Genomic DNA, 56,588 nt, shown 5'->3' on the forward strand with positions numbered 1-56,588 from the left:
GTCGTTTCCCTCGCCACCCGGCGCACCGTCGCCGACATGGCGATGGACGACTTCAAGAAGGTCGACCAGGTCAACGTGCGTACCGGCTGGGCGAACCTCGCCGTCAGCCTCGACCTGGCCTTCGCAGTGATCAGCCCGTTCGTTATCGCCGGCGTCCTCCAGGCAGAGCACAACACGATGATCACCACCGCGGTCGGCCAAGGCCCCGCCGCCACCGTCATCGGCACGGTCGTCGGCTGCGCACCCGCCATTCTCTGCCTGGCCGCGCACTACCTCGCCACGAGGCCCCGCCGCCGCAAGCGCGCCCTTGCGCCCGCCACCAACTAGCCACCCACCGCCCGGCCGAGCCGCTCCGGCCAGTACCCCCGAAAGGCTGCCCGGCCGCCCTCGCCCTCCCCCTTTGGTGCGGGCGGCCGGGCTTTCCCCCACCGTCCCCACCTTTCATCCCCTCCCAAGCGGTGGGCTGAGACGCCGCCCGCCGCCCCACCCCGCCCCACCCCGGCCTGTTCCGGCTTCCTGTCGCCGGACTCCGGCCCGGCCACCACCGCTGTCCGCGATCCCTTCCCCTGGAGACGACGATGTCCCGCTACGCCCGTTCACTCGACTCCACCACCTCCACCCAACTGGAGTGGGGCTACGACCGGCCGCTGCACAACGTGTTCGCGTACCTGGTCATCGACGACGACTTCGTCGACGACCGCGGCCTGTACCCGCCCATCACGACCGTCGGCGAGCTGATGCCCGCCATCGCCGACATGCTCACCCGCAACAACGTCCGCCTGCTGACGGACGAGGAGGCCATCTCGATGATGGCGCAACTCATCGCCGACGGCGCCGACGGGGGAACCCTCACCTGACGTCCCCGCCGTCCCCTGCGGACGTGTCCGCTGCGCCCGCCCCCGCCCTGCGCGGGGGCGGGCGCAGGCGTGTCCCGGTCGGCCCAGGTCGGCCCCGGCCCCGGGCCGGGTGTGTGCCATGGCGCTACCGCCCGCCGCAGGCTGCGGCCGGCGTGTCGGGGCCGCCTGCCCCCCAGGCCGTCGCTGTTCCCCAGACCGGTGTCCGACCCGGTCGGATACCACGCAGGCCGGGGGAGCGGCCCGGTGCCGCAGTGGCCGGTATCCGGGCCGGCCGGGTGTCGCGGTGGCCCCAGGGGCGACCGCACAGACTGCGCCAACTCCGACCAATGGCTAGTGGGTTGACCGGACAGCTGTCGTGCCTATCCTCCGTTGCGCCTGCCGGGCCCTACCGCCTGCCCGGGGCCGTGGACGCGCCGCACGGCCGTCCCGTCCTTGCGCGCCGGTTGCCAGCACACTCTGCTGCTCCCCTCGAAGGCAACCATGCTCGACAAGCTCCTCAACGACTTCCTCACGGTGCGGACCCCGAGCAGCATGCTGATCAACAGCCTGTCCCTGTACGGGGCCTTCCACCTGGGACTGCGCTCCGGGCGCCGTGAGGCCGCCGCGCCCAGACCGACGTACACGCCGACGACCAGCCGGCCGTCAAAGCCCTCCACTGACAGATCAGCACCGGAGCCCGGCGGCCCGCCCACCCCTTGGCGGGCCGCCGGACCCTGTCGTTCCGTGGCCCGGCCGCCGCGCCCGTTCGGTCTGGTCGGGTCTGGTCCGTCCGGTTCGGTCCAAGGCCGGGGGTTGACCGGTCGTCTGCCGCCCCTACCGTGGGTCTTGTTCCCGCCCGGCCGCTGTCGAGTACCGACGTGCTCCGGCGGTGCGGGCTTCAACGGTGTCTCCCCGCCCCCCTCCCCCCGGGGCGGGTGGGTCGAGACACCCTCGGCACCCCGCCCACCCCTCACCCCCCCCCGGGGCAGGTTGCAGGTGCCGTTGCCGCCCCGCTCTGTCCGGCCCCACACGCCGAGCAGGGGACCGTGTGGCGGCACGCTGGCCGGGACCCCTGCCCCACCCCCGGGGCAGGCGCCCCGGCCAGCACCCCGAAGGCTGCCCGGCCACTCTCGCTCCCCCTTGACATGGGCGACTGAGCTTCCCCCGGCACCCCGCTCGCCCCACCCCTGCCGCCGGGAGCGGGAACGTGTCGCTGCCCGGGTGCCCGGCAACCAGCAGGGCCAGGCCCGGCACGGGGTGCCGCCACCGCTGCTGCGCCCCACACCCCCCGGCCCGGGTGCGGGGCGGCCCCGCCACCCGGCGTTCACCGCCGTGTCCCAGGGCATGCCGGACGGGCCGCCGCCCTGCCCAAAGCCCCCAGCTGAATCGGGCCCAAGCCACCAGACCACCCCACAACGGTGACGGCCCCCGCCGCACCACGCCAAGCTGCGCGCGACCGTCCACCCGGCCGACGACGGCGGCCTCCAGTTCCGCATCCCCGGACCCGATGACACGTTCGTCCTCATCGGCAGCCCGGTGGACCTTCCCGACCCCGACGAGGCCCCCACCGGCTTCCACACCCAGCTCTACACCCCAGACGGCGACTACACCGACATCCTGCACCGCGGCTGCACCGACCCCACGTGCTGCACCCCGGCCGCCGGCCGACCCGCTCAACCCCCGCACCGCGGCGACCGCCATCGCCACCGCGCTGCGCACCCACGCCGCAACGCTCCCCGCGGTCGTCCCCACCACCGGGCAGATCCTCCACCGGGTCGCCGAGCTCATCGACGCCGACACCGGCCGCACCACCGCCCTCTACAGTCACCCCGTCGTGGTCCCGGGCCGCATGCTCGACTACCTGACCCAGCAGGCCGTATACGGCACCGACCCGCTGTGGTTCGGCAAGCGCTACGCCCACCTCGGCCGCCTGTGCGGCGTCGACGCCGTCACCGCCTGGACCCGGCTCCTCGACGCCGCGCTGAACGCCGTCCGGGGCCTGCTCCGTCCGCTCATCACCAACGCCGCGACGACCCTCGACCCGGACACGGTCCGCGAACTCGCCGACGCCCAGGACCGTCCGGCAGGCCCGCCCAAGGCGCCGTGCGACTGCTACAGCCAGGACCGCGGCGGCCGCTCGCACGACCCCGACTGTGTCGGCTTGCGCACCCCCGCCCCGACTGCCTGACCCCCGCCCTGGTCCGGCCGCTGGTGCGGCTGGTCCCGCCCCCGGAGGAACCCTCGTGAGCAGCCCCGCTGCCCTCGTGCCCTCGCTCTCCCCCTTTGGCGCGGGCGGCCGGGCTTCCCCCGGTACCCCCGCCGAGGGCGGCCGGTAACCACCGGCCGCCACACCCACCCACCACGGAGGATCCCGCCATGACCCACCACCCCGACGACGTCCTCACCGAGTTGTCCAAGAACTGGGTGGCCGCGCAGCCCAGTCCCGCCATCGCGGTACAGCGAGCCCGGTACGAGTTCAACCTCAACTTCGGTCTCCTCGGCGGATTCGCCACCAAACTCCACCGGTTCGAGGCCGCCATCCGCGCCGATGCCCTGGAGCGGGCCGCCGACGAACTGGAGCGCATCGCCGATGAGGCCGAGGCTCGCGTCGCCGAGCACTACGGAGCCGCATCCGCGATCGGCCCCGGCTCGGCCGACATGGTTCGCGAGGCAGCGAAGACCGTTCGCTCGATGACGGCCCGGGCTGACCGGTGACCGACACCACGCCGCCGGCCGACCTCACCGTCCGCAGGGGGCCGGAGGGGTTGACCGGCGGCCTGCCGTCCCCCGCGGTCATATCCCGTTCCTGTTCCCGCCTGGCGGCCGTGAGCCATTCCGGCCGTGCGGGCTTCCCCGGCGCCTCCCCGCCATTCTTCCCCGCACACGGGAGAACATCCGTCTCGGCTGAGCACGACCACCCGGCCGGGCCCCGGGCCGGCGCCGACCCCCGCCCGCCCCGCCGCCTCCGCACCGTCTGCCGTACCGGCGGCCGGGTTCGGGTGCCTTCCCGTGTCCTGCCGGGCCCGGCATACGGGAATCCTGGCGGGGGTTGACCGGCCGGGCGCCAGGCATACCTTCCCTCTCGCAGTGCACCGTGCCGCCTGCTGTTCCGGCGGCCGGGGCGTGCGATCGGGTGCCCGCCCCCGGCCTTGTCCCGCTCACTCCTGGCCGAAGGCGTGCACCCCGGGTACCGACGCCCGCCCGGCACTCCCGGCACGGCGGCCGGTCCCACCGTCCCGCGCCTCGCCGCCGACGAGAACAGGCGAGGTGCGGGACCCCGAGCCTCCGGGCCCCTGAAACCGTCCGCACGGCCCGTCGACTCGATCCCCACCAGGCCCGGCACCGCTGACCACCCCGGCCACCACCCCGGCCACCAGCCGGGCCACCCGGAGCCCGGAGCGGGCCCGGTGACCACCCCGGCCACCCGGCCGGACACCCGACAACGAAGGACCTCATGACCACCCACACCAACCGCCTCCGCCAACTGCTGCGCACCATCCTCGACGCCGCCGAACCTGCGGCCACCATCGCCGCCGGCGCCATCGCAGGCCTCGCCACCTACCGCACCATCAGCACGAACCGACCCACCGAACTGCGCGCCACCCTGGCGCTGGCCGCCGCAGCCCTGGCCGCCACCACCACCGACAACCACATCGCCGACCTCACCGCACCGCTGCGCCGCCGGTTCGCCCTGCACCGCCACCCCCACCCGTCCATCGACACGCTCTCCCACGACGTCCTCGCCACGGCGGCCCGCGACGCTGCAATCCGCTCCTTGCGCATCGCGGCCTACAACAGCTCCCTCAGCCACCCCGACTCCTGGACCGGGCACGCGGACGGCACCGCCACCTCCAAGCTCGCCTCCGGAGCCGTCCTGCGCTTCCAGCCCGCCCACAAGGACCTGCACACCAGCGCCTCGCGTGGCTGGGACGAGCGTTACGACCTGATCGTCGACCACCAGCAGATCAAGATCGAGTCGGTCGCGCAGCTGCATGAGCTCCTGAAGAAGCTGGCCGCGGGCCAGTCGACGAACGAAACGGAGGCCGACGCCGTCGACCCCCTGGGTGACGGCGACGACCGAACCGAACCGCTCGTGTATGAGGACGACGACCAGTGGGCCGACGCCGAGACGGGCGAGGACCCGCAGTGGGACACCGTCGAGGCGATCTGACCACCTCTGCCGCTGAACCGCCGGGCGGGGCACCCGCCCGGCGGTGCCCCACACCTGGCCCAGCCTGGCTTGGCGGGGGAGGGGGCACCCACCCGCCGCCCGGCTGGTGTCTGTCCGGCCGGTGGGGATTCACCGGGGCGGGGGGTATGCCGCGACCGCACCCGGCCACCCGCCCGCCCGCTGCTCGGATTCGGCGGTTGACCCGCCCCGCACCGCGGCTACGTTGCACCCCGGCAAGAGCACCGCGAGCCATCCCACCGCCCGCACCTATCCCGCCCCGCCCCCGGACCACGGGCCCGCCCCCTGACGTCACGAGGAGACTCCGCATGACCGTACACACCCGCCAGTTCCGGCTCCGCGGTTGGACGATCGCGCTCACCACCGCCCGCAGCCGCTTGGACGTCACCCTCACCCGCCCCCACCCCCTGGACCCCTACCGCTGGGACGGCCCCCAACCCGCCCTCGCCCTCACCCTCCACGGTGGCCTGACCGACACCCACGCCACCGACCCGACCCCGGAACGGGTCGACCTGCTGCGCCGCTACCCCCGCCGCCTATGGCAGCGCTGGGCCCACCGCCACCCCGACGCCGCCGATCAGCCCGGCACCCTCACCGTCGGCCCGTGGACCGCCACCCTCGACCGCCGCGGCCTGGACGTGCGGCGCCTGCCCGAGTACGACTGCCCCTGGCACGCGCCCATTCCCGACGACGACTGCTACCCCGAGGGCTGGTGCGGGTGCGCGTCCGTGCCCGATACCCAGCCTGACGCCGACGCGTGCACCTGCCCCCGCATCCGGCCCTGGCTGAGCGCGCGCCTGCTGAGGCCCGAACTCCTCCCGGTGGATCCGCCGTTCTGACCCCCGCGCCCGCTGACGGGGCGACCGCCCCGCCAGCCCTCACCAGCCCCGTCACACCCCCGAATGCGATGCCGACTGCCAGGAGCACGAGCAGTAACCCCGCCTGCTGACGGCTGTGCCCATCCCCGGGCCGGCCTGAGCGCGGCACTGTCGCTGGGCCCGGCCCGCTCTGGTTCGGGGCCGTAGGGGTTGACCAGCGCCCGGCCGGCCCTACGGTGTGGCCTGTTCCCGCCCGGTGGCCGTGACCGCCCCGGCCGCGCGGGCTTCCCCGGGGTGCCTTCCCGCCCCCGCCCCCCGAGACGGGCAAGGCGCCCCTGTGCCGCCCCCGTATCCCCCGGGCGGGGCGGCACGCACGGCGGCCGGGCCCCTCCGACTCCCCCACAGGGGCCCGGCCGCCCACCAACCGGACGACCCGGCGGAAGAGCGGCGAGCGGCCACGGCCTCCCCGCCAGCGACACCCAGGCAAGCACGCAGACCGTCGCCCGCCTGCCCTCACGGCCACGTGACCCGCCCGCGAGCGGCCGCCGGAGCCCAGACCGGTGCCCCTCGGCCCAACACCCAGAACCGCACCGAACCGACAGGAAGGCCACACCATGAGCCGCACGATCACCCTCCACCCGGACGCCCTCGCCGCCCTCACCCCCCACGCGTTCGGAGCGTTCACCGTCGCCGTGTGGGAGGACGGCGGATACCTGGCCAGCTGGGATCACACAGTGACCGGCTGCGCCTGCCTGGTGAGCGTCTGGCCCGAGAACATGGTCAACGACCCCCACGCCCCAGCCGAGTTCATGCCGGCCGGTCCGTGGTCGTACACCGGCCGGTTCGACGTCGCCACCGCGGAAGCCTGCCTCAACCCCGACGACTGGACCAACCCCGACAACCAGGACGACCACCCGACCCCGCACCACGCCCTGGCCGCCGCCCTGGACGAGCACCGAGCCGTGTGCTTCGAATACCGGTTGGCGATCACCCTCTGCCTGAACTGCAACCAGACCAAGCAGTGGCACGGCCCGGAGGGCAGCGTGTTCGCCTGCCAGGACTTCCGGCCCGGCGAGCAGTCGGGCCGCCGCGCATGGGAACGCCAGCGCGAGGAACGCGGACTGCACGTCCCCCGCGACTGACGCCCCGCCAGAGGGGGGAGCACCCCACCCGGCACCCGGCGGCCCGCACACCGACTCAGGCACCACGTCGTTGCGTCCCCGCAGCCGCCCCGTCACCCGGCCTGTCCCGGCCACCACCGCACCGCCCTGCACCCGCCGACCCCGAAAGGCCCCGCCGTGCCCCGCAACCCGGATATTCGTTCCGTGTCCTCCACGATCCGCCCACCCGCGCCGCGTCCCTGCGACAGCTGTCCCTACCGGCGTGACGTCCCCTCGGGGATCTGGGCCGCCGAGGAGTACGACAAGCTCCGCGCCTACGACGCCCCGACAGCAGAACAGCCGACTGCGGTCTTCATGTGCCACCAGACGGACGCCGATAGCCAGGCGCGCCGCGTGTGCGCGGGCTGGGCCGGATGTCACGGCGAGACCCTGCTGACGCCACGGATCGCCCTGATGAAGGGCGTCATGGACGGCTCGACCCTCGAAACCGTGGTCACCTACGTATCCCCAGTGCCGCTGTTCTCCTCGGGAGACGAGGCGGCCGCCCACGGCCAGGCCGACATCGACCGCCCCGGCCCCGAGGCCGACCGCCTGGTCGACAAGATCATCCGCACGCGGCGGCACATCCGCCTCGGCTGAGCACCACCACCCGGCCGGCCGGGCCGCCATGCCACCATCCGATGTCGTGCACCACCCGGCAAGCACGCTTCCCAGCGGCACCTGACATCTCGCCGCCAGGACCGGGTGGCCGCCGCCCCCGAGGCCGGGCCGGACGCCCAGCGCGATGCGGTAGCCCGGCGCACCAACCCGAGGCCCGCGCCACCACCAGGGCCACCACCCGGCCTGTTCCGGCCCCGGCCGCTGCCACACCCGGCAGAGCCCACCGACACGGTGACGTGCCCGCCCCCGCGCTGCGCCCCGGCCCCGGTCCCGGTCGGGTGAGTCTGCCACTCGCCAGGACCACTGAGACCGGCCGCATCACCCGCTCTGCCCGAGCCTGCCCGGCGGTCCGCCCGCGCGGGCCGCTGCTCAGCCCCCAGGCCAGGAACGCCCCGCTGCTCCCCGCCCCTGCCGGTCCGGCAAGCCGGGAGGGGAAACGGCCCGGTGTGGGGCGTGTGTCCCGTGCCCGGCGTACCAACCCCAACCCGGCCGTCCGCCAGCCCGGTTGGCCCGGTTGACCGGCTCCCTCCCGTGCCTACCTTCGGGCACATCGAGACCGGCCAGGCCCCGCCGGGCGAGCGCGTCAACCGCCCCGGCCTCCGTCACCCGCTCCCGCCCCACGGGCCGGAGCCCGGCCGCCGGTCACCCACTCCAGGCCGGGAGCCACATGCCCACACCCACACCCGCATCTACCCCTGCCACCACACCCGCCACCCGCCCCACCGGGCACGAGGATCTCCCCCTCTTCGCCCACGAGGACCTCCCGCTCTTCACCCTCGACACCGACCAGCCCACCACGCCCACGCCGACCCACGAGGACCTGTTCGCCCTCGACGGCCCCGAACTCACCGCCCTCCTCGACTCCCTCACCACAGCGCAACGCGCCCAGCTCGCCGGCCCCTACCCGGCCCGCTGGCTCTACCCGCCCCAGCCCGGCGACGCCCCCCGCGGGGTGAATGTCTGCGCCGGATGCGGCGGCGGCTGCGCCGGACTGCGACTGGTCCTCGGCGTCGAAGCCGACATGGTGTGCATTGAGCTGAAGAAGGACCCGGCTGCCACCAGCACAGCCGCCGGATGCACCGTCATCCAACAGGACATCAAGACGCTCGACCCCCGCCACCCCACACTGCGCTGGACCCGCCGCGTCATGTGCACGATGCCGTGCATCGACTGGACCCGCGCCGGTCGCGGAGCCGGTCGCGACGCCTCCAACCTCGAAATCCTCCTCGACGCGATCGACCAGGTCGGCGCCCACATGGGAAACGTGTGGGTCGACGGGGCAGAAGTCTGCACCCACGACGACCCCGCCGACTGCGACGACAACTGCTACGACCACATGATCGAGCCCTCCGGCGCCCCCATCACCGAACTGTGGGAACTGGTCGACGACATGACCGCCGACACCGCCGGACTCATGCTCGCCCCGGTCATCTGGATCCTGGGCCTGCGCTCCATCGGCGCACCGGTCGAGTCCATCGTCATCGAGCAAAGCTCCGCCCTGCCGGAAGACGTCCAGGACTACATCCAGAGCGAACTATGGATCGCCGGATGCGAGTCGGTGCAGTGGGCAGACCTGGACGCCGCCGACTTCGGCTCACCCAGCAACCGCAAACGCGCCATCATGTCCGCGCACTGGTACCGCAGCCCCGGCCCGGTCACCATCCCCGGGATCCGCACCAACGCCGCCCTCGTACTCGGCTGGCCAACGGACACCCGCATCAACACCCGGGGCGAACGCAAGACCAGCGGCGGCAACGTGTTCACCCTGAACCGCACCATCCCGGCCGTGACCGGGAAAATCCGCGGCTGGTACTGCCAGGAGACCGGACGCCGGTTCACCATCCCCGAAGTGTGCGCACTGGTCGGCTTGCCCCGCCACCACCCGGTGACCGGCTCCCGCACGAGCCAGTGCCAGCAACTCGGCGACATCCTCTCACCGCTGGTCTCCGCCGCCGTCTGGGGCACCCTGCTGGGCCTGCCCTGGCTCGACATGCTCCGCACCTACCTCGCCCAGATCTACCCGACCGTCCACAGCCAACCCACCGCGGCCATCCTGTACAACCCCGCCCCCGCCCCCACCCGCCCCGCCCCGGCCGTCACCGACGCCGACATCCTGCGCCTGTTCGCCCAGGGCGACTACCCGCGCCTCCGCATCCAGACCCACCCGACCACCCCGCACTGACCAACCCCACACCGTCACCCTGCCCGGCCGCCAGTCCCACGGCGGCCGGGCACCGCCATGCGCACCCCCGGCCAGCAACCACCCCCTGTCTCACCCACCCCACCGGGCCCGCGCCACCGCGCCAGCAGACCGCCCGTCCCCGGCCGCGTCAGCTCGCCGGCGGCCGCCGCATCCACGGCGCGGCCGGACCCCCCGGCCCGGGCGGGGCAGCGACGGGCCCCGGCTGCGCAACCGCACCTGGCCCCGGTTGCCCGGGCGCCACCGGATACCCGCCCGCCACCGGATATCCCACCCCCGCCACCGGCTGCGCCACCACCACCTGCGGCGCGGCTCCGTCCACCAGCGCCCCCGTCCACCCGTCCGCCACCGCTACAGCGACGTGAAACGCCAGCCGCACCGACGACTCCACCACCACACTGGTGTTCTCACCCACCAGCACCACCCGTTCCCGCCCCATCACCTTCCGATAGGACACCAGACGCATCCCGTGAACCAGCGGACCGTCCTGCCCCTCCTCCACAACCTCGAGCGCACCCCCCAGCCACGTCGGGTCCAACTCACCCGCCGTCACCTCGGACACCCGCGCCATCACCGCACCTCCTTCACACCGTCCACCACCCCGGCCCCCCGCGCGGCCTCAGGCACCACAGGCCCGCCGCCACCCCCGCCCGGCCTCTCCACCCCGGCCCCCACCGGCCGCCCCGTCACCAGCCCGCCCCCGCCCAACAACGCCCCCACACCAGACCCAACCAACTCGCCACCACCCCCCGCCGCCCGCCGTGCACCGGACCCCGACCCGCCCGCCACCCCCGCCGCGAACCCGCCTCGCCCGCCGCCCGCCGCCTTCACCTGCGCGAGCATCCGCCGCAACTCACCCACCTCCACACCGAGCCGGTCCGCGACCTCCTCCTCACGAACCCCCACCCCCCGCACCTGAAGACCCCGCATCCGCGCAGCCACCCGCGCACCCTGCTCCCACCCCTCACGCCGCGCCTGATCCCGCGCCGCCTCCAGCCTCTCGATCTGCTGGTCGATGACCTCCACCGCCTTGCCGGTGCGTTCCTGAAGCGTCAGGAACTCCTCCGCACCCTGGACCAGTGCCACATCACGGGCCTCGTACATGGCCCGCAGCTCACGCGCCCGCCGACGAGCCGCCACCGACGCCACGGCGCCGCGCTCAACCGCCGCCCCCTTCGCCATCCCACATACCCTTTCCGCCAGGAGCCCCGGCACGAACCGGCACCCCGCCACAGGCACACACGCCCCACACCGGGGCGCCGCACCAGTCCAGGCAACCGGCCACCGCCGCCCGGCGAAAGGACACAGACCCCCGGATCCCGTCAGACGGGATCCGGCCCGCACGGCGACCGGCGAAGTTCCCGCCCGGCCGCACACCGCACCCACCCACCCCCACCCGGCCCGTGCCGGCGAGCACACGCCCCCGCCTGCGCGAACACCCGCCACCCGTACGCCGAAGCCACCACCGGACACGGCACCCCACAGTCGTGGCGGCCGCCAGTCAGGGGGCCGACTTCCCAACACCTCTTGCATCTTCGAGGTGTCCCTGCGGAGCCTGGCGGCGTGATGGAAGCCCATACGTTCACCCCGGGCGACGGCTGGCTGTACTTCAAGAACCAGATCGCCGCGGGTGACGAGCCCCGCAGACGGGGCCGCGACCTGGCTTCCCAGCAGCGTGAGCGGGGCGTTCCGCCGGGCCGTTGGGCGGGACGCGCGGCCGCCCTGCTCGGCGTGGAAGGGGAGGTGACGGAGGCGCAGATGCGCTCGCTGTTCGGCGAGGGCCTGCACCCACGCGCCGACGCGATCACGGCCGAGCGGCTACGCGACGGAGCGACGGTCCGCCAGGCCATGCGTGCGGCCAGGCTCGGCGCGGCGTACTACCAGTTCGGGAAGACGCCCACCGAACTGGCCAAAGCGGTGCAGGAACAGATCGACCGATTGGAGAAGCAGCACGGGCGGGCCCTGACCGATACGGAGCGCCGGCAGGTGCGCTGGAAGATCGGCGGCAAGGCGTTCCGCGCAGAGTACGGGCGCGACCCCGCCGACGGCCCGGAACTGGGCCGCTACATCGCCGCCCGGATGAAGCCGGCACGCCAGCCCGTCGCCGGCTACCACGCGGTCCTGCAGGCCCCGGCCAGCGTCCAGGTCCTCCTCGCGGCAGGCGACGACACCACCGCGGCCGCCGTCCTGGCCGCCCACGACCAAGCCGTGGCCGCCACCCTCGCGTGGATCGAGGACCACGCGCTGGCCACCCGTACCGGGCCGGGCGGCGTCGCTCAGCACGACGTCACCACCGGCCTGGTGGCCGCCCGCTTCCGGCACTTCGACTCCCGGGCCGGACAGGCCGGACTGCACGACCACGTGCTGATCGCTAACAAGGTGCAGGGCCCCGGCGGGCGGTGGCGAACCATCGACGGCCGGCTGTTCCTCTCCCAGGTCGTCGCCGCGTCCGAGCTCTACAACGAGGAGGTCCTGCGCCGGGTCTGCACTGCCCTGGACCTGGTGGTGGAGGAACGCCCCCGCCCCGACGGGCGGCGCCCCGTGATGGAGATCGCCGGGATCGGCCCCGACCTGGTCGACGCGAACTCGGCACGCGCCCGGCAGGTACGCCAGCGCCTGCCCCACCTGGTCGCCGCCTACCGGGCCCAGCACGGCAAGGAACCGACCCTTCCTGCGCGCCTGGCCCTGATGCGCCAGGCCACCCTCGAGAGCCGCCCGCCCAAGAAGCAGACCCGCCCGCTCGCGGCGCTGCGCGAACACTGGCACGCCTCGATGGCCGCCGCGTTCGGCCGCCCCCGCACCGACGGCCTGCTGGCGGACGCCCGTACGCTCGCTCGCCAGGTACTACGCCAGGAGGCAACGCCCAGCCTGGACGTGGACGCGGCCGCCCGCGAAGTGGTGGCCGCCGTCTCCCTGCACCGCGCCGTCTTCGGACGCCGCCATCTGCTGGCCCAGGCCCGCCGCCACGTCACCCGCACCACCCGTGGCCGCGCAGGCGAGGGCTGGGCCGAGACCATCACCGACCACGCACTGGCCCGGCTGTGTCTGGACCTCACCCCGCCCGACATCAACCCCGCCTTCGCGCCACTGCAGCGCCCCGACGGCTCCAGCGTCTACCGCCGACGCGGCGCCGAGCTCTACACCACCCCCCAGATCCTCGCCGCCGAGGACGCGATCGTCGCCGCCGCACACCGCCGCACCGGCCCGGCCTGCGGCGAGCGCACCTTCGAGCGCGCCGCCGCCCGCCACAAGGGCCCCCTGGACGCCGGACAACGCGCCATGGCCAAGACCTTCGCCACCTCCGACCGCGCCCTGGTCGCCGCGATCGGACCGGCCGGCGCGGGCAAGACCACCGCCCTGCGCCTGGCCCACGCCGCCGTCACCGCGGCCGGCCACCACACAATGGCACTCGCCCCCTCCGCCCGCGCCGCCCACGTCATGGCCGAGGAACTCAGCGCTCCCGCCCACACCCTCCACTCCTGGCTGCGCCGCCAACGCCTCGCCGACGCCGGCAAGCTCCTCCTGCCCCGCGCCGAGCGCCTGCGCCGAGGCGACGTGATCATCGTGGACGAAGCCGGCATGGCGGCCACCAGCCACCTCGCCGCCATCGTGCGCCACGCCGCCAAGGCCGGAGCCCACGTCCGCCTGATCGGCGACCCCGCCCAACTCGCCGCCGTCGAAGCAGGCGGCGCGCTGCGCCTGCTCCAGAGCGAGGTCGGCGCCGTCCACCTGACCGCCGTCCACCGCTTCCGCCACCCCGAAGAAGCCGACGCCTCCCTCAAACTGCGCGACGGCGACCCCACGGAGGCGTTCACCTGGTACCGCCGCCAAGGCCGCGTCCAGGGCGGCACCACCACCGCCATGGCCGACGCCGTCTTCACCGCCTGGCGCCGCGACCTCACCGCCAAACGCACCCCGCTGATGACCGCCCCCGACCGAGACCTGGTCGCCGCCCTCAACCGCCGCGCCCAGGCCTGGCGCATGGACAGCGGCCAACTCCTCAAACCCTCCCGCTGGCGCCCCCGCCCGGCCCGGCTGCGCGACGGCCACCACGCACACGTCGGCGACCTCATCGTCACCCGCCAAAACCAGCGTCGACTCACCTGCCGCGCCGGCCGAGACTTCGTCAAGAACGGCGACGTATGGGCCATCGAGCGCTACACCCCCACCGGCGACGCCATCGTGCGCCACACCCAGCACCGCGGCCGCCTCACCCTGCCCGCCGACTACCTCACCGAGCACTGCGAACTCGGCTACGCCTCCACCATCCACCGCGCCCAGGGCATGACCGTCACCCGCTCCCACGCCCTGCTGACCACCGGCACCTCCCGCGAGGCCGCCTACGTCGCCGCCACCCGCGGCCGCACCGGCAACCACCTCTACATCGCCCTCGAACACGACCAGACCCTCGACCAGGCCCTGACCCGGATCGCCACCTACAACTCCTTCTCCCCAAGCGCCCGCCAGACCATCCGCGACGAGCAGCAACGCGCCTGGGGCATCAAACAACTGACCGCCGAGTACGCCGACGCCACCGAACAGGCCGCCCGCCTGCGCTACGCCGCCGCCGCCCGCCACGCACTCGGCACCGCCGCCGACCCACTGTTCGCCGACGACGCGCTCACCGCCATCGCCAACGCCCTCGCACGCGCAGAACGGGCGGGCTTCACCCCCGAACGGATCCTGGCCGCCGCCTACCACGAAGGCCCGCTCACCGGCGTGGACGTGCCCGGCGCGGTCCTCGCCTGGCGCATCGACCGCCGCCTGCGCACCGCCCGCGCCGCCGAAGCCCAAGCCGACGCGGACCCCCACCCCAACACCCGCCTGCTGCGCACCCTCACCGACACCCAACTCGAACGCATCGTCCTGCTCGCCGAACAGCACCGCGCCCGGGCCCTGACCGAACTGCACGCCGCCGACGCCCAGAGCGCCGCCACCCCGAAACCCGTCACCGCCCACGGCCGCCGCCACCCGCCCTGGCCCCACCGCCCCTACGGCACCTTCACCCCCGGCCAGCTCGCCGACCGGCTGCGCGCCACACGCCGCGCCGTCCTGCGGGCCGGCGACGAAGGCGACCACCAGGCGGAGCTCACCGCTGTGGAGGACCTGGTGCGCCTGCGTGAGGAACAGACACTGCGCCGCCAGATGCCCTGGCGCGACCGCTCCCGGGAGGACTACCAGCGCGCCCGCCCCGGCTCGCCGGCCACCGCGCCCGACCCCGCCGCGGCGGCCGCCGCCGACGCCGCGCGGGCGCGCGAGCGCACCGCGTCGGCCCGCGACGCCTGGCAGCGGGCCGAGGCCGTCACCGCCCGCGCCAGCGCGGAGCGGCACCTGCGCCGACTACTGCCCGACCACCCGCCCGCCCACGACGACAGCACGGACCTGCCCGACTGGCTCACCCCCACCGCCGCCCTGAACGACCCGCACACCCCCGCCCACTGGCGCCGCCACCTCACCGAACGCCGCGACATCCTCGACCGTCACCTCGCCGCCCACGGCGCCCTGCTGGCCGACGACACCCCCGCCTGGGCCGCCCCGCTCGGCCCCCTCCCACCCCCGCAGGCCGGCCGCGCCCTGCGCACGCGATGGGAACGCACCGCCGCCCTCACCGACGCCTGGCGCACCCTCCACCAGGTCCCCGCCCACGAGGCGGGCCTGGGCCCCCGCCCCGAAGCCGCCGAACACGCCGCCGCCTGGAACGCCCTCGACGCCCGCATCCGCGCCCTGCACCACGCCACCCGCACCGCCCACCAGCCCCACCCCGCACCGCAACCCGACACCCTCACCCGCCAGACCCTCGAACAACTCGCCCAACTGCGGCTGCTGCGCACCGCCCGCACCCCCGATCCCGTGGCGCCGCCCCGGCCCGCGCCCCCCGCCGGACCCGCCACCCCCGTGCCGGCCGGCCGCACCACCCCGGCGCCGGCCCTGCTGCCACAGGCCGAACGCATGTCCCAGGAAGCCCTGGGCGCAGCCCTGGCCGGACAGAAGGCACCCGAGGAATGGGTCGAGCAGATCCCCGCCCCCGACGAGGACGACACCGCCCAGCAACACCTCTACCGGCGCCTGGTGGCGGCCGTCGCCGACTGGCGGCTGCGCCAGGGCGTCAGCGGCACCGACCCGCTTGGCCCGCCCCCCGAGACCGACCGCGCCACCGAGTGGCAGCACCTGTCCAAGGCCCTCGACCTCTACCGCACCTCCCGCATCAACGACCGCCTGCAACTGCTGCGGGTACGGCGCGAAGCCGACCGCGAACGCCTGGAGGCCGCCGCCCAGCAGGCCGCCCAGACCGGCGCCCGCACCACCAGCGGACCGCCCTCCCGCCGGACGAGCGGCAAACCCTCCCGCCCCCGCCGCACCGGCCGCCGCCGACGGTGAAACACCCGCCCGCCGGGTACCGCGCGATCCCGCCAGATGGGAGAGAGCGCCCACCGCTCCCGCCCACCGGGACCAGGACGCCGCCACGATTGCGGCCGCCCGCAGCGCCCGCGCACGCTCGCCTTCCCACCCCCGCAACCGATCCCGCCACCAGAAGAATTGGGGAAGGCCGTTGACCGCGCCGCAGCCCGAACCCGTGCACTACGCGCTCACCACCGTCTACACCGACCCCTTCCTCGGCGGCACGGACGGACCCTCGATGCTCACCACCGACCCGGCCGCCGCCGCGCACTTCTTCCTCGACACCGACCGCCCGGGCCACCTGGAGGTCATGGCCCACGCCACCGGGCCCGACACCACCCTGGTACCGGTCAGGCCGGGTGAGATCGTGGAACGGGCACTGGAAGAACTGCCCCCGGACGACCCACGCCGCCACACACTGCACTCGGCGCAGGCCGACTGGCTCGAGAACCGCCTCTGGGACGGTCAGGACGAACCGTTCGGCACGGCCCCCGGCGGCCCGGACTGGACGCGGGCCGGGGCAGCCTGGGGCGGCGCGTTCACCACCCTGCCCGGCGCCGACGTCCTCACCGAACTCGCCTCGCGCCACCCGGCAACGGAAGAAGCACACGGGCCGCTGGTGATCACGGCGCTACGCACCGCCCGCGCGATCCGCCAGGCCCACGGCCGCGCAGGCGGGGCCGACCGGCAACTGCTCGCCGCGAACTGGCGGATCCTGAACTCGGTGCGGCCGGCCAGCGAGGAACCCGCGCTCCGCGCCGCGGCCACCTGGTACCTGGAGCGCCTGGCCGACCTCGACCCCGTCACCGCACGGCACCCCGACGGCCTCACCGACGCCCAACGCGCCTGTTGGCGCGAGGCCGCCATCGACCTGCAACGCGACCTCCTCGTCCTAGACTCGGCCCGGCACCCCGCCCGGATCCAGGCGTTCACCGCCCGCGTGTCCACCCAACCCGCCGACCCGGCCCCGGACGGCGCGGCCCACCCCGAGGAGGAGAGGGCGGACCGCCAGCGCCTGGAGGCCGCTCTCACCGGAGCCTTCGAGCACCTGCCGCTGGACGGCGCGGTACGCGAGAGCGTCGAAGCCGTCGCCGCCCGCGTCCTGAAACCGCCGCCGCTCCTGCCACTGCCCGCACAGCCCGCCGGCGACGCCGACGCCGCCCTCCACTGGCGCCGGCGGGTGCCCTCCGCGCAACGGGCGGCCGCCGACGCCGACGACGCCCTCACCCAGGCCTACACCTACGTCGCCCAGGCCTACCACCAGACCCGCGGCGACGCCCTGCCCTCCGTCGCGCACGGAAGCACCACCCTCGCACGGACCCTGGCCGTGGAGACCACCGGGCGTCACGCCGTCCTGGGCCGCATGCTCGTCCTCGCGGACGCCGAACGCGCCGCCACCGCCCACGAGCCGCGCCTGCACGCCGACGCCCAGGCCACGGCCGACGCGGCCCGCGCCGAGGCCCAAGACCGGGGCCTTCACCCGATGGAGGTCCACTACGCCGCGCAGGTCGCCTACACGGCGACCTTCGACGCCGGGCGCTCCCTCCTCGACGAGGCCCTCACCGAGCAGCGCCTTACGGTGCGGGCCACCATCGCTGCGCACTTCCCCCGCCCCGACTACCGCCTGCGGGACATCCTGGTGGGCAGCATCGACCACCAGGCCGTCACCCGCGCGCACAACGCCGTCACCGTCCTGGTTGGCGCGCTGGACGACCTGCTCGCCCGGGACCGCGACCCCGGCGAACACCCGCGGCCCACCGCCGAGCAGATCACCCGGGCCCGTTCCCGCGTCGACGCGGCCTCCAGGCGCCTCGACGGTGTCATCCGCAAGGACAGACCCGCGATGGTGGCGGCACTGGGGGCCCTGGAAGCGGTCATGAAGATGCCCGCACCGCCCCCGCAGGACAGCGACGGCACCGCCCGGCTGACCCGCCACCGTGAGCAGCTCACCGAACGGCTCACCGGCACCGTCCCGGCCGCCGGTACCGGCCCGCAGGCCGCCACCACCCCAGCAGGGCCGCGCCCGGCCCGCGACCTGCCCCGGCAGGCCACCCGCCCCACCACCGCGAACCGAGGAATGCGATGACCCGCCGTGAAGACCGCCAGGCTACGCGGCGCGACTGGATGGAACGCGCCGTCTGCCGCGAAGAGGACCCGGAACTGTTCTTCCCCATCGGCAACCGGGGCCAGGCCCTGCTGCAGATCGAAGAGGCCAAGGCCGTGTGCCGACGCTGCCCCGCGCGCCCCCAATGCCTGCTGTGGGCCTTGGAGACCCACCAGGAGACCGGCGTGTGGGGAGGCGTCAGCGAGGACGAACTGCGCGCCATCCACCGCCGAGCCGCCCGGGAACGGCGCAAGGCCAAGGACGCCAAGGACACAGGCCAGGACGGGCAGCGCCCGCATTCCCCCGCACCTGCCCCCGCTCTTGCCCGCGCGTGAACTCCCACCGCCGGGCGGCAACCGCACCCGTCCGGATGGTGACGTCCCCGGCCCCGTCGGGGACGTCACCATCCGAAGACGTCGGTGAGGGCCGCACCGCAACGGCAACCCGACACCCCGCCGGGTGCCGGACACGGCCGGCGTCCCCACCGGGCCGCCGCCCGGGGCAGGTGTCCGCAGGCGCGCCCGGGCGGGAGAGCATGCGGCACCGTCCCGTACTTCATTTGCGCGACCGTCCAGACCCCGGCCCGGACCGTCCGCGGCAACACGCCTGCGGCTCTGCAGGCGAGCATCGGAGCGTCTACCGGCGACGTCCGGCAGCGATGACCGGCTGCCGGTGCCCGCGATGCCGCCGGGTTCCAGCAGCGCCTGCCGGCAGTCGCCGACGAGGTGTCGGCGACAGCGGATACGGTACGCCGTCGTGAACGCCGCTGGTCTTGACTACCGTGCCCGGACGCAGCAGTGCGGCTGCATCCCACCGCAGCCGCGTACCGGCTCCTGGAGCGGTGAACCTCCGTTCTGAAATCCGCACCTCCGGGGTCTTGTCGGCGCCGGACGGCCACCCTGATCGGCCGGCGCACCCACGGCGCCCACCGGCGCAAGCCCCGGCTGCCTCGGCGAGCCTTGCCAGGCAGAAGCGGAAAGTCGTGGACCGCCTGGGCGAGGGCGTGATCCACTTCGCGCATGAGCTTGTTGGTGGATGTGTTCACCGTCGACGGGAGCGGTGAGTTCCGCTTCCTCGACGTTCCCGAAGGGGCGTCAGACCTTGCCGGCTTCGAGAGCTGGCGTACGACGGTCTGGGGATCGGAGGCCGTCTGCTCGCTCGGCGCACGGTTCTTCCCTCAGCTGGCCGGGGACGCCCTCCGGGTTGCCCCAGAAGACGTCCCGGAGTTCATCAGGGAAGTTCTCCTGCTCCAGAACAACGTCGAATCCATCAGCGCCCGCATGGACTCACCCAAGCCCGCCGCCCGGCGCACCAGCGAGATCGCCGATCGTCTGAACAACATCCTCGACGCTGCTCAGCGAGCCTTGCAGGTCCACGGCGGAGTGCAGATTTGGTAGCAGACGCGCACCGGCGCTGTGACGGAGCCGCTCACTCACCGCGGCTGACCACCGAAGGCGGACCAGAACCTGAGAAGCGACAGTGCCCGGCTACGGACCATGACGACGATGCCCGATTGCGGTGATGCGCCGGGCCCAGCAAGCTACTGGATGCTCCACCGGTGCGGATGGACGGGTTCGTCGGGGCAGAAGAAGACGTTGAGCTCACCCCAGCGGCCCACCGTGACCGCGGTGGGAGTGGCGTGTGGGTTCGGAGGGAAACCCTGCTCCTCCAGCGGCCTCCAACTGCCGCTGCCGCCGTCCCATTCCGAGCTGTCTATGGTCAGCAGCAGCTGCATCGGCGTCCCGCAGGCCAGACAGTCCATGGCGTATGGGTCGGTCAAATGCCAGGAGGCGTAGCCGCCGACGCGCCAGCCTGGCGGGATGGACAGGTCGTACTGGTAGAGGACCGGCTCTGCCATGTTCTCGTCCGGCGACCGCCCGGCCTCCGCCTCAAGGGCTTCCTCCCGGGCGTTGATCCGGGCGCACAGGTCCTCGGGCAGGAGACCGGCGAACGGGTAGGTGACCACCTGCTCCGGATGCAACACGCAGGGCTCGGGAACGAACCCGTCGGACTCGACGACCTGAGGCTGCGGTGGCGCGCTCAGCACCTCACCGACCTCCCACGACCGCAGCCAGCGCAGGTCCAGCTTCAGGTCGTAGCGGCCCGGGCCGTGTGTGTGGAAGGGGCACCAGAACACCTGGAGCAGATCGCAGTCGTCCGGTCCCGCCGGCAGGTCGGGTACATCCCGCCGGTACAACTGCGCAAGGCCGATCAGAGGCAGCGGACCCGTCCCGGACGCCCCAGGAACCCGGAGATTTTGATGCAGCTCTTCGAAGAGCTCCCGATCCTCGTCCGTGAGGCCCGTACCCGGCTCGCGGGCCCCGGCGCAGGCCAGAGCCTGCCGGTACCTGTGAGTGGCGGCGAGCCGTCGGCCACGCCAGCGGGCATGGGCCTCGCCGCACACCGGCCACGGTTCATCCGCCGGCCACAACATCGGACCGCCCACGGAACTGGCCGTCACCCCCGGGCTTCCCGGCCGCGGATGGAGCCGGGTGGTCGTCCCCCGGTGCGCGGCCAGTTCCGGAAAGAGCGCCTCGACATCGAGAGGGCGCGGCGGAGTGGTCCTCGTCATGGTGCGACTTTAGACACCCGGCAGGCTCGGCCATCGAGCACCCCAGCAGCGGTTCCTTCGCCAGAGCCTGCTGCCTCCCGAAGCAGAGCACAGCTGCGGTCCGCTCGTTCTCGCGGCAGAGCCAACACGGCAGACCACCGGTCCGGGGCGGGCCCGTTCCGGCCGGGGATGATACTCCTTGGACAGGGCAACGCCGTTGCCCGACAGGCCGATTGCGCATCGCCGACCAAGGCTGTCCCGCCGTCACCACCGGAGAACGCCGTGTCCCGCGACCCCTACCAGCACCTGTACGAGGACAGTGAGATCTTCGCGCTGCACCTCGTCCGCCGGGCCGCAGACCCGACGATCACCGCCGACACCGAGCACGCCCTGCGCGACCTGGTACACCGCCACCAGCCCCTGACCGGGCAGGACGCCGCGATCGCCGTCACCGGTGCCCTCGCCCGCCTGGCCTACACGGCGCTGCGCGCGGCTTCCTCGCGTCACCACCCCCTGGCCGCCCGGCTCCTCGACGGCCCGCGGACACTGACTCCCGCCCAGACCCGTGAGATCGCCACCGTCCTCGACCGGCTGGACGCCGACCTGCTGAGCGGCGACGCCACCGCGCTCGGGCACTGCTTCGTCGAACTCACCCGCCTCGCCCTGGCCGAGCAACTGCCCGGCGGCCGCCCCCTGCACGAGAGCGCCGCCGACCCCCTCGGCTACGCCTTCGCCTCCACGCCCGTGCCCGCCGACGCTCTCCTGCCCCTCGTCGTCCGCGCCGCCCACCTCACCCTCACCTGCCTGTGCCACCTGCTCGGCGCCGACACCGCCACCGCCCACACCGCCACCGCGTACGGCGCGCTGGAGCAGGTCCTGGACGGCTTCGAGCTCTACAAGATCACGCAGCAGGCGGCCGGCGCCGACGCGTCGTAGCCGGGCGACCCAGGCCGTGTGACGGTTCGTCAATCACCGGCCTGTACAAGGTGTGGAACGACGTCCACATCCGATCGGCCGATGGCGGTCTGGCGCTGCCGGGTAGCGTGATCGCCATCAGCATCCGCCGGAGGGGGGAAGGATGTCATGGCGCACAACGCCGTACCGGCACCGCGGAGCAGCGCGCCCCGCGGTGCCCTGACATGCTGCTGCACGCACCCTCCCGGCCGAACGGCACGCACACCCGGCCGCGCCGCCTACCCCGGCGGTGAGCCGCTCTGCCAGCACCCTGGCGGGTCCGTGCGACCGGTCCAGCCCCGGCATCCGCGGCTTCGGACCGCATCACCCATTCTCCTGACCGCGTCGGGCAGTGCTCCCCAACTGCCGACCTCGGCGCCCCCAACGGTCAGCCGCCCCCGCCTGCCCCGCCAGGCCAAGTGCCCGCGCCCTGCGCGGGGACTGCGTCGAACCCATCAGGCCCGCCCCCGCGGGCCGAGCCCCGAAGGATCGTTCAGATGACCACCACGGCCTACGTCTCCCGACCCGCCCTGGTCCTCGGCGAGTACACCGTCGACGCCTACCGGATCCGGGACGACATCCTCGCCTTCAACCCTGACCACCCCAAGCGCGAAGCCATCCGCAAAGCCCTCACCAACCTCCCCGGCACCCGCCGCTACCTGCGCCCCTACGAGGAGATAGTCGCCGAGCGCACAACCGTCCAACGCAAAGACGACGTCTTCGAGGCCATCCTCGAAGCCGCGCGAAAGGCCGTGATCGCAGCCACGGAGGATGTCGGAGTCGCCCTCGCCGACATCGACTGCCTCGTCGTCTCCAGCTCCACCGGTGACCGCGTGCCCGGCCTCGGTGTCCATCTGTGCAACGCGCTGGGCCTGCGTCCCGACATCCGGATCCGCAGTATGACCCAGGCCGCGTGTGCGGGGGGTGCCCTGGCGCTCATCTGCGCGGAGGAGCACCTCGCCCGGTATCCCGACCACACGGTCGTGGTGGTCACCGGCGAATTCCTGTCCGCCCTCTACCAGCGCTCCGCGCTCTCACTTGAGGACCAGATCTACAAGGCGCTGTGGGGCGACCTGGCGGCGGCCGCCGTTGTCGCGGCCCGGCCGCTGGGACGGTCCCCTTCGCTGCGGATCGATCACACCAAGGAGTTCACGATCCCCGACACCGTGGAGCGCTACAGGAAGGTGACGGACGAGCGCGGTGACCACTTCGCCTCCACCCGGGCTTCGCTGCGCTCGGTCGCGGACCTGGCCCCCGAACTGCTGAAGTGGCTGGACAAGCACGCGCGGGGCCCCCTGGGCTTCGGCATCCTGCACCCCGGGGGCCCCGCCATCCTGGCCAAGCTGGCGAAAGTCCTCGACGTCGACGACCAGTTCGTCAAACACTCACGAGACGTGCTGGAGCAGGAGGGCAATCTCGGCGGACCGACCATCTTCTCGGTCCTGGACCGCACCCACCGCACCCCGCCCCGGTACGGCCAGCAGGGCCTGGTGTTCGGCCTGGGCCCCGGGGTCACGTTCGCCTCGCTCCTGGTGACCTGGACCGACCCGCACGCCTGACCCCACAGACCGGGCGCCCCGCCCGGCCGGCCTCCGGCCTCCTACCCTGCGGCAACCGCAGCACAGCCCGCACCGGGGGAGAAAACCGGCACGGGCACCGCCCCGCGGACGGTCCGCGCCGGCGGGCGCCAGGAGGATCCGGCCGGGCGGGGCCGGCGCACCAGCACCGGCGAAGCGGGGCACAGGGCCTCGAACCCGGCCCGCCCGTAGAGGCGGGCGAGACGCTCGTCGGCGGCCACCGCCACCAGAGCGACCCCATTGCCGTCAGCCCATTCGAGGACCGCGCGCACCAGATCGCGAGTCGCCTGACCGTCGCGCCCGCCCGCCAGCGACCCCACCTCCGCCCACGGCCCGTCCCCCCGCAACACCCGCACGGCACGGCGCAGCCGCACCCCCGCCCGGGCGGCCGGGACGAGGGAGACGAACTGCCACAACAGGAGCACCGCTACCAGGGCCACAGCCACCGCCATCCCGTACCAGCGGCCCACGGCCCCGGCGGCGGCGGTGCCGGCCACCGCCCCCACCACAGCGGCCGGGGCGAACACCGCGAAGAACGCGGCCACGGCGGCGGGCAGGAGCACCACCGTCTCCAGGACCCGGCGCCCCCAGGGCCGCGGCTGGCACAGCACGAGGGTGGCCGGGCCCTGGGACAGCACCCGGCCCGTGCAGCGCTGGATGCCAGCCTCGACCAGCCAGAACGGGGCGAACAGGGCGCGCAGCCACCCGGGGTGCGCCGCGGCGGGCGCGAAGGCCTGCGCGAGGACGCCGGCGAGCTCCGGCAGACGACGCCAGGGCGCGCGCAGGTCCGCCGGCGGGCGCGGTGCCCTCACGCCACCGCGCCGGGCCGGCGCCGCCGCGGCGGTAGAGCCCATCACCGCACACCCGGGCCGGTACGCGCGGCGGACCAGGTGGCCTGGGTAAGGCGGGCGGCCTGGGAGGAGGCGTGCTGCAGGTGCCCGCGGGCGGTGCCGATGACCATGCCGGGAGCGGCCGTGGGATCCCCGACGGCGGCGTTGATCGCCGACGTCGCCGAGCGCACGTGGTGCACGATGTTGGCCTCCACCAGCTGACGGCCCCCGCCCTGCGCCACACCGGGCCGACCAGCCTGGTACATCGCCCAGACCTGCTCAGGGGGGAGCGCGCCCGGCGATGCGGTGCCTCTGCGGTGGGCGTCCCACACCACCAGTGCCGGGTCGATGGTGCCCCGGGTGCTGACCGCGTCCCGGATGGTGGTGAACAGTTCGGCCCGGCCCGGCTGGGTGAAGTCACCGGCGCGCAGCCACCGGCCGACCTGCTCCATCTGGCCGGGGTCGCGCATCAGGGAGCCGAGCACGGCGTCCTCGGTGGAGGCCATCTCCGCGCGAGGGGAGGTCTGCGGAGGCAGGGCCGCGCCGACCGCTTCGCCGCGCCCCACCGCCTGCTCCCAGCGATCCTCCAGCCGCTGGAGCGTGCCGAGCATGCTGTTGATCTCCATCTCGGCGGCTGGGGCGCCCGGCGCCTGCAGGGTGCTCTCGATGCGCCAGGACCCTTCGGCGACCTGCTGCTGGATGCTCGTCTGCAGGACCCGCTGGCCGAGCTGGGCGGCGTGCTCGGGGTGCGGGACCTGGTGGGTGGTGGTGAGGGCCAGGATCTGCTGGGCGACGGCCGGCCAGACCGTGTGAGGGACCGTCCAGCGCTCCTCGGCCGCCTTGTACTGGAGCTGCTCGTACAGCATCCGGCCGAGCACCTGCTGACGCTCGGCGGGGGAGCTGCGGACGGTGGCGGCAGGATGGGCGTACAGGCGGTCCTGGACCAGGGCCCTGTACATCTGGCCCATCCACGGGTCGGTGAAGTCCTCCGCCCTGAGCCAGCCGCGCAGCCGTTCGCCCTCCTCGGGCCGGGCCAGGACGGCGGCCAGCACCGCCCGTTCGGCGAACTCCCCCCGCTGCCCGACCGTGCGCTCCAGGCTCGCCTGGGCGACCACCCGGCCGTAGTGGGCGGCATGGGCGGCGTTGGGCACGTTGTCGGGCAGCGGCAGAGCGGCGACGTAGTCGGCGACCTGGCGCCAGGTCGCGTCGGACACCTGCCAGCCGTCGGCCGAGGCCCTCACGTACAAGTCCTCCACCACCAGGCGCCCGAGCACCTGGGCGCGCTGCCCCGGCGCAGCGGCCAGGACCGCCGGATGGGCGTAGAGATGGCCGTCCACCAGCACGCGGTAGATCTCCCGGCGCCAAGGGTCCGCGAAGTCCTCGGCCCGCAGCCAGGCGCGCACCTCCAGCGCCCGGCGAGGATCCTGCAGGACGGATCCGAGAACGGCCGCCTCGGCGTACGCCTCCGCCGGGGTGCTCACTCCTGCTCCGCCGTGCCGGGGCCTGGCTGGGTGAAGACGGCCTGCTGGGACAGAGCCCAGCGGCGGGCCTCTTCGTCCAGGGCCGCGACCGCCGCCTCCTCCAGCGGCTCCCACCACGCCTCACCCGCGCGCCACCACCGCTCGACGAAGCGCACGGGAGCCCCGGGGAAGTCGCCCAGCAGCACCGCTTCGCCCGCCTGCAGGTGCTGGCGCATCGCCTCGATACTGACCGGCCCGCAGCGCAGCCGTTCCGCGCGGGCGGTGGCGAAGTCCGCCAAGGAGGACAACTGCCCGTCGCTCAAAGCCATGACGCCCCTCCCTCCCCATCGTCAAATCCCCGCAGCCCGCCCGCTGCACGGCTCGCCGAAACGGGCACACGGGCAGGGCCCTGCCTCGCCATGAAAGGCCCGCACGGGGCGTACCGGGCAGCCCGCCCGGCGCCCGATCCCGCCAGGAGGAATCCGTGGCCGCACACATCCCGCCCGGCGGGACACACCGCCCGGCAGGCTGTGCCACGGCCCTGCGGCCGGGCACTGTGGCCAGGGCCCGGCCCACCCGGACCGGCCATCCGGGACGGCGAGCTCCCCCCATGCCTGCTCGCCGTCCCGCCCATCCGCCGGCCGAACCAGGAGATCCGTTGGAGCGCGACGAGGTAAGCGACGAAGAGTGGGATCAGGCGATGGGCCGCGAGTGCGAGGACGTCCTCGGCCCTGACGACGACGGCTACGAGCGCCGGGCGACCTGACCCGATTCCCACCTCACGGTGGACGGCGGCCGCAGCCCCCGTCCGGACCAGGACACAAACGCCAGCCCACCGATGACGACGCCAGAGGTCCACGGCGCAACCGCCGGCCGGAACCAGCACGGCCGCTCGCCCACCGGGCAAGGCGCCGCCCTGGACGAGACGGACCGGTGGACTGCGACCTGCAGCATCCAGCGGGAACCGGACCTGTCCACGCTGCCCGAGACCGACCCGCGGGCCCCACGCGAGGCTGCCGTCACCGCGCACGGCTACGCGGAGACCGGCCAGGACCCCAACCGGACCTGCTCCGGCGCACCGACCGCCACCGGCGGGCGCTGGACCGGCCCGGAACCCACAACCCGACGAGACCCACACCCCGCCGGAGTCGACCTCGTCGCCCACGACGCCTTCGTCCACGCGGACGCAACACCAGCCGACGTGTCCGTCAGCGCGCCCGGCCACCGCAGTTCGAGAGCTTCACCACCGAGGGCACACCACCCGCCCGCCACCACCGGCATCCCCAGCGCGGTCGTGCGCGAGCAGCCCGCCGCACCGCCCGCCACCCCGTAGCCGGACAAGGAGAACGCCCGCAGTGCACCCCCACTGGTGGACGCAACGGGACCGGTGGGGCCACTCGCCATGGCTGCGCATCCCCCACACCGAGCGCACCGTCGACGAGGACGACCCCATCGCCCGCCTGATCGACGACGAGTTCACCGCTGTCGGCCCGTCCTGGCAGGTCGGGCACACCCTCTACACCCTCGTCGACCACGACGCCCTCGGCACCCGCGCACTGTACGCCCTGCGCTCCTCCGGCACCCTGCACCGCCTGCTCGAGGAACTCCACCCGGACCACCTCTACGGCGCCTGGCTGCTCCTCACCTCCCCGACGGCACCGGCCGAACCGCTCGGCCAGCTCGCCTTCGAGTACCTCCTGGAACAGAACTACACCACGGCGGCGCCCCTGGAGACCCTGGAGGGGATCGAACGGCGCCGCTACCTCCAGGCCCGCGAGCTCAACACCTGGGCCCGCGAGCAGGGCATCGCCCCCGCCCCGGCCGCCGCCCCGGACCAGGGCGTGCCCGACAGCCTGCGCCTGGAGCCCTACACCGCCCAGGAACAGGCCGCCGTCCGACGGTGGCTGCACGCCCTGGAACGCGAACTCGATCTGCCCGCCGCCCCCGAACCACCCGCGCCCCGGCCCGCCGACCCGGCCCTGGAAGACGCCTTCCACCCCCAGCCCCCCGCCGGATGGACCCCCGAACCGCCCGGCACCGCAGACGAGTTCGACGCCTGGCCGGACACCGCGCCGCGCCCCCACCACCACCGCAGCGACGGCGACCTCGCCCGGGCGCTGCTGCGCGCCCAATGGCAGATGTGGCAGGCACACCAGCGTGCCTGCGCCGCGCCCTCCACCGCCGGCATCCTGCGCGTGGACGCCCTGTTCGGCCAAGGGCCGCAGTCCAAGGCCCTGCGCAGGCGCCGCAACCGGCTGACCGCCGCCGCCCAGTGGATGCGGTGGGCCCAGGACGCCGACGCCCACAGCACCCAGCTCGCCCAGGACGAGGCCCGCCACCAGGAGCAGGCGGCTGCCCTCGACGCCCAGGCGCTGCGTCCCTGGTGGAGCGCCGCCGTACGCGGGCAGTGGCCGCCGGCGCGCCGACGCCGGCTGCACCAGCGCGCCGAGGCAGAGCGGGCCCGCGCTCTGGCCCTGGGGACCCTGGCCAGGAGATACGGGGACGACGCGCGCCACTACCTGGACGACGCCCGCCGGGCCGCGCCCGACTCCCGCGACCCGCTCGGTGACGCGGACCTCCTCGAGGAGGCGCTGCCCCGGCTGCGGGAGGAAGCGGTGGCAGCCGACTGCCTGTCCGTGCCGCAGCGCTTCGACGCGCTCCAGCGGGAGGCGCAGTCGGCGCGGAGCCTGTGGCAATGGCACTGGTGCGGCGCCTTCCACATCCGGCAGGAGATACGCGAGCGCGCCCGTGCCGCCGAGCGCCGTCCGATGCCCGCGGGGGAGGAGTCCGCGGCGCTGGCCGTGGAAGACCTTCGGTACCGCGAGCGGCCACTGAGGCCCGGTCAGGGATCCGCCACGCCGCCCGAACGCGGCGACCCGCAGTGAGGGCCGCTCCCATCCTCGCGCGGCCAGGTGCAGACGGTGACCCGTCAGGCGGCAGAGAGCTCGAAGACCAGCTCGTACATGGACCGCTTCTCGGCGCTGCTCATCTCCAGTACTGCGGCGACCCGCTCCAGCAGCACCTGGGAGGGGCGGGGCACGTTGCCCCGCTCGAAGTCGCCGTAGTGACGCCCCGACACCCCCACCATCGCGGCGAGCTTCTCCTGCGAGACCTCGATGCGCCCCCGGCAGCTCGCGAGCAGCCCGCGCAGGTCATCGGGGACAGTGGCGGGCAGGTCGTTCACGGACATGGTCGGCAGCCTCCTCGTGATGGTCGCCCGCACCACCAGGCACCCGGCGCCGCTTGGACACATCCCGGGCTCCGGCGGCGGTCAGCGTCGTACTGCCGGGCGGATCACCTTGAACATAATCAAAGTTCGCGAGGGCACATACTGCACGAGCGCACCACGGCGGCGGCCGAGACCTCACCCAGCGCACACCGGAGCGCGACACGCCGTCACAAGTGCGCCGGTTGCGCGCCCCTACGAGGCGCCCAGGAGGCGATCGAGCGCGGCGACCTTCTCGTCGTCCATGACCGCCAGCCGCCGCAGCACCTTCCGGACCTCGCTGCGCGCCAGCGCGGCCGTCAGCTGGCGCTGCTCCGCCGGCTCCAGCGCCGGGCCGGGGAAGAAGTAGTCGGGGGAGACCTCGAAGTACTCCGCGAGTGCCACCAGGGTCATCATGCGCGGGTTGTCCGTACGCCCGGTGCGCAGCCGGTACAGCGTGTTCTCGTCGACCCGGCGCGCACTGGCGGCACTGGCGATCGCCGTAGCGACGTCGGCGTCGGACGGGGGCCGCTGCCCGGCGGAGGTCCTGTCCAGCCGCAGAAGCTGGATCTTGTCGGCCAGGGTGAACCCGGGCATGTCATCAGCGCTACTCACAGTCGCTCCCCCTCTAGGCAGTCGCCTCGACTTGTCACAGCAAATCCGGCAGCGTGTCCACGCGCGTCGGCGGCGCCGCATACCGTGTGGTCAACGTCCCGCCCGTTTCCTATGATCCACCTGCAGATCCTGAATCCGTTCAGACCTCCGGCCCCGTCAGGGCCCGGCGTCCGGCGTCCAGGACATCGCAGAACACCACGACGCGCCAGCGACGGGGTGCCATTCCTCGGGGGAGGTCAGCTTGCCCACGATCGGATTCGCCACCAGTGTGCCTCAAGCGGAGCTCAGCTTCGTAGATGAATCCGCCGGCGCCGACGCGGACCGGCCACTTCACGGCGTCCTCGTCCTGCCGCAGGACACAGAGACGCCAGCCGAACTGATCCGCCATCACCTGGTCGTCGTCCAGGCCGCAGACCCGCGACTGAGCGAACCCGCCCGGCTGGCCCCCTTCCTGACCCACCTCGCACGCTCCCAGGCAACGGGACTGGCCGTAGCCCACCCACCCGGCGCCCAGGTGGCCGCTCACCTGCGCGCCCCGGCGAACCGGCACGGCCTGCCGCTGCTCGGCATCAGCGACGACCCCGCGGCCTGGTTCCTGCTGCACCGCGCGGTCCTCGAGCAGCACCACAGCACCCTCACCCGCTCCGCTGCACTCCACCGGGAGCTCCTGGAACAGACGCACCACCTCGGCCGGCCGGACGGCACCCAGCGCCTGGTGGCCTGGCTCGCCTCCTTCACCTGCGCCCATGTCACCGTGACCTTCCCCCAGGGGTTGACCGTGACGTCCCCCGACAACGCCGTGGAGGTGGTGCGCCCGGCCGACCGGAAGATCGCCGAACTCGCGCGCGGGGGCATCAGGTCGGCCGCACTCGACATCGCCGGCCGGCAGATCCGGCTGTTCACGATCGGAGAGGCCAGCCCCGCCCCCGTGCTCGCCGTCGCCGCTCCGGCCTTCAGCCCCGAGACCAGCACCGCCATCGCACGGACCCTGGACCTCCTGGCCCTCCAGAGCGCCGTCGAGGACGCCGCCCGAGGGCGCGAACGCCTCAGACGCGGTGAGGAATCGGTGCGCGAGGCCGTGCTGCAACTGCTGATGACGGGCCATGTGACCGATGCGCAGCGCTGCGCCGTCGGCCTGTCCCCGGGAGTCCTCGATACCGAAGAATGCCGCGTCTTCGTCCTCAAGGCGCCACACGCCGACCGCAAGACGGTCATCCGGCAATGCCAGGAGGCCGTCGACGGCAGCGCGCTCGTCAGCGGCTGCCCCGCCTTCCCCGACGAGGTGATCGTCGTCGTCCCGCACTGCGGCGTCGAGAGCGAGGTCGTGCAGGGCCTCACCGCCGTCACCGAGGACGCCCCGCACCGCTACCTCGGGGGCAGCAGCACCCACCGGCTGGCCGAGACCGCGCAGGCCTATGTGGACGCCAGCCGTGCCCTGGCCGTCGCCCGCCGCATTCCCGGCCGGATCCACCTGTACGTCACTGAGGTCCAGCTCGCCCATGTCCTCGACAGCCGAGCCGACGCCTGGGCCCAGGCCCATCTGGCCCCGCTCCTGGGCCTGCCCGAAGACCGCCGGGAGCAGATCCTCGCCACCCTGCGCCTGGGGCTGGTCTTCACCCCGGCCGCCGCCGCCAGGATCATCGGGACCCACCGCAACACCGTCGCCCGCCGTCTCGGCGAGGCGGCCACGCTTCTGCAGAGCGACTTCCAGGACCTGGTGCAGCGGGCCGTCCTCGGACTCGCGCTCGAAGTGCGCGCCCGCGGCGGGCACCGGGCCCAGACGGACACCGAGTCCGTGGGGATCAGACAGCTCCTAGACAGCGACCAAGTCCGCCAGTGGGCCGAGAACTTCCTCGAGCCGCTCGAGGACGACCGGCGGCCGCTGAGCAAGACGCTGATCACCTGGATCGGCGCCAACACCCGTGTCGACGACACGGCCTCGGCGCTCAGCATGAACCCGGCCACCGTCCGTTCGCACCTGCGGCGCACCGAGCGCCTGCTGCAACGCCGGCTGGTCACCGGCACCTCGTACGACGTGGAAGACGAGGCGAACATCTCCGGCTCCCACGACGTCGTCCTGGCACTGGCGGTCCTGTGCGACGCGATACTCCAGATCTGACTGGAACATGACCTCTTATGGGGTGTCCGCGCCGGTCGGGAACCTAGAGTCCCCGGGCGCGCGCCGACGGTAGCACCGTGGTGCGCTCGTGCCGGTTCATGGCCCCACGGTGGTGCGCCTGTTCAGTACCCCGGACTCCGGGGGCCGCCTACGTTCCCCTTTAACCGTACGTCGTCGGGCGGCGAACAGTTCAGTGACCGTTCAGCCCGAAGGCCGGGGGCCGGGACCCGAGCAGCCCTGCGCACTGAACCCCGCCGCCCACGTCAGCGGCACCGTGGACCTGAAGGGGAGGACACTGTGAGACCTGACGTCGTCATCGTCATGGGCACCGGGACGGTAGCGCGGCACGTTGCCGACCGCCTGGCCGAGGCCGGCTTCACGATCGGCACACCCGCCGGCACCGACGGCACGCTACCGCCGTCCGACAGCAGCCACGTGCTCGTGACCGCGTTCTCTGCCATGGAACCGAGCCAGCACCTCTTCGAGGAAACCCGCCGCGTCCTCGCCGCGATGCCGCCCGGCAGCTGGTGGCTCGACATGACCTGCCGTCCGCCCACGGCGGACGACGACGACCTGAGGGCTTCTTCGGCGGACACCGCCCGGGTGACCCGCCTGCCCGTTCCGGTCACTGAAATCCGAGGCCTGCTCGTGGCCAGCCCACCCGCCGTCCTGGACCTGCGTAGCCGTGAAGTGTGCGACGCCGTCCTGACCGCCGCAGACCTCGTCATCATTCCCGCGCACACCGCTGCGGTCCCGATCGCCTCGCTCGAACTTGGGCTGGCCGAGCCCCCCACCCGCCCGCACGGGCTGTGACCGCTCCCGCCCCGCCGCTGCCCCGCAGCCCATCACGCCGTGCCGGCCAGGCCGCCCTGCATTCGGACGCTTCGCGTCCGGGGCGAGTGGCCGACGGCCTGGGCCAGGGGAGCCGGGGGCGGGCGGCACACACCGCAACGCGCCTACGGCGCCCGGCGTTTCCCGAAACACGTGAACCGCCTTGGCCACCGGCCCGCCACACCCCGACCACATCGGCATCGTTCGGTATCCCAGGGGGGGCGATGCCTTGCGCAGAAGTCGTCTGTACAGGTCAGAGCCTCAGTAGCTTGGCGAAGCGCCCGGCTTCCCGCCGCCCAACCCGCCAGGGACCCCGCGCCCACAGGCGTCCGCTGGTCAGGGTGAGGTGCCCGGGGCGGGCGTGGAAGGCGCGAGGCGGGGCGGGACTGCTACAGGGCCGCCCCGGCGAGGCCGAGGCCGGGGGCGTCGTCGCGGGGCCGGACACCGAGCAGAGGGGCGGCGGCGTCGGCGAGCCGCTCGTCTTCCGCAGGGTGGGTCCAGCGCAGTACCCGCACGGTGCACGCCGCGTGGTGGCCGCCGCCGAGGGCGTAGCCGGGGGCGAGCATCGCCGACAGCGAGGTGTCGCGGTGGGGGACGTCGCCGGGGGCGAGCGGGGCGACCGGGGCGGGGCAGAGGGGGGCTTGCAGGAAACTCCATCGCTGCAGCTCAGTTGGGGTCCTGGGAGACGGTCGGGAACGTGTGAGCACACCCCTGGGAACGCGTGCGGACATGACGCGGGAAGCCTTGCACGTCTGCTCGGCCACGTCGTCCACGGACCGCCCCGCGACAACTACAAGGGCCACCGCGTCCGTCTTGAAACCCTCAGCGTGGGGGCGCTGCCCGGCCAGCGGGAGAGTGTCGACCGCCTCGCCGCATCCCTGGGAAGCGCCGACCCTGCCTTCGACCCCGGTTCTACAACTACGGGATACAGGCCGAGTCTCCCGACGGCATCCACCTGCGCGCCTTCACCATCACGCCCTGGCCACGGACGCGCCACCACCCGGTCGAGCGCAGCCACACTGCGCACCTCATCCTGCGGCAGAGCACAGTTCCCGTACGGGAGGCCGAAGTCGTGGCGACAGGCCTGTCCGCGCGGATCGAGAGCCGACCGCTGGACGCGGCGGCCCGGGCCGTACCTCCCACCGGGCACGGCCGCTCCGTCCGCGCGGTCACCTACCGGTCTGGGGCCGGTCGGCCGTCACCGTGTAGAGGCCGCGCCCGGGCCGCTGCGTGCGGCCGTCCTTGGCGAGGCGTTCCAGCCTGGTGCGGATCGCGTTGATGTTCCCCTCGGAGGTATCCAGTCCCAGCAGGTCAGTCACCTCGCGGGCGCGCAGCGGTTTCCCCGCCCGGGACAGCACCTCCAGGACGCGGTTCGCGTCTGTCACCTGCCGTCGGCGGCCCGCCGCCTGCGCGGCCGCCTTGACGGGGGGCTTGTCACCGGCCGGTGCCGCTGCTGCCCGTGCCGCCTTCTTGGCCGTGGACGTTCGCTTCGCCGCGGCCTTGGGCTCGGTCTCCTTCGCCGCCGCCTTTCGGGGGGCCTTCCTCGTCACGGGGACCGAGGCCCGCTCCTGCCGCTCGGGCGCGGAGGCGGCCGTCTTCGCGGTGCCCGCCCTCGCAGCGGAAGCCTTCTTCGCCTTCTTCGCGGCTGTCTTCCTCCCAGCCCTGGCCGCCGAAGCGGCAGGCCCGCTCTGCGGGGGCGCGGCCTGCCGGTCGATCGACTCGGCCGCCGTAACGGATTCCTGCACAGCCCCGACGGTCGGGGGCGGGGTCAACTCGCCGCCGCGGGAGAGCAGCCGCAGTCCTTCGAGCGCTTTGGTGATGGCGTCCTGCTCCGCTGTGGCGGCGGCCAGTTCCGCCTGCGCCCGGCGGATTCGGTCCTGCACGGCGGGCTGCCGCACTTCCAGCAGAGCGATTGTTGATGCCACACCGCTGTCCGTACAGAAGGTGCTTCCGCTTCCCACAACCACTCCCATGCCTCATCGGTCACCAGATGTCACAGTGAATCTATGGCCCACGGGGCGGGCCGGACGGGGATTGGAGGAATTGTGCACCACACGGAGTACACACCTCCGCGGGGAGACGTGGGTTCGCCCTGTGGCCGGCCGACGCTGTACGGCGCGGTGCGCCCATGCCCGCAGCCGTGCGCGCGTCCCTGGGGGCTGTGGGTATGCGCGTGTGGCGACCAGGAGATCTCCTCGCCGGCCTCGGACGCGGGCCCGGCCCGACAGCCCCGAATCCATTCTCGAGCCTGCCCCGTCCGCAGACGCACGTCGTCGTCGGCCGCGAGACCCGGTTCAAGGGCGACCCGGCCACCAGCCGCCCGGCCTTCAACTTCGTGCACGCCTCCGCCCCGCGCCGCAAATGGTGCGGATCGCCGCCGCCGTTCCCGAAGACCTGTCTCACCCCGAGCCGTAGGAACCGGGCCGCGCGCGTCCCCCCCGCTACGCTGCCCCCTGGCGCCCGCCGGACCCGAGACGCACACTCCGGGCCATCACCGGCGGGCGCCGTCGGACAGTGAGACCGGCGAAAGGAGCCGACAGTGGCCGGCCGCGAGCGCGAGCACGTCCTACAGCTGCAAGAGGCCCTCGCCGTACTGGGAGCCCACTGGCGACCCGACCAGATCGCCGACGACGCGACCCGCGCGGTGATGCTGGCCACCGCCCTGCTCGGCGCGGCCGAAGCCCACCTGGTCGGTGCCGAGATGGACGCCGAACAGGCCGGCGCCGACATCGAAGCGCTGCGCACCGCCTACAGCCCGGTCCGCGACGAGGTCGTGGCCGCCGCCGTGCCCGCCGCCACCGATACCGGCCGGCTACTGCTGGTGCTGCGCCTCGGGCTACTGGTGACGGACCTGAGCCGGGCGGCCGGGCCGGACGAGCAGGCCCCGGACATCGAAGCCCTGGCTGCCGCACGCGACCTGGTCAGCGCCGCGACCGCGATGGTCACCCACCACTACGCCCCATCGTTCGACGTCGAGTCCGGCATTCCGCCAGCGGATGAGTCCCTGGGACTGGCGTTCGCGATGCTCATGCAGGCCGCCGGCCGGTTCCGCCGGATCGCCAAACTGCCGCCGGAGAGCACCGACAACGGCGAGAACGAAGACTGACAAGTGCTGCCTGGTTGTCGGCGCGGCTGCGGTGACGTCGATGACGGCCGGGTCTGTGCAGTCACCGTAACCGCGCACTGCCCGGCCACAACGCGGTGTTGACGTGGGCGCAGGGATGGTTGTGGTGGGCGGCCCGGCTGCTGTCCGTCGTTGCGTGTGTGGGGCGGAGTCCCCGTTGGGGCGGGGTTCAGCGGCGTCGCTGGTGGGGGCGTCTGGCGAGGTGGGGGCGGGTGCTGGCGCGTGGGACGGTGTGGCACAGCTGGCCGTTCTGGGCCTGGCAGTGGGGGCAGGGGCGGGTCATCGCGGCGAGGTAGTCGTCCTGCTCTTCCAGACCGAGGTTCCACAGGCGGGCGACATGGGCGACTCCGGCGATCCGACGTGTCGACGCCAGGCTGCGGCAGGCCCGGCCCGCGCGTGCCTCGCACAGCCAGCACGCACGGTCGCAGACCGGGCAGCCCGTATCGGTCCGCAGCATGGCGCAGCACATGATCTCGTGCGTGCCGGGGCCCAGGGCGCCGACACGGAGTTCGGCGGGCCCGGGCCGGTCGACATGGTCGTCCCACCACGGGGCGTCGTGGTCGTAGCGGCCGTCCCATGGCGTCCCGGCGGTCGGCGCGAGGTGATGGGCGGGTCGGGCCGGGGGATCGCTGCGGGCTGCGCCGTGTCGCACTGGGTGGACCTTGCTGCGGTTGCCGCACATGGTTCCGGGCCGGGCCCTGCACTGGGGGCACTGCACTGCCAGTGCAGGTTCCTGCTGGGCATTGGTCATGGAGCGGTTCCTTCCCTGCGTTGTTCGGCCGTCCGCCGGCCTCATGGTGAGGGCGTGATGTCGGCGGGCTGCCAGACGGTGGTGATCTGCCGGCAGGCGGTGTGGAAGTCTGTGCAGGTCGGAGGTCTGTGAGTGACTGGAGTGACCGGGGTCGGAGGGCGGGTCCGTGTTGTCCACGCAGGCCCTTGGCGCCATGGTGTCCCAGGCCGGCCCGTCATCGCGTCCGGGTTGTGTTGTCGGTCGGTGTCGCCGCTTCGCCGCCTGCTGTCGCCGCCTTGCTTCGCGGTGATCGGCTGACAGTCCATTGGCGGGTTATCGGGTTGTGGGTGCGGTCAGGGGCTTGGGGAAGCGGGGCCCCGCCGGGGTGGGGTGCTGGGGCGGCCTTGGGGTGCGGTGTCGGTGAGGTGGCGGTGGGCGGCGGCGTGGAGATGTCCGGCGGCGTGGCGCAGGTGGTGGCAGGCCATGGCGGCAGAGAAGGCGCTGGTGTGGGGGCGGAGCCATCGTTCGGCGGCGTGGACGTGGGCGAGGGCGGCGATCAGGGCGTGGTGGGCGGGCCGCATGGAGGGGATGTCGGCGACCTCGCCCACGGTCCGGGTGAGGATGACGGCGAGGTCTTCGGTGTCGGGCCATGCTCCGTCGGTGAAGTCGTGGCCCCACAAGGAGAGTCGGGCCGCGCATATCCCGACCCAGGCGTCCAGCCGGTCTTCCCAGGACGAGGGACTTGCGGGTGAGGACGGTTCCGGAATGATCGGCACCCGAACATGATCCGTCCACGGGACACGGTCGCGTGGCCGTTTCACGGAAACCTGTTGACGACCTGTTGTGCAACCCCGCCTGTTCCGCCCGCCTGAACCTCGTCCGCACCGCCACCCTGGAGACCTGGCCCGGGTAGGTGAACTCCAGGTCGCACCCGAGGCAAGTGTGTTGCGAAAATCGCAACTCGACGGTACGGTCGCAGCATGGATGTCGAACTGATTGAGCGCGTTCGCCACGTCATCAGCACGGCGGGTGAGAGCCAGGCCGTCGTGGCTGCGCGCATCGGGATCTCTCCGGACAAGCTGTCGAAATCCCTCAAGGGCGCGCGGAGGTTTACGTCACTCGAGCTGGCACTGATCGCCGAGCGCGGAGGGAAAACCGTCGACTGGCTTCTCCGTGGCGTCGAGCCGCGTACGGTGGCGGGAACAGCCGCTCGGAAGGCCGCCGAGCTCGATCACAACACCGCTGACGTGCGTACCACTCTCAGTCGATACGAGCGGGTCATCGACGCTCTGCACGGCATCGGATACACGTTGCCACTTTCACCGCTTCCCGAGTCGAGCCAGATCGGTACCGGTGTTGAACGTGGCAACGACCTGGCCCGTACAGCGACCAAGGCTCTCCCGTGCGAGCCGTGGGGTCGTTCCACCCGGGAACTAGCGGCAGACTGCGAGCTGGCCTTTGGCGTGGTGATCGCCACCACCGCATTGCCTGGCAAGCTGGACGGCCTGTCGTGGTCTACCGAGCTGTTCCACCTGATCCTCGTCGCACAGACCCAGATGTGGACCCGTCAGCGATTCACACTCGCGCACGAGCTCGGGCACATCCTCGCCCGCGATGCCTACGGCGACGCCGTCGTGGAGAAAATCCAGCCCGGCCGGACCTCCGACGCCAAGGAAGTGCAAGCGAACGCTTTCGCCGCAGAGTTCCTCATGCCAAGAGAAGCCATCCTGTCCGAAGCCGGCGCTTCGCCCGAGCGGGTCGATGTCCAACGGATGGCTTGGCATTTCAAGGTCTCTCCGAGCGCAATGGCCGCACGGCTGAAGGTGCTCGGGCTGCTCACCACAGCTCAACTGCGAGAGTGGGCCGCGACATCAACGGCTGACTGCGTGCACACCATCGATACATTTGATCAGAATATGCTCAATGCCGAAGCGAGCAACGGTGGTTGGCATCCACGAGCGCTGACTCGCCTGGCACTGACGGCATATTCTCGGGGCGACACCACCGCCCGACCGCTGGCAGCCCTTCTCGGCCTCGACCCGGACGAGCTGCTGGACATCCTCGAACCCGCTCCGCCCGAGCCAGCGCAGACGTCGCCGATGCCGTCCGGTTCCGGAACGGAGATCGCGTTCAACCCATGAGCACCTTCTGCTTCCCCGACACCACCATGATCTGCAGCTACGGATCGGTCGGCAGGATCGACCTCCTGGAGATCTACTACGGCTACGCCGAGGTCCGGATCAACACCGGGCGGGACGGCAGCATCAACCTCAGCCGGTAGATCCCGCCACACAGCTGTTCCGCTGTCGGGTCCGCGGTCGCCGGGAACTGTCCCAGAGCCGCCCGCAGCGTACCGCTCACGTTCCGGGCGTCTCGTCTGCTCCGGTTTCGGCTTGTGCGCTGTCGGGGCTCTCCTCGTCGCTCTGCGCGGTGCGGCGGTAGTAGGGGTGGGAGGAATCCATCCTGCGGGCGAGGTGGAGAGGGGTGGGCATGCTCTGGCGGACGTCGGAGGTGATGCCCTGGTTGGTCAGGACGGCGGCGACGGCTCCGATGAGGTCGCAGTCGGCATCGGTGCTCTGGCCGATGACGGTGAACCGGGTGGCGGTGTGGGCGTAGCCGTTCTTGCTCTGGCTGTTGCTGTCGAAGCGCGTCTCGTCCTTGCCGAAGCGGCCGGAGGGGCCGGCGGCCCAGGTGCGGGGGACGTTGACGAGGAGAAGGTCGGGGTAGGTGCGGGCGCCGTCGTCGGCGGCGAGTTGGAAGAGGCTGTTGGTGGTGTCGGTGGCACGCCAGGTGCCGTCGCTGGTGCGCATGTGGGCGCCGGTGGGGCGGCCGATGCGTTCCAGGTCTCCGATGACGCGGACGGTGGCCAGAGGGCGTTGGGCGCGGGGGAGGCTGTGGCCGGGCAGCCAGGACGCCGGCCGGGGCAGGTCGGCGGGTGGGTTCTGGCCCAGGGCTTCGTCGGTGAGGCCCGCCCAGATGTACTCGGCGCTGTCCCCGTCGACGTAGAGCACCGCCGGGGCCGATGCGGGCAGCTGCGTGCGGGCGGCGAGGAGAGCCTGCTCGACGATGTGCGCGGCGGCGCTGGCCTGGGGGCTCTCGTCGGCGGCGGTGGGGTAGCCGGTGACGTCCCAGCCGAGGTCGGCGGCGTGCAGCGCGGTGGTGGCCGGGCCATGGGCCTGCCACTGCCCGGCTTGGGGGCTGTAGGCCCAGATCTGCCAGGGTCCGTCGGGGCCGCCGGTGGGGCGCATGGCGGTGAGCGTGACGGTGATCGGCGCCGGGGTGGCGGTGTGGCGCTTGCCGTAGGCGCGGCGCTGGGCGTGGCGGCGGACGTGGATGCCGATGTGCCACCACGGTTCGCACGCCAGCTTGCCGAACGCGGAGCCGAGGCGGTGGTCCGTGGCGCCGACGCCGCTCAGGATCTCGCGCAGCACGTTCGCGGTCGAGCTGTCGAGACCGCTCTGGCGGGACTTGACCTTCTTGGCGCGGTACTTCTCGTTGTAGGGCTTGCCCTCCCGGGTGTGGGTGGGGATCGGCGCCGGGGCCTGCTTGATGTACTGGGAGGTCGCCCCCAGGTGTGCGAGGGCCTGCTTGGAGGGCCACTTGCCGTCTTCGGCCTCGGCTGTGTCGCGGGCTTCGAGGGTCGGGTACCAGCGCTCGGGGTCCCAGTCGGTCTCGCAGATCGCCGCGACGCGTACGCCGTCGCCGGTGTAGGGGGCGAGCATCTCCTCCAGGTCCCGCTGGCGCTCCACGCTCGTTCGCGGTCCGTGGCTGAGGGCGCCGGCCTTGTCGTGGAGGAAGACGACCTTGATGCGGCCGCCGGCCGCGGGTTCCTCCACGCCTTCTGCGGCCTTCCACCGGTCACCGAGGCCCCACTGGGTGGAGACCGCGGCCTTCACCCGGGCGCGGACCTCGTCGGTGCTCCACAAGACGGCGACGAGGAGGGTGTCGACGCCTGCCGCGTCTAGGGCGGCGGGGATCCGCTCGGCGGCGATCGGCCCGCTGACGCGTGATCCGCTCTCGGTGGGCGGCACCTTGACTCCGGGGACCTCGACGAACGCGGGGCTGCGGCGGCTGTACTTCTCGCACCGGGTGTCGATAGCTTCCTCGACGCGGCGGAAGAACTCCATGCCGTGGCCGCGGCCCAGCCCGGGGGTACGGACGCTGGCCGGGGCGACGGCCCAGACCGGGCCCGGGGCGGTGTCGGCGAGGACGTCGTCGGCGAGGTGCTCGGGGAAAGGCGGGACGTTCGCGCTCAGGCGGGGCAGGGCGGCCAGGCGGCGGCTGGCGGCGACCGCGGGCACGTTCAGGCGGCGTGCCCACGGCGGGCCGTCAGTGGCCGCGGCGACGACGAGCGGCTGGTCGGGATTGGCCAGCAGGACGGTGGAGACTCCCCTCCAGGAGGTAGCGAGGAGAGTGGTGGTGGCGTTCACGGTCAGCGCGTGGCGCAGGGAGTGCCCGCTGGCGGCGGTGCCGATGGTGATGCGGGGGAGTAGATGGCGGACGACGCCTTTGCGGTCTGGTTCGGCGGGGAGCTCATGGCCGATCGCAGCCAGGCGGCCGTCGGTGCACAGGGCGAAGCGGACGGGGGCGCCGTTGTTGCGGGGCCAGTCGAGGGCGGCGAGTTCCTCCGCGAAGCGCCAGCGGGCGAGTTCGCCCGGCCACCAGCCGCGCGAGCGCTTGCCGGCGCGGGGCGGCGCGGGGATGACGGCGGGTCGGGGCTCGGCCCGGGCGACGAGTTCGGCCAACTGCTCGCCGATCCGCTGGCCGACGGGGCCGGGGACCACGGCTTCGGCCCAGTAGCGGAACACGTCGAGCCGGTCCTCGGCGCTGATCGGTGCGGCGCACAGAAGTTCCAAGTGGCCGTCGTTCCACTGCCAGCGCGCCCAGGTGCCCGCGGCCGCGCGCAGGACGGCCTCCAGTGCCCGGTAGGGCGGCTGCACGTCCAGGCCCGAGCCGACGTTGCGCGTGTACTCGTGCGACAGCTCCACGGCGAAGTCCGCGGCGGGGGCGGCGGGCCGGTAGGCGATGACCTCCCCCAGGTCGGCCGGGGCGGTGCGGAACTGCAGCAGGCGGGCCTGCTTGCGGGCGACGCTGTCGAGTGGGCGGCTCATACGTGCTCTCCCAGGTGGGCGTGGAATCCCGCGTGCAGGGCGGGGACCAGGTGCGGGGCGTGGGCGTACTCGGCGAACTCCTCGATGGTGTAGCCGTAGCAGCCGCCGAGCTGGGCGAGGTCGTCCTGCGAGGACTGCTCGAGCAGCCCGCGGACCAGGGTGGGCAGGTCGGATCCCCAGGTCGGGTCGTGGAACGCGCCGTCGATGAAGTGGAGTTCGACGTGGGTCTGCCCGCGGCGTCCGCGTCCCGCGAGCTGGACGCTCTGCCCGAGCAAGGTGGCGACGAGCTCGTACTTCAGCTCGTCGGGCAGGGCGGAGAACCGCTTGGGCGCGTTGAGGTTGAGGCGCAGGTGCGCGTCGGCCGCCGCACGGGCCCGGGCGAGGACGGCGGCGGGATCGCGGCCGGGGACTACGTCGCGCCAGGCCCGGGCGGCGACGCTGGCCGCCAGCACGGCCGGGTCGTCGGCCGGCATGACCGGCCGCACGCCCATGCTGATCAGGGTGATGGCCGATTCGGCGACACCCTCGAACACGGTCAACACGTTCAGGCCCCGCTCGGTGCGCGGCAGCGGCGAGATGAGCACCTCGCCGTCCAGGCCGGCCAGTTCGGCGAAGCGGTCGCGGGTGAGCTGGCCGATCGCCTCGCAAACCGGTGGCAGAGACGGATCCGCCCTGTCCGCGACGGCGACGTAGATCCGCAGCCGGCGTCCGAGGGCGAGCGCGGTGTCGTACAGGGTCTGGGCGAACAGGCGGGCCTGCCGGTAGGAGTTGACGGCGATCAGGGCACGCGCGCGATGCCTGGTGCGCGCGTCCGCGGCCAGCCGGGCGAGGTCGCGCACCAGGCCCGGGGCGTATCCGGCGGCCAGCGAGATGACCCGCTGGTCGCGTTCGCGGTAGGGCGTGCTGCCCACGGCCAGGAGCCTCCCGTCGGCGACGGGGGAGCTGTTGAAGATGGTCAGGCCCCCGCGGAGGGTGTCGGGCATGGCCCAGTCGGGGCGGGCGAGCAGGTGGGTGCGCGCCGCACCCGGCATGAAACCAGTAGCGGACATGCCCAGGACGGTGCGCTGACGGCCAGTCAGGGCGAGGGCGACGATGCTGCCGAGGAACTGTGTCTCGGTGTGAGGGTCCGCACGCAGCACTTCCATCCGCAGGCTCGCGTGCGTGCTGGGGTCGTCCAGCCCCTCGAAGCGGAACCCGCCCAGCTGGCGGCCCAGCGGACCGAACGGCACCACCGTGCCGGCACCCTGGTGGCCGACCGCGTCGGCGAGCACGGAGGCCGCGTCGATGCCGTGCCCGGCGAGTTCGCCGGCCCGGTCCGTCAAGTCGAACATCGTGTGGACGATGGCCGTCAGCCACGCCTTCATCATCAGCGCGTGTAGGACGCCCGCAGTGATCTCGGCATGCGTGACCACCGGCACCGGCTCCGGCCCGCCGGACCCGCGCTGCGCCGGCACCGGCGCCTCGACGGGCACCGCGGCGTCGTCATCCTGGGCAGGGGAGTGCGCGGGCACCGCGGCGGAGACGACCTCCCGCAGCTCGTCCTTGATGAGGGCCAGCTGCCACTCCCCGCCCTCGTCGATCGTGAGCATCCGCTCCAGCAGACCCGGCACGGGACACAACCGGTCCGGCAGGACGACACAGGAAGGCCGGTCGGCCGGTCGGGTGGCCACGCGCGGAAGCAGGGCCTGCAGCCAATCGGCCTGCTCGGCAGTAGCCACGGCGTCGGCAGCGACACCGATCAGGTTCTCCAGCAGGTGCCGGTCCCACTGGTGGGGCTGGTACCAGCGCTTGCGGTCCCGCAGGACCTGCCTGGTCCGGCGCGGGTCCTGCCCGCGGGCCAAGGCGCGCGCCTGGGCGATCTCGGTACAGATCTCCTCGCCGGCCACCAGGTCGAGCAGCTGCTCGGCCAGGAACACGGCCCGGGTCAGAGGGCGGCGCACGGCCACCGCCAGCCGCGGAGGCGCCTGGTGCAGGCTGTCGCGGATCTGCCGCAGCACAGTCACAGGGCGAGAACGGGAAGCGAGCTCCAGCTCGCCGCACGCGTCGAACCCCCGGGACTGGTAGGCGTCGACCTCGTCGACGACCACGTAGGACGCCAGGCGCAGGAGGAACTCCCGCACGCTGATGGTGTTGCGGACCTCCCCGTCGACCTCCACCGGGACCTTGATCATCCCGGACTGGAAGCAGGAATGCGTGGTCACGATGACCCGGGCCGTGGCCGCGGCCTCGACATGGGAGAACTTCCCGCAGGCCGACACATACGGGCACAGCGCGCGCTCTGGCCGGTCGAAGACGCCCGACGCCGTCACCGTGCACGGCTCCTTCCCGCCCTCGAAGGCATCGTGCCCCTCGAGCTGCGCCTGCACCGCGCACCCGTACGCGGAGTTGTCGACGAGGAAGGCGACGTCCGCCGGGGCCTGCGCCAACGGCACACCCGTGCCGTCCAGCTTCGCGGCGGACCGCAGCGCGAAGTCGTAGCGGCTGTTGGGGGCGATGAACGGCGTGACCTCCTCCTTGACACCGGCCGCCCGCAGCTCGGCCCGCAAAGTGGCGGCCTCGCCATAGACGTCGCCGTTGTCGCTGACCACCAGCACGGTGGTACGCCCGAGGCCCGCCTGCTGGATCGCCAGCCCCCGGCCGAAGACGTTCTTGCCCACGCCCGGAGGCGCGCTCAGCAAGTGGATGCGCCCCGGCGCCAGGACGACAGGGTCGAGGGGGCGCCGCCCGCCGCCGACGGTCCCCTGCAACAGCAAGGCGATCTGCTTCTCGCGGAAGGCCGGGCCCTCCATGTCCTGGTCGGTGTCCCGGCTCTGCCAGCCGAGCTCGTCGGCGTCCACCACCAGCTCCACCGAGGGCGCGGTCACGACCTGGGGCGGCCTATACACCCCCTGCTCCTCGGGAAAGGCGAGCTGGACCCGCCCGCGCGACGTCGGCGCGGACCAGCCCGATCCGCGAGCGGTGCGCAATCGCCGCCTGCGCCCGGCCGGCGCGAGAAGACGGTCGGCGACCTCCGCAGGATCCTGCCCATGACCCGGCACCACCTCCAGCGCCCGCCCCCGCTCGCTGCGCCCGAGCGCGTAGAGGGCGGGCAGCGGGTCGTCCGCCTCCGGGTTGTGGAAGACGCCGTGGACGGCCCGCTCGACGTGGTGCAACAGCGCCTCCCCTCGATGGCGCGTGCCCAGCAGCGCCCCAACGCGCTGCTTGTCCTCGTCGGGCCACCGTTCCCAGTCCGCCACGATGCGCGGTGCGTGGCCGGTGAGCAGGACGTGGGCATCCGCCACGCGCACCACCTGCTGTCCGTCGCGGAATCGGGCGGGCAGGAGATGTTCGGCCAAGGCGAGAGCCGCTGCCAGCGTCCTACTCACGCCCTCCCCACCTCCGCCACCAGGTCGATGTCGGTCAGCACGCGTGCTTCGGTGCCCAGCACGCCGCGGCGCAGGACGGGCAGGTATCCGCGCAGGTGCTCGGGCACCACGAAACACAGCTTTCCGGGCCCCTCCGGGCTCTCGCGCAGCTTCTGGGCCAGCCCATACGGGTCCGCCCAGGTCTTGACGTCGACGCGCCACGACATGGAGCGGCCCGGGACGGTGACGTGCAGGTCGTAGGCATCGCCGAACGGCCACAGGCGGACCTCCGCGCCCATGGCGACCAGCCGGTCGCGCAGTTCGACCTCCAGCAGACCCGGCAGCGTCACCCACAGCCACAGGGCGTACGGCAACGCCACATGGCCCTCGACAGGGATCAGCTCCGGCACCGCGCGCAGCTCGCCGCGCGGGGCCAGGCGCCAGTCGCCCGCAACAGATTCGGCCCGATACCTGGCACCAAGCAGACTGTGACGCTCATCCTCGCACTCAAGGTCGACCGCGCCGTTGGAGCGGTAGATGGCCCGCATGGTCCACCCGCACATCGGGCACGCGGCCCACACCCCGCCGAACTGCCGCGTCGGGGAAATTTCGGTGTACGCGCCCAACTCGGTCAGAGCCGCGTTCCGGGACAACTCGCGTCGCGTCAGGACAGGAGTGCGCACCATGGCCTCCCGCCCCTGCGTGTACGCCTCGAAGCCGGCGGCCCTCAACGCGCGGAAGACGGCATGCTGAACGGTCTCGCCGGAGATTCGCGACAGCCCGGCGCCCTCCGACAGCATCCCCACAGCCCGCAGCAGACTGTGGAGGTGGCGAATATCGGCACCGATCCCCGGCGCCTGGTGGCTGTACTCGGCGGCTTCCACCGCGATCCGGTTCAACGCCGAACTGGGCATGCCGTCGTCGTCGAGCAGCCACAGTTCACCGAGCGCGGACTCTCTAGGCTGCCGGGGCAGAAGATCGGCCACCCGGCTGCCGCGAAGCCTTTCGAGGAACACCTTGAACGGCGGCGCCGGGTCAAGGACCCCGAAGGACCGCACATAGCGGCCGTGGCACTCCATGAGCAGCCGGGTACGCCCCCGGGCCTCACCCTCGCTGCTGCTCAGCGCCAACGCTGCGACAACACAGGCGTCCAACGCCGCACGTTGGTCCGCATCGAGTTCCCGAACGGCCACCGCCGCAGCAGCCAACGCCGACATCCCGCCGCCTCCCATGCCACATCGAACCCAGGACACAAGCCCCAACCCCTCTACCCGGTGGAAGGGCACGGGAGTTCGGGGAATTTTCCTCCGATCCAGTGAGCCCGGTCTTGCTGGCCGCACCATCTCATCGACGCCTGGTGACCTGACCCAACCCCCATATCCCCGTGAAGCTCACCCGCGCGAGGCGGGCGCGGTGAGACCGCCGGCAACAACGCGTGGCTGGTGAAGCTCGCGGATATCCGATCAGCTGGGTGTCGGGCTACGGAGGCGACACCGGGGAGGGTGGCAGCGGCGGGGCGATGTAGGACCCGGTCGGCGGCAGCGCGGGGGCCGGCGGCAAGGGCGACAACCGGCCCCTGGGCGTCGGCCGTTCCGGGTCACCACGGCTGCGGTCGAGCCCGGCCCAGGACGGTTGTCGGCGGCCGTGGAGGTGTGAGTGTGCGGGTTGGTGTCAGCGAGATGGGCAGCAGCGGGCCGGTCGTTGGCGGAGGCGACTGGGCTCGGCTTCTGTTTGATGGGGGCGTGGATCTTGGCTGTCATGAGGTGAGGAAGTGGCTGTTATGGACTGCGAGTTGCGCCTAGCACGCGTGGTGGTTGGCTGACGTGAGGTTGCTCATTCCCAGGGCCCCGCCCGCACCTCGGGACGCATGCGCTCGGCGCGGCCGTCACTCGCAAGGGTGGCTCTGTGTGTAATTTATGGAATATCTCCATCAAGCATGGATAGGATGCTTGCATGACACTCAGCACGTTGGAAACGCTGCGGCTCACCATCGCCGCGATCAGGCAGCGCACCGGCGAGAGCCAGCGGGAACTCGCCACCGCCCTCGACCTGACCCAGGACAAGGTCTCCCGCCGTCAGTCCGGCGCGCAGCCCTGGTCCCTGGACGAGGTGGACGCCCTGGCCCGGCACTGGGGGATGGGACCACTCGACCTGCTCGCCGGGCCCACCCACGCCGCCCAGTCCATGACCTGGCCCCCCGGCACCGCCGCGCCGGTGCCGGCCGCCTTCGCCGCGCCCGCGCCCGCCGCCGTCCCGGCCGCTGCGCCCGCCCCGGCAGCCCCGGTCGTCCCTGCGCCCGCCCTGGTCGTCCCTGCGCCCGCCTCGGTCGCTCCGGTCGCTGCGCCCGCCGTCGTCGCCGTCCCCGTGCCGGCGTCCACCGCCGCCCCGGTTGCCGCGGACTACGACCGGGCCCCGGACGGCGAAGTCGCCGTCCACCCCGCCGCGCCGTGCGAGCAGTGCGGGCGCCCGGTCACCCACCGCATCGGCGGCCGCCCGCTCCACCTCGGCGGCTGGTGCACCCCCGCCCCGGCCCCGGCCGCCCCGGTGCCCGCCGCCGAGGCCGGCCGGGCCCCCTCCGTCGCCGCCCCCGATTCCTCCCCGGCCGCCCCGGCATCGCCCGCCCCGCCGTCCGTCAACTCCCCTGCTGCTGCGCCCAGTTCGGCCGTCCGCCAGGACGCCAGGACGGTGCCCACCGCCAAGTCCCGTTCGGAATACGCCAGTTCAGGCCGGGAGCTGGGTTTCTACCTCGACATGATCACCTCGGCCGTCGAGCAGGCACTGGAGGAGCACGGCGGCGACACCGAAGCCGCGTCCGCGGCGCTGGAGAAGAGGGCCATTCCGAACGGAATGGCCCTCTTCGACAAGACCAGGGTCGGCGCCGCGTACGAGCACACGGCTTATCCGGAGCGCCTGGAATTCCTCTCCAAGAAGTCCAGGAACGGCGCCGACGAAATCTGGGAAGGCCGCCACAAGTGGGAGAACGCCCCACTGATGGCCGCCCTCAAGGCGGGCGCCGACCCGGTGACGGTGGACGTCCTGGACACCAACGCCGCGTACTGCTCGGCGCTGAAGACGCACCTGCCGATCGGCGCCCTGGTCCACCAGCCCGACGGCGGCTGGGACCCGAAGCGCTCCGGCGTCTACCTGCTCCCCGCCCGCCCCACCTGGGAACACCCGGAGCTGCCGGACCCGATCGGCAACCGGCACGAGGCGGGTCCGGTGCTGCTGGATGAGGCCACCGTGCGGCTCCTGATCCGCTGCCACAAGCTGGGCCTGGCCGACGCCCCGCACATCACCGAGGCCTGGACGTCCGGCGCCTCCGAGGGCCTGCTGGAGAAGTTCCGCCGTGTCCTCACCCAGGCCCGCGAAAACGCCATCCACGACGGCGACACCATCACCGAGAAATACGTCAAGGCCATCTACGCGAAATTCGCCTCCACCATCGGCGAATCCACCTACAACCGCGACATCCGCCGCCCCGACTGGATGCACATCATCCGCTCGCAGGCATTCGCCAACCTCTGGTACAAGTCCCAGCGCGCCCACAAGGCCGGACTGACGGTCGTTGCGCTGCGCGGAACCGATGAACTCCACGTCACCGGCGGCGAATGGCGAAAGGCGAACGGCGGCGTTTTCGAAGAGGGCCGCCTGACGACGCAGCTGAAACTCAAGGACCAATACACCCTGCCCCGCACCCGGAACAGGAGCGCCTAAAAGTGTCGACCGACGGATGGAAGAATTTCGGCCGCTACGGCGCCGACCGCGACCCCGGAAACGTCCACGGGAAAATCGCCCTCGGCCGCGCCCTGGAGGACGCCCTGGAACGCATGATCATCGAAGGCGGCATCAAGTCCCCGCCGTCCACCCGCCGGGGCCTCACCGCCCGCATGCGCTACCTGATGACCCACAAGGGCGGCCCCGCCGCCCTCGCCGACGCCGGCATCACCGCTGCCGCCTCCACCATCCGCGCCTGGACCAAAGGCACCCAGCGTCCCCGGCCGGCGAACCTGGAGGCGATCGACACCGCCTACTGGAACCTGCGCGCCGCCAACGTCCTGGCCAACCCCGCCGTTCTCAAGGCGCACCTGAACAACGACGGCCGCGGCACCAAGGTCGAAATCCACCCCATCAACCAGGACGTCGTCGACGAACCCCGCCGCCGTGACAACCTGCGCATCCGCGCCATCCAGGTCCGCTACGTCTGGGACGACGCCGTCGACGCCCTCACCAACGGCGACGCCGACGCCCTGGCGGACATCTGGGACGACGTCATCAGCGACCTCGACAGCGACTACGGCGCCTACCAGTACGTGAGCTCCATCGGCCTCGGAGCCTGACCCCCCGCCACTCGTCTCCGCACCCCGACGAATCGACGAGGACCTGGCCGCCGAGGAGTACTGGAAGGAAGACGCCCGAACCCACGCCGACGTCCCCGCCGGCACCCTCGGCGTCATCACCCGCGTCCGCCGCCACCCCAGCCCGTGGCCCTGGACGCGCTGACCACCCCGGCGGCCACCACCAGGCGGCGGCCGCCGCTGAACCCGACGCACCATCACCCTGGGGAGAGGAACCGATGGACAAGCAGAATCCCACCGCGAACCCGCCGGCCGAGTACACCTGGTGGGGCGCGGTCCCCGACCACCTGCGTACCAAGACCCAGCTCGCCGACCTCGACCTCCCACGCCAGCCCGGCGGCCCGGTACGCGCCACCGTCACCGCGAAGGGCCCCGGCGGCAAAGGCACCTACAACCTGTACGACCTCGGCGAATCCGTGCCCACCCAGACCCCCGCCGCCCAACTCGCCCGCCGCACCACCACCTCGCGCACCTGCGACGACTGCGGCGCCCGCCCCGAAAGCCCCTGCACCAAGACCGCCGACGGACCACTGCTGTGCGCCGCGTGCGCCCACATCCACCGCCTGCGCCAGACACAGCACGCCGCCGCCGAACGCGCCCAGGTCGCCGCCGGCCAGGCCGCCGACCTCCTCGCCGACGAGCACCTGGTGGTCCTCGCCGCCGCCTACACCCACCGCCCGCCCACCGAGACGGGCAAGCCCCACCCACCCGCCGCCGCCCACATCACCGTCCTCGACGCCCGCGACGGCCTGACCCTCTACAACCGCACGCTGCGCCTGACCGGCCCCCGCACCCCCGGCGCCCCCGCCGACGCCGTCGACCCCACCCCGGCCCTCGCCGACCTGGCCACCCTGCTCGCCGACCGCACCGTGGCCCTGTGGGACACCGACCTCCAACCCCTGCACGACGCACTGCGCCGCCTCAAGACCGATCGCGGGGTCCTGCCGTCCGGCTACCAGCGGGTACACAAACTCCAGGTGCTCGCCAGCCTGTGGCGCGCCGACCTCGACCCCGCCACCGCCCGCTACCGCGTCCCAGCCCCGCCCGGCACCGCCGAGCGCCTGCTCTACCTGCTGCGACGGATGGCGAAGTCCCATGAGTTCGCGATTTCTGAAGGGTGACGGAGGCGGAACCCAGGGGTCCACCGTAGCCGGTCGGCATGCTGTGGCACCGAGTTCAGGAAGCGGGCTGGGCCCGGCCGCGGCCTCACCAGGGCTACTGGGTAGCGTCACCTTGGTGAATCTTCACCTCTTCAACGCTGTGCCCGATGGCCTGACTCGACGTGCCCGGTCGTTCGTCAGCTCGCACGGTGTCAAGGTCGACGTCAGGCCCGTCGAGGGGCACAGGCAGTGGTGGCTTGAGCGAGGCATCCCGGCGGCGGTGGTCGACCGGATGGCGGCGTATCAAGAGCGCTGGGGCGGTCTGCTTTTGCCACCCGCGTCGCAGTACGACGGCGGGCCCAAGTATCTCGATCCGGACTCACCCGAATTGGACCCTGCTGGGTGGTGGTTCGAAGCGGGGACGCAGCGGACCGCAGTTCCCTACTCGTTCATGATCAGCCCGTCTGGCGAGTTCGGCATTCATGCAGGTCGGTGGGCGCCTCTCCACGCGACCGTCGAGGGCTGGGTGGAGTCGCTCGCACTGACCCACCACGCATCCATGTGGGCGAAGCAGATCACCAAGGTCACCGGCCATGACGTCGATGGCATCGTGCTGGACGGGTACAAGCCGGTGCGCGAGGTGATGGGCCTGGCCGATACCTGGTGGCGGGGATCCGACTCACTGGTGGCGGTCTACGCAGGGGAGGCCAAGGCCCTCTCCTATCCCCGGGGTCGTACTGCATTGATCTACTCCGGTCTTGATGAGTGGGGCCTGCGGGGAGGCGTCGAGGACGGCGACGACTGAGGGCGTTGGGAGAGAGGTTTCGGGCGGTGTTGAGCGAGAGACCGAGCACGACCTTTGATTTCGAGAGCAGATGACGCGCGGAGTTCCCCGGCTCCTCAGCTGGGGGACTCGTTGAGGTCGGTGTGCCCGAGGGCGGAGGTGTAGCGCTGGGCGCCGTCGACGGTGAGGCCGAAGAGGTCACACAGGCGCCGCGGGTCTCCCGCTGCGGCCAGTGCTTCGTCGAGGATGCGGTCTTCGCGGATCGCCTGCGCGGACAGTCCGAGGGTCTGGTTGACCCAGGTCCCGGTGACCTGGCGGGTACGCAGGGCGGTGAACTGGCTGACGAACAGGTGGGGGTTAGCGGTGCTGGGCCAGCGGCGGGCGCGTTCGGCGAGGTAGGCGTGGAGTCGGTGGCGGACCTCGGCCGCGAGCAGGATGACCCGGCCGTCGCCGACGCGAAGCCGGCCGTCGGCGAGGTCGGTCACCAGCAGGGCTCTGAGCTGGGCCGGCCGTAGGGCGTGGAAGGCAAGGAGGGAGCCCAGGGCCGCGCGGGTGGGATCGGGGGAGTGGACGGCGGCGAGGAGCGGGTCGAGGGCGAGCGGCAGTGGCGGTTCCGAGGCGGGTGTCCCCAGGCTGATCCGGCTGGTCGGGTCGGTGAACACCACCTTGTGCGCCTTGAGGGTGCGGAAGACTGCCCGCAGGCCCTGGAGCACGGAGTGGGCCCGGTCGCCCTCGTACGGCGCGAGGGCGACCTTGACGTCCTGGCGGCTGATCGAGCGCAGGGAGTCCGAGCTGGCGGCCCAGCTCTGCAGCACGGGCAGCGCCCCGTAGAGCAGGAGGCGAATGGTCTGCTCGGGTCGTGGGCGTGACCGCGGCGCGGTGGCGTGGCCGAGTCGGGCGATGTCGAACCAGGTGCGCAGTTCCTCGGCCATCGGGTCGGGCAGACCGGCGGTCTTGCGCTCGAACCAGGGCACGATGGCGGGCACGCGGTCGTCGTCGAGGAGTCCGGCAGCGGCCAGGACGTCCAGGACCGGCCCGAAGGGCAGGCGGATGTCGTTGAGCCGGGCCGCCTCGCTGGCCTTGATCGGGGCGCCGGGGACGTCCTGGGTGGCGAGCAGGATCCGCAGGCCCCTGCGCAGTGTGAAGGCGGCGGCGTGGTGTCGGTCGGTGGGCCAGCCGTGGCGTCGCCCGTAGTCCCGGGCGAAGGCGTCCACCGCTTCGACCAGGTCCTCGTCGGCCGGTTCGGGGAGGCCGGCCCGAGCCCCGGCGGCGAGGTCGCGCGGCATGTTGAACAGCAGGAGCGCTCGCGCCCGTACCGGTGGGATCACGGGAACGGGTCGGGTGGCCTGTGCCTTCTGGCGGGCACAGCGGGCGTCCTTGAACGAGGGCCGCTGGCGGGGCAGGTGCCGGCGCAGGCTCTTCTCCAGTCCGCCCAGGGCGAGTTGCTGCCCGTGCCGGTTGGCGGCGGCGAGCTCGTCGGGGGCTACGTCCTTCCTCGGCCGGCCGGTCAGCCACAGCTGACGCCAGCACAGGCGGCAGGCCCCGTCACGCAGATGTAGTTCCAGTCGGCACAGGCTGCACCGGCCGTGCTCGGGATGTCCCTTCCGCCAGGTCACGCAGCCGAGGCACAGGCCGGCGCGGCGGCGGTAGCCCAGGCCCCAGGCCAGGCAGTCCCGGCACGAGGTGGCGCGGTCGGGGGCGAAGTGGTGGCAGGTCTGGCACAGGCCGGCGGAGTAGTACTCCAGCGACCCGCAGCGGCGGCACGGGGGAGGTTCCCCGGGCTCGCACACATAGCAGAGCCGGTACCGCCGGGCCACAGGTCGAACGCCGCAGCCGGGGCACGGACGTGGTGGCCGCCCGCTCATACCGGCGGCAGGGTCCGGTTGCGCCCCAGCCGGGCAACCACGGGTGCCGCCCCGGCGGCCGAAGCCACCGCCTCGGCCTGCGGCCGCCGCGCCTCCGCTGCCTCCGGCTCGTGGATCAGCAGGTCGGCTGTCGTGCACTGCAGGACCGAGCACAGCACGTCGAGGTCGTCCAGGCGGATCGTGGTCGGCGTGCCCGTCCACAGGGCCGACATCTTGCCCGCGCTGATCTCCAGTCCGGCTTCCGCCAGGCGCCTGCGCATCTCAGTGGACTTCCAGATACCCCGCTCCGCGGCCTTCATCCGCAGGTTCCAGCGCACGCCCTCACCTTGCTCTCGTCGGGTCGAGCCGGGCCGAGGTCCGCTGGTTGACAACGGCCCACGTGTGCTCGATGTGATCATCGTGAACATGGATATAGCGGGTCGTAGTGGACAACCATTCATGACCCAGCAGCTCCTGAATGGCCTTCAGGTCCATCCCCTGCAGGTACAACGAGGAAGCGCAGAAGTGCCGCATCCCGTGCGGCGTCAGCCGGCCCTCCCACGTCGGAAGGTAGAGGCGGACCGCGGACTTGAACCCGCTCCGCAGCGCTTCCGTCCCGATCCGCGCGCACCGGCCGGTGTAGAGATCGTGGCGCTCGCTCGGCAGCAGCGGTGCGTCGGGGTCCAGGTAGTCGTCGCCGAACTGGTGGCGCACATCGGCGAGCCACCAGGCCATCAGGTCGTCGGCGGAGTCGATGGCCGGCACCAGGCGCGGCTTCGGGCCCCGCCCGCGGCTGCCCTTGCCGAAGCGGATGTGGAGCTTGCCGAACTCCCCGAGGTCCGGCCGCCAGTCCTTGATGTCCAGCTTGGCCGTCTCACTGATCCGCAGTCCGAGCCGGCGCCACAGCGAGGCGGCGAAGTAGTCCCGCGCCGCGGGCAGATACTTCCGGGCCTGCGGGATGGAGGCCCGCCAGCCCGAGAACAACTGCTCCACCTCCGGGTCGGACGGCGGGATCCGGGTCGCACTGTAGTTGGCCTTCACCGGCCGGTTGAACTCGTCGATCGGCTGGGCCAGGACGTGGCCGGTGAGCGCGTGGACGTCGCCCTGGTAGCGGGCGATCAAGAAGTCGTAGAACGAGGCGATCGCCCACGCCTTGCCCTGCACCGTGCTGGGCGCCCACCCGCAGTCCTTGCGCTGGTAGGTCAGGAACCGGTCCCCGTCCTCCGGGCCGACCGCCCACGCGGGGATCCCGGCGTACCGGAGGAACTCGAAGATCACCCGCCTGTCCCCGGCGACCGTGCCGTCGCTCACCCCGGCGCCGGCGCTCGCCAGCAGGTACTGGTCGACGAGCTCCTGCTCGAAGTCCTCCAGCTCCTGCGCGGTCCGCAGCTGCCTGGGCGTGTTCAGCGAACGCACTACCGCCAGAGCCACGGCCGCCACCCCACTTCACGGATCACGACCACACGTCATGGATACCGGAAGAGCTTCGGGAATCCTGACAGACTGTCAGAGAAGCCACGCGATCGAGTGAACCTCGCGTGACCTGCAGCACAGCACCCCCAACGTTGACCGATCGTTGAGGAACCCATGGGACTTCCTACAGGCGCCCCGGCCCAGCCCACCGGCGAAGCCGCGATCCCCGGCCTCTGACACCCCAAGCCTGGCAACTGCGCCGGAGGCCAGCCCACCACGAGGTGGGCCGGCCTCCGGCTGAACGGCCGCCAGGGCCATCCTGGTCGCCGTCGTCGCCTGTGGTGAACGTGCACCCCTGGCCCGCCCGCGCGGTATGTGTGTCCCGCGTACCGGGGTGCGATTAGGGCGTGCGGGCAGGGGCTTCACCCCGACGGGTGCCGGTGGGCTCGTCCGGGCCGGTGACGCGGGGTTCGTGTGGTGGGAGCTTGAGGTGACCCCTCGTGAGAGAAGGAAACTGTGAAGAGGACTCTGACCGCGCTTGTCGTCTCGGCCGCGCTCAGCTGTTCCGCTCTGGCCGCGGCACCCCCGGCGGCGGCCGTGAGCGTGGGCACGTGCACCGGATCGACCACCACCACCTACACCCCGGGCCTGACCGACACCCTGCAGACGATCACCGCCAACGGCACCGACAACGCCGACCTGTGCGTCATCCTGGGTCACCCCTGGCTGACCAGCTTCGTCGGCCCGTTCAACGGGACCCAGTCCCTGTCCTGCACCTCCATCCTCACCTCCGGCAGCGGCACCGAGACCCTCGAGTGGAACACCGGCCAGGACTCGCAGTGGTCCTGGACTAACGACTTCCAGAATGTCGACGGCGCCGAAGTCGGCACCGCCACCGGCCCCATCACCTCCGGCCCCCTGACCGGCACCACCCTCACCCAGGTCATCGTCCTGGCCCCCGGCAGTCTCGCCGCCTGCTCCACCACCACCGGCGTCACCCAGGTCTCCGGCTCCTCCAACTGGGAATTCACCTAAACCCCAGACCATGTGCGGCGCCGTGGACAGGAAGTCGCCGAACGCACAGGTCCAGGTGGGGACCGGCCGTCTGCGGATGTCCGGCGGGCCGGCCGATCAGTCCCGGTGCCGTTGCCGGGGACCGGCACCGCGGCAAAGGCGCCCGGAAATTCTGACAACCCTCTCTCTGGGCCTGTCCTTGGTGTGGAGCGGTGGCGGTGGGCGTGGTCGGGTCGGAGGTGCCTGCGGAGCCCGACCGCCGTCCCGGCCGCTGCGCCCGGGGTGGCGGCCGCGGGTGTGGTGGGGATGGGGCCGCAGGCTGTCGTGGTGTCACGTCGGGGTGGGGATGGCCTGCTGTGCCGGGTCGGTGGCCCATGTGCCCCGGCGGGGGCTGGGCCGCCGTCTCGGGGCGGTCCTGGCGTTCTGTTGGGTACCCGGGGTACCCGCCTCGGGGCCGGCCTGCTCGTTGTCGTGGTCCTGGTGGTGCTCGCCGCCGGTTCCGTGCTCGCCGTCCAGGTGCTGCTGGTCCGCGCTGCTCGTTGCCGTCCGGGTGCGCCCGCCGGTCGTGCTGTGCCGGGTCGCTGTTCGGGGCTGTCCGGTGGAATGGGTGTTTTCCATGGCGGGTTTTATGGGGGATTTTCATGGGCCGGGGGTTGTGGGTGTTACCGGAATTTCGCGTCACATCGTCAACGGCCGCGTGACGGGTAGTGGGTAGCGATTCCTGGGGTTACACATCCGGTTGGTGTGATGCATTCCTGGATGGGCATGGGGGTTGTGGCGGGATTCTCTGACGGGGGCTTTCTGATACGGGGTCGGGGCGGCTTTCCCGGGGGTTTCGGGGGCTGGTGCGGTGGGATGGGTCTAGACCACTTGGAGTGGTGTAGACCAGTTGGTGAGGGTGTCGGCGTGTTCGGGCGAGGGGTGGCGTGGTGTGGCGGAGGGTGACATGATGTGGGGGCGGGGATGGGAGGCCGGCTCTTGGCCCCGGTCGGCGGGGACGTCGGCGACGAAGGGAAGCCCCCACCCCTCCTCCCGGCCAGCCAAGCGCACGGAGTGCGCCAAAACCCCCACTGACCAGCAGAAATACACCCCATGCCGGGCCCGGACGGGGTGTCATGGGCCCGCCGGTGCGGAGCGCCGGCACCCCCGACGAAGGGGAGCTGGACAGCCAGGCCGAGCCCGCGAAGGCCAGCGGCGCGGACGCGCCGCAACTACTGTCCGCTACTGCGCCCCGGAGGGGCGCCGCAACGCTCCGTCACGCTAGTGACGGCGCGTCATGTCTGCGGAGCAGACGGCGCGC

45 protein-coding genes and 1 pseudogene (1 of these 46 only partly in view) are annotated in these 56,588 nt (G+C 72.8%); 27 read left to right on the forward strand and 19 right to left on the reverse strand.

What is annotated here, in order from left to right; all coding sequences use genetic code 11:
* From ACIOGZ_RS29000 to ACIOGZ_RS29040, 9 genes are all read left to right on the forward strand, one after another.
* Positions 1 to 327: the 3' portion of a hypothetical protein gene (locus tag ACIOGZ_RS29000; RefSeq protein ID WP_363631610.1), read on the forward strand. 162 nt of this gene lie to the left of the window's left edge; the window shows 327 of its 489 coding nt (coding positions 163–489); its start codon lies beyond the left edge, outside the window; its stop codon occupies positions 325 to 327.
* A 251-nt stretch (positions 328 to 578) separates the two neighbouring features.
* On the forward strand, positions 579 to 857 hold the full coding sequence (locus tag ACIOGZ_RS29005; protein ID WP_400988117.1) for a hypothetical protein: 279 nt from the start codon (positions 579 to 581) through the stop codon (positions 855 to 857).
* Between the two features lie 1,486 nt (positions 858 to 2,343).
* A complete protein-coding gene (locus ACIOGZ_RS29010) occupies positions 2,344 to 3,024 on the forward strand; it encodes a hypothetical protein (RefSeq protein WP_363631617.1) in 681 nt (226 codons plus the stop codon).
* A gap of 188 nt (positions 3,025 to 3,212) precedes the next feature.
* Entirely contained in the window at positions 3,213 to 3,551 is a 339-nt protein-coding gene (locus tag ACIOGZ_RS29015; RefSeq protein WP_363631619.1) for a hypothetical protein, read from the forward strand.
* A gap of 739 nt (positions 3,552 to 4,290) precedes the next feature.
* Positions 4,291 to 5,007: a hypothetical protein gene (locus ACIOGZ_RS29020; RefSeq protein WP_400988120.1), complete on the forward strand. Its 717-nt coding sequence runs from the start codon at positions 4,291 to 4,293 to the stop codon at positions 5,005 to 5,007.
* Positions 5,008 to 5,333: 326 nt separating this feature from the next.
* A complete protein-coding gene (locus ACIOGZ_RS29025) occupies positions 5,334 to 5,864 on the forward strand; it encodes a hypothetical protein (RefSeq protein ID WP_400988122.1) in 531 nt (176 codons plus the stop codon).
* A 593-nt stretch (positions 5,865 to 6,457) separates the two neighbouring features.
* Positions 6,458 to 6,985: a hypothetical protein gene (locus tag ACIOGZ_RS29030; RefSeq protein ID WP_363631623.1), complete on the forward strand. Its 528-nt coding sequence runs from the start codon at positions 6,458 to 6,460 to the stop codon at positions 6,983 to 6,985.
* A 183-nt stretch (positions 6,986 to 7,168) separates the two neighbouring features.
* Positions 7,169 to 7,603, forward strand: a complete 435-nt coding sequence (locus ACIOGZ_RS29035; RefSeq protein ID WP_400988124.1) for a DUF6283 family protein — start codon at positions 7,169 to 7,171, stop codon at positions 7,601 to 7,603.
* 688 nt (positions 7,604 to 8,291) lie between these two features.
* Complete coding sequence (locus ACIOGZ_RS29040; protein WP_363631627.1) at positions 8,292 to 9,806, forward strand: hypothetical protein; 1,515 nt, start codon at positions 8,292 to 8,294, stop codon at positions 9,804 to 9,806.
* A 148-nt stretch (positions 9,807 to 9,954) separates the two neighbouring features.
* On the opposite strand, the gene ACIOGZ_RS29045 is transcribed toward ACIOGZ_RS29040, so the two are convergent.
* Both ACIOGZ_RS29045 and ACIOGZ_RS29050 read right to left on the reverse strand, forming a co-directional pair.
* Complete coding sequence (locus ACIOGZ_RS29045) at positions 9,955 to 10,395, reverse strand: hypothetical protein (protein WP_363631629.1); 441 nt, start codon at positions 10,393 to 10,395, stop codon at positions 9,955 to 9,957.
* Complete coding sequence (locus tag ACIOGZ_RS29050) at positions 10,395 to 11,006, reverse strand: hypothetical protein (RefSeq protein WP_400988127.1); 612 nt, start codon at positions 11,004 to 11,006, stop codon at positions 10,395 to 10,397. The genes ACIOGZ_RS29045 and ACIOGZ_RS29050 overlap by 1 nt, the downstream gene beginning before the upstream one ends.
* A 384-nt stretch (positions 11,007 to 11,390) precedes the next feature.
* Between ACIOGZ_RS29050 and mobF the strand changes: the two genes are divergently transcribed.
* The 4 genes and pseudogenes from mobF (at position 11,391) to ACIOGZ_RS29070 (ending at position 19,724) form a co-directional block, all read left to right on the forward strand.
* A complete protein-coding gene (gene mobF / locus ACIOGZ_RS29055; protein WP_400988174.1) occupies positions 11,391 to 16,202 on the forward strand; it encodes a MobF family relaxase in 4,812 nt (1,603 codons plus the stop codon).
* Positions 16,203 to 16,374: 172 nt separating this feature from the next.
* The gene (locus ACIOGZ_RS29060) at positions 16,375 to 18,309 is read left to right on the forward strand and encodes a hypothetical protein (protein WP_400988129.1); all 1,935 of its coding nucleotides are present in this window, start codon (positions 16,375 to 16,377) and stop codon (positions 18,307 to 18,309) included.
* Positions 18,306 to 18,593, forward strand: a pseudogene (locus tag ACIOGZ_RS29065) (WhiB family transcriptional regulator); the annotation flags it as partial. The gene ACIOGZ_RS29060 and the pseudogene ACIOGZ_RS29065, both read left to right, overlap by 4 nt.
* A gap of 753 nt (positions 18,594 to 19,346) precedes the next feature.
* The gene (locus tag ACIOGZ_RS29070) at positions 19,347 to 19,724 is read left to right on the forward strand and encodes a hypothetical protein (RefSeq protein ID WP_363631634.1); all 378 of its coding nucleotides are present in this window, start codon (positions 19,347 to 19,349) and stop codon (positions 19,722 to 19,724) included.
* Between the two features lie 143 nt (positions 19,725 to 19,867).
* Here the strand turns inward: ACIOGZ_RS29070 and ACIOGZ_RS29075 are convergent, their stop codons facing one another.
* Positions 19,868 to 20,899, reverse strand: coding sequence for a hypothetical protein (locus ACIOGZ_RS29075; RefSeq protein ID WP_363631635.1), 1,032 nt, complete (start codon positions 20,897 to 20,899; stop codon positions 19,868 to 19,870).
* A gap of 261 nt (positions 20,900 to 21,160) precedes the next feature.
* Here ACIOGZ_RS29075 and ACIOGZ_RS29080 point away from each other — a divergent pair, with 261 nt between their 5' ends.
* Entirely contained in the window at positions 21,161 to 21,814 is a 654-nt protein-coding gene (locus ACIOGZ_RS29080) for a hypothetical protein (protein WP_400988131.1), read from the forward strand.
* 515 nt (positions 21,815 to 22,329) lie between these two features.
* Positions 22,330 to 23,391, forward strand: a complete 1,062-nt coding sequence (locus ACIOGZ_RS29085; RefSeq protein ID WP_363631638.1) for a hypothetical protein — start codon at positions 22,330 to 22,332, stop codon at positions 23,389 to 23,391.
* Positions 23,392 to 23,432: 41 nt separating this feature from the next.
* On the opposite strand, the gene ACIOGZ_RS29090 is transcribed toward ACIOGZ_RS29085, so the two are convergent.
* From ACIOGZ_RS29090 to ACIOGZ_RS29100, 3 genes are read right to left on the reverse strand one after another with little or no spacing between them, the layout of a single operon-like run.
* Positions 23,433 to 24,221 carry a hypothetical protein gene (locus tag ACIOGZ_RS29090; RefSeq protein WP_400988133.1) on the reverse strand — a complete coding sequence of 263 codons (789 nt, stop codon included), beginning with the start codon at positions 24,219 to 24,221 and terminating at the stop codon, positions 23,433 to 23,435.
* Between the two features lie 41 nt (positions 24,222 to 24,262).
* The gene (locus ACIOGZ_RS29095; protein ID WP_400988135.1) at positions 24,263 to 25,720 is read right to left on the reverse strand and encodes a DnaB-like helicase N-terminal domain-containing protein; all 1,458 of its coding nucleotides are present in this window, start codon (positions 25,718 to 25,720) and stop codon (positions 24,263 to 24,265) included.
* Complete coding sequence (locus tag ACIOGZ_RS29100) at positions 25,717 to 26,028, reverse strand: hypothetical protein (RefSeq protein WP_363631642.1); 312 nt, start codon at positions 26,026 to 26,028, stop codon at positions 25,717 to 25,719. Before ACIOGZ_RS29100 ends, ACIOGZ_RS29095 begins: the two co-directional genes overlap by 4 nt.
* Positions 26,029 to 26,537: 509 nt before the next feature.
* Between ACIOGZ_RS29100 and ACIOGZ_RS29105 the strand changes: the two genes are divergently transcribed.
* Both ACIOGZ_RS29105 and ACIOGZ_RS29110 read left to right on the forward strand, forming a co-directional pair.
* The gene (locus tag ACIOGZ_RS29105) at positions 26,538 to 27,032 is read left to right on the forward strand and encodes a hypothetical protein (RefSeq protein WP_363631644.1); all 495 of its coding nucleotides are present in this window, start codon (positions 26,538 to 26,540) and stop codon (positions 27,030 to 27,032) included.
* A gap of 22 nt (positions 27,033 to 27,054) precedes the next feature.
* Positions 27,055 to 28,584 carry a hypothetical protein gene (locus tag ACIOGZ_RS29110; RefSeq protein WP_400988137.1) on the forward strand — a complete coding sequence of 510 codons (1,530 nt, stop codon included), beginning with the start codon at positions 27,055 to 27,057 and terminating at the stop codon, positions 28,582 to 28,584.
* Positions 28,585 to 28,628: 44 nt separating this feature from the next.
* Here ACIOGZ_RS29110 and ACIOGZ_RS29115 read toward each other — a convergent pair whose 3' ends face one another.
* Positions 28,629 to 28,889, reverse strand: coding sequence for a helix-turn-helix transcriptional regulator (locus ACIOGZ_RS29115; protein WP_363631648.1), 261 nt, complete (start codon positions 28,887 to 28,889; stop codon positions 28,629 to 28,631).
* 231 nt (positions 28,890 to 29,120) lie between these two features.
* Positions 29,121 to 29,519, reverse strand: a complete 399-nt coding sequence (locus ACIOGZ_RS29120) for a hypothetical protein (protein ID WP_363631649.1) — start codon at positions 29,517 to 29,519, stop codon at positions 29,121 to 29,123.
* Positions 29,520 to 29,760: 241 nt separating this feature from the next.
* Between ACIOGZ_RS29120 and ACIOGZ_RS29125 the strand changes: the two genes are divergently transcribed.
* Positions 29,761 to 31,638 carry a helix-turn-helix domain-containing protein gene (locus ACIOGZ_RS29125; RefSeq protein WP_363631651.1) on the forward strand — a complete coding sequence of 626 codons (1,878 nt, stop codon included), beginning with the start codon at positions 29,761 to 29,763 and terminating at the stop codon, positions 31,636 to 31,638.
* A gap of 321 nt (positions 31,639 to 31,959) precedes the next feature.
* Positions 31,960 to 32,451 (forward strand): hypothetical protein, encoded by a 492-nt coding sequence (locus ACIOGZ_RS29130; RefSeq protein WP_363631652.1) that lies wholly within the window; start codon positions 31,960 to 31,962, stop codon positions 32,449 to 32,451.
* 407 nt (positions 32,452 to 32,858) lie between these two features.
* On the opposite strand, the gene ACIOGZ_RS29135 is transcribed toward ACIOGZ_RS29130, so the two are convergent.
* Complete coding sequence (locus ACIOGZ_RS29135; protein ID WP_400988140.1) at positions 32,859 to 33,035, reverse strand: hypothetical protein; 177 nt, start codon at positions 33,033 to 33,035, stop codon at positions 32,859 to 32,861.
* Between the two features lie 603 nt (positions 33,036 to 33,638).
* Entirely contained in the window at positions 33,639 to 34,394 is a 756-nt protein-coding gene (locus ACIOGZ_RS29140; RefSeq protein ID WP_400988142.1) for a hypothetical protein, read from the reverse strand.
* A gap of 614 nt (positions 34,395 to 35,008) precedes the next feature.
* Between ACIOGZ_RS29140 and ACIOGZ_RS29145 the strand changes: the two genes are divergently transcribed.
* The gene (locus ACIOGZ_RS29145; protein WP_400988144.1) at positions 35,009 to 35,575 is read left to right on the forward strand and encodes a hypothetical protein; all 567 of its coding nucleotides are present in this window, start codon (positions 35,009 to 35,011) and stop codon (positions 35,573 to 35,575) included.
* 187 nt (positions 35,576 to 35,762) lie between these two features.
* On the opposite strand, the gene ACIOGZ_RS29150 is transcribed toward ACIOGZ_RS29145, so the two are convergent.
* Both ACIOGZ_RS29150 and ACIOGZ_RS29155 read right to left on the reverse strand, forming a co-directional pair.
* Positions 35,763 to 36,245 (reverse strand): hypothetical protein, encoded by a 483-nt coding sequence (locus tag ACIOGZ_RS29150; protein ID WP_400988145.1) that lies wholly within the window; start codon positions 36,243 to 36,245, stop codon positions 35,763 to 35,765.
* 431 nt (positions 36,246 to 36,676) lie between these two features.
* Positions 36,677 to 37,099: a hypothetical protein gene (locus ACIOGZ_RS29155; protein ID WP_400988147.1), complete on the reverse strand. Its 423-nt coding sequence runs from the start codon at positions 37,097 to 37,099 to the stop codon at positions 36,677 to 36,679.
* Positions 37,100 to 37,303: 204 nt separating this feature from the next.
* Between ACIOGZ_RS29155 and ACIOGZ_RS29160 the strand changes: the two genes are divergently transcribed.
* Positions 37,304 to 38,464 carry a helix-turn-helix domain-containing protein gene (locus ACIOGZ_RS29160; RefSeq protein WP_400988149.1) on the forward strand — a complete coding sequence of 387 codons (1,161 nt, stop codon included), beginning with the start codon at positions 37,304 to 37,306 and terminating at the stop codon, positions 38,462 to 38,464.
* Positions 38,461 to 38,604 carry a hypothetical protein gene (locus tag ACIOGZ_RS29165; protein ID WP_363631664.1) on the forward strand — a complete coding sequence of 48 codons (144 nt, stop codon included), beginning with the start codon at positions 38,461 to 38,463 and terminating at the stop codon, positions 38,602 to 38,604. The genes ACIOGZ_RS29160 and ACIOGZ_RS29165 overlap by 4 nt, the downstream gene beginning before the upstream one ends.
* Before the next feature lie 76 nt (positions 38,605 to 38,680).
* On the opposite strand, the gene ACIOGZ_RS29170 is transcribed toward ACIOGZ_RS29165, so the two are convergent.
* Genes ACIOGZ_RS29170 through ACIOGZ_RS29180 form a run of 3 tightly spaced genes read right to left on the reverse strand, consistent with a single transcriptional unit; the run spans position 38,681 to position 45,995 of the window.
* Positions 38,681 to 41,434, reverse strand: a complete 2,754-nt coding sequence (locus ACIOGZ_RS29170) for an RNAseH domain-containing protein (protein ID WP_400988151.1) — start codon at positions 41,432 to 41,434, stop codon at positions 38,681 to 38,683.
* Positions 41,431 to 44,799, reverse strand: coding sequence for a hypothetical protein (locus ACIOGZ_RS29175; protein ID WP_400988152.1), 3,369 nt, complete (start codon positions 44,797 to 44,799; stop codon positions 41,431 to 41,433). Before ACIOGZ_RS29175 ends, ACIOGZ_RS29170 begins: the two co-directional genes overlap by 4 nt.
* Entirely contained in the window at positions 44,796 to 45,995 is a 1,200-nt protein-coding gene (locus ACIOGZ_RS29180; RefSeq protein ID WP_400988154.1) for a hypothetical protein, read from the reverse strand. The genes ACIOGZ_RS29175 and ACIOGZ_RS29180 overlap by 4 nt, the downstream gene beginning before the upstream one ends.
* A 736-nt stretch (positions 45,996 to 46,731) precedes the next feature.
* Here ACIOGZ_RS29180 and ACIOGZ_RS29185 point away from each other — a divergent pair.
* The 4 genes from ACIOGZ_RS29185 (at position 46,732) to ACIOGZ_RS29200 (ending at position 51,038) form a co-directional block, all read left to right on the forward strand.
* On the forward strand, positions 46,732 to 48,492 hold the full coding sequence (locus ACIOGZ_RS29185; RefSeq protein WP_400988156.1) for an acyltransferase: 1,761 nt from the start codon (positions 46,732 to 46,734) through the stop codon (positions 48,490 to 48,492).
* A 2-nt stretch (positions 48,493 to 48,494) separates the two neighbouring features.
* Entirely contained in the window at positions 48,495 to 49,115 is a 621-nt protein-coding gene (locus tag ACIOGZ_RS29190; RefSeq protein ID WP_400988158.1) for a hypothetical protein, read from the forward strand.
* A 236-nt stretch (positions 49,116 to 49,351) separates the two neighbouring features.
* Complete coding sequence (locus ACIOGZ_RS29195; RefSeq protein WP_400988160.1) at positions 49,352 to 50,254, forward strand: hypothetical protein; 903 nt, start codon at positions 49,352 to 49,354, stop codon at positions 50,252 to 50,254.
* A 115-nt stretch (positions 50,255 to 50,369) separates the two neighbouring features.
* Complete coding sequence (locus ACIOGZ_RS29200) at positions 50,370 to 51,038, forward strand: hypothetical protein (protein WP_363631678.1); 669 nt, start codon at positions 50,370 to 50,372, stop codon at positions 51,036 to 51,038.
* A gap of 95 nt (positions 51,039 to 51,133) precedes the next feature.
* On the opposite strand, the gene ACIOGZ_RS29205 is transcribed toward ACIOGZ_RS29200, so the two are convergent.
* The 3 genes from ACIOGZ_RS29205 to ACIOGZ_RS29215 all read right to left on the reverse strand — a co-directional run bounded on the left by ACIOGZ_RS29205 (position 51,134) and on the right by ACIOGZ_RS29215 (position 54,292).
* Complete coding sequence (locus ACIOGZ_RS29205) at positions 51,134 to 52,807, reverse strand: hypothetical protein (RefSeq protein WP_400988162.1); 1,674 nt, start codon at positions 52,805 to 52,807, stop codon at positions 51,134 to 51,136.
* A 71-nt stretch (positions 52,808 to 52,878) separates the two neighbouring features.
* On the reverse strand, positions 52,879 to 53,199 hold the full coding sequence (locus ACIOGZ_RS29210) for a helix-turn-helix domain-containing protein (protein WP_400988163.1): 321 nt from the start codon (positions 53,197 to 53,199) through the stop codon (positions 52,879 to 52,881).
* Between the two features lie 4 nt (positions 53,200 to 53,203).
* Positions 53,204 to 54,292: a tyrosine-type recombinase/integrase gene (locus tag ACIOGZ_RS29215; protein ID WP_400988164.1), complete on the reverse strand. Its 1,089-nt coding sequence runs from the start codon at positions 54,290 to 54,292 to the stop codon at positions 53,204 to 53,206.
* 498 nt (positions 54,293 to 54,790) lie between these two features.
* On the opposite strand from ACIOGZ_RS29215, the gene ACIOGZ_RS29220 reads away from it, so the two are divergent.
* Positions 54,791 to 55,309: a hypothetical protein gene (locus ACIOGZ_RS29220; protein ID WP_400988165.1), complete on the forward strand. Its 519-nt coding sequence runs from the start codon at positions 54,791 to 54,793 to the stop codon at positions 55,307 to 55,309.
* A 309-nt stretch (positions 55,310 to 55,618) separates the two neighbouring features.
* Here the strand turns inward: ACIOGZ_RS29220 and ACIOGZ_RS29225 are convergent, their stop codons facing one another.
* Positions 55,619 to 55,906, reverse strand: a complete 288-nt coding sequence (locus ACIOGZ_RS29225; RefSeq protein WP_400988167.1) for a hypothetical protein — start codon at positions 55,904 to 55,906, stop codon at positions 55,619 to 55,621.
* Positions 55,907 to 56,588: the final 682 nt, after the last annotated feature.

This window comes from Kitasatospora sp. NPDC088160, assembly GCF_044741445.1.
GTDB lineage: Bacteria > Actinomycetota > Actinomycetes > Streptomycetales > Streptomycetaceae > Kitasatospora.

Excerpts from the sequence above, each read along its gene's own strand:
- ACIOGZ_RS29050 (WP_400988127.1), bottom strand. The coding sequence starts at position 11,006 with ATGGCGAAGGGGGCGGCGGTTGAGCGCGGCGCCGTGGCGTCGGTGGCG.
- ACIOGZ_RS29005 (WP_400988117.1), top strand. The coding sequence starts at position 579 with ATGTCCCGCTACGCCCGTTCACTCGACTCCACCACCTCCACCCAACTG.
- mobF (WP_400988174.1), top strand. The coding sequence starts at position 11,391 with ATGGAAGCCCATACGTTCACCCCGGGCGACGGCTGGCTGTACTTCAAG.
- ACIOGZ_RS29040 (WP_363631627.1), top strand. The coding sequence starts at position 8,292 with ATGCCCACACCCACACCCGCATCTACCCCTGCCACCACACCCGCCACC.
- ACIOGZ_RS29085 (WP_363631638.1), top strand. The coding sequence starts at position 22,330 with ATGACCACCACGGCCTACGTCTCCCGACCCGCCCTGGTCCTCGGCGAG.
- ACIOGZ_RS29025 (WP_400988122.1), top strand. The coding sequence starts at position 5,334 with ATGACCGTACACACCCGCCAGTTCCGGCTCCGCGGTTGGACGATCGCG.
- ACIOGZ_RS29115 (WP_363631648.1), bottom strand. The coding sequence starts at position 28,889 with ATGTCCGTGAACGACCTGCCCGCCACTGTCCCCGATGACCTGCGCGGG.
- ACIOGZ_RS29170 (WP_400988151.1), bottom strand. The coding sequence starts at position 41,434 with ATGAGCCGCCCACTCGACAGCGTCGCCCGCAAGCAGGCCCGCCTGCTG.
- ACIOGZ_RS29045 (WP_363631629.1), bottom strand. The coding sequence starts at position 10,395 with ATGGCGCGGGTGTCCGAGGTGACGGCGGGTGAGTTGGACCCGACGTGG.
- ACIOGZ_RS29135 (WP_400988140.1), bottom strand. The coding sequence starts at position 33,035 with ATGCTCGCCCCCGGCTACGCCCTCGGCGGCGGCCACCACGCGGCGTGC.
- ACIOGZ_RS29015 (WP_363631619.1), top strand. The coding sequence starts at position 3,213 with ATGACCCACCACCCCGACGACGTCCTCACCGAGTTGTCCAAGAACTGG.
- ACIOGZ_RS29130 (WP_363631652.1), top strand. The coding sequence starts at position 31,960 with ATGGGCACCGGGACGGTAGCGCGGCACGTTGCCGACCGCCTGGCCGAG.
- ACIOGZ_RS29105 (WP_363631644.1), top strand. The coding sequence starts at position 26,538 with ATGACGACGCCAGAGGTCCACGGCGCAACCGCCGGCCGGAACCAGCAC.
- ACIOGZ_RS29075 (WP_363631635.1), bottom strand. The coding sequence starts at position 20,899 with ATGACGAGGACCACTCCGCCGCGCCCTCTCGATGTCGAGGCGCTCTTT.
- ACIOGZ_RS29020 (WP_400988120.1), top strand. The coding sequence starts at position 4,291 with ATGACCACCCACACCAACCGCCTCCGCCAACTGCTGCGCACCATCCTC.
- ACIOGZ_RS29185 (WP_400988156.1), top strand. The coding sequence starts at position 46,732 with ATGACACTCAGCACGTTGGAAACGCTGCGGCTCACCATCGCCGCGATC.
- ACIOGZ_RS29195 (WP_400988160.1), top strand. The coding sequence starts at position 49,352 with ATGGACAAGCAGAATCCCACCGCGAACCCGCCGGCCGAGTACACCTGG.
- ACIOGZ_RS29165 (WP_363631664.1), top strand. The coding sequence starts at position 38,461 with ATGAGCACCTTCTGCTTCCCCGACACCACCATGATCTGCAGCTACGGA.
- ACIOGZ_RS29030 (WP_363631623.1), top strand. The coding sequence starts at position 6,458 with ATGAGCCGCACGATCACCCTCCACCCGGACGCCCTCGCCGCCCTCACC.
- ACIOGZ_RS29225 (WP_400988167.1), bottom strand. The coding sequence starts at position 55,906 with ATGGAAAACACCCATTCCACCGGACAGCCCCGAACAGCGACCCGGCAC.
- ACIOGZ_RS29070 (WP_363631634.1), top strand. The coding sequence starts at position 19,347 with ATGAGCTTGTTGGTGGATGTGTTCACCGTCGACGGGAGCGGTGAGTTC.
- ACIOGZ_RS29010 (WP_363631617.1), top strand. The coding sequence starts at position 2,344 with ATGACACGTTCGTCCTCATCGGCAGCCCGGTGGACCTTCCCGACCCCG.
- ACIOGZ_RS29160 (WP_400988149.1), top strand. The coding sequence starts at position 37,304 with ATGGATGTCGAACTGATTGAGCGCGTTCGCCACGTCATCAGCACGGCG.
- ACIOGZ_RS29100 (WP_363631642.1), bottom strand. The coding sequence starts at position 26,028 with ATGGCTTTGAGCGACGGGCAGTTGTCCTCCTTGGCGGACTTCGCCACC.
- ACIOGZ_RS29180 (WP_400988154.1), bottom strand. The coding sequence starts at position 45,995 with ATGTCGGCGTTGGCTGCTGCGGCGGTGGCCGTTCGGGAACTCGATGCG.